This window comes from Neobacillus bataviensis, from assembly GCF_019969725.1.
Window position 1 is genome coordinate 1 of the sequence record NZ_JAHXYW010000002.1, and the last position, 57,671, is coordinate 57,671.

At 40.5% G+C, this 57,671-nt stretch carries 49 protein-coding genes, 12 tRNA genes and 2 rRNA genes (1 of these 63 running past the window's edge); 49 read left to right on the top strand and 14 right to left on the bottom strand.

Annotated elements, in window-relative coordinates; genetic code table 11:
* The 14 genes from LC455_RS04870 to LC455_RS04935 all read left to right on the top strand — a co-directional run.
* Positions 1–117, top strand: a 23S ribosomal RNA gene (locus LC455_RS04870); the annotation flags it as partial.
* A gap of 87 nt (positions 118–204) precedes the next feature.
* Positions 205–321, top strand: a 5S ribosomal RNA gene (gene rrf / locus LC455_RS04875).
* 43 nt (positions 322–364) lie between these two features.
* Positions 365–439, top strand: a tRNA-Glu gene (locus LC455_RS04880).
* A 5-nt stretch (positions 440–444) separates the two neighbouring features.
* Positions 445–520, top strand: a tRNA-Val gene (locus LC455_RS04885).
* A 36-nt stretch (positions 521–556) separates the two neighbouring features.
* A tRNA-Arg gene (locus tag LC455_RS04890) sits at positions 557–633 on the top strand.
* 10 nt (positions 634–643) lie between these two features.
* A tRNA-Pro gene (locus LC455_RS04895) sits at positions 644–720 on the top strand.
* Positions 721–747: 27 nt separating this feature from the next.
* Positions 748–824 (top strand) — tRNA-Met (locus LC455_RS04900).
* Positions 825–835: 11 nt separating this feature from the next.
* Positions 836–928 (top strand) — tRNA-Ser (locus tag LC455_RS04905).
* A 161-nt stretch (positions 929–1,089) separates the two neighbouring features.
* A tRNA-Met gene (locus LC455_RS04910) sits at positions 1,090–1,163 on the top strand.
* Positions 1,164–1,166: 3 nt separating this feature from the next.
* Positions 1,167–1,243, top strand: a tRNA-Asp gene (locus LC455_RS04915).
* Positions 1,244–1,286: 43 nt separating this feature from the next.
* A tRNA-His gene (locus tag LC455_RS04920) sits at positions 1,287–1,362 on the top strand.
* A gap of 15 nt (positions 1,363–1,377) precedes the next feature.
* A tRNA-Gln gene (locus LC455_RS04925) sits at positions 1,378–1,452 on the top strand.
* A gap of 18 nt (positions 1,453–1,470) precedes the next feature.
* A tRNA-Gly gene (locus LC455_RS04930) sits at positions 1,471–1,544 on the top strand.
* 5 nt (positions 1,545–1,549) lie between these two features.
* A tRNA-Ile gene (locus LC455_RS04935) sits at positions 1,550–1,623 on the top strand.
* Between the two features lie 308 nt (positions 1,624–1,931).
* Here LC455_RS04935 and LC455_RS04940 read toward each other — a convergent pair.
* A complete protein-coding gene (locus LC455_RS04940) occupies positions 1,932–2,561 on the bottom strand; it encodes a histidine phosphatase family protein (protein ID WP_223588729.1) in 630 nt (209 codons plus the stop codon).
* Positions 2,562–2,768: 207 nt separating this feature from the next.
* Between LC455_RS04940 and LC455_RS04945 the strand changes: the two genes are divergently transcribed.
* Complete coding sequence (locus LC455_RS04945; protein ID WP_223589811.1) at positions 2,769–3,224, top strand: DinB family protein; 456 nt, start codon at positions 2,769–2,771, stop codon at positions 3,222–3,224.
* A 40-nt stretch (positions 3,225–3,264) separates the two neighbouring features.
* On the opposite strand, the gene LC455_RS04950 is transcribed toward LC455_RS04945, so the two are convergent.
* The 3 genes from LC455_RS04950 to LC455_RS04960 form a co-directional block, all read right to left on the bottom strand.
* The gene (locus LC455_RS04950) at positions 3,265–4,878 is read right to left on the bottom strand and encodes an ATP-binding protein (protein ID WP_223588730.1); all 1,614 of its coding nucleotides are present in this window, start codon (positions 4,876–4,878) and stop codon (positions 3,265–3,267) included.
* Positions 4,879–4,976: 98 nt separating this feature from the next.
* The gene (locus tag LC455_RS04955; protein ID WP_223588732.1) at positions 4,977–5,831 is read right to left on the bottom strand and encodes a hypothetical protein; all 855 of its coding nucleotides are present in this window, start codon (positions 5,829–5,831) and stop codon (positions 4,977–4,979) included.
* Between the two features lie 147 nt (positions 5,832–5,978).
* A complete protein-coding gene (locus tag LC455_RS04960) occupies positions 5,979–6,818 on the bottom strand; it encodes an RMD1 family protein (RefSeq protein WP_223588734.1) in 840 nt (279 codons plus the stop codon).
* A gap of 247 nt (positions 6,819–7,065) precedes the next feature.
* On the opposite strand from LC455_RS04960, the gene LC455_RS04965 reads away from it, so the two are divergent.
* The 7 genes from LC455_RS04965 (at position 7,066) to LC455_RS04995 (ending at position 14,710) form a co-directional block, all read left to right on the top strand.
* Positions 7,066–8,097: a fatty acid desaturase gene (locus tag LC455_RS04965; protein ID WP_223588735.1), complete on the top strand. Its 1,032-nt coding sequence runs from the start codon at positions 7,066–7,068 to the stop codon at positions 8,095–8,097.
* Positions 8,098–8,175: 78 nt separating this feature from the next.
* Positions 8,176–8,712 (top strand): response regulator, encoded by a 537-nt coding sequence (locus tag LC455_RS04970; protein ID WP_223588736.1) that lies wholly within the window; start codon positions 8,176–8,178, stop codon positions 8,710–8,712.
* Between the two features lie 774 nt (positions 8,713–9,486).
* Positions 9,487–10,326 carry an efflux RND transporter periplasmic adaptor subunit gene (locus LC455_RS04975; RefSeq protein ID WP_223588738.1) on the top strand — a complete coding sequence of 280 codons (840 nt, stop codon included), beginning with the start codon at positions 9,487–9,489 and terminating at the stop codon, positions 10,324–10,326.
* Positions 10,327–10,399: 73 nt separating this feature from the next.
* Positions 10,400–11,083 carry a PepSY-associated TM helix domain-containing protein gene (locus LC455_RS04980; RefSeq protein ID WP_223588739.1) on the top strand — a complete coding sequence of 228 codons (684 nt, stop codon included), beginning with the start codon at positions 10,400–10,402 and terminating at the stop codon, positions 11,081–11,083.
* A gap of 151 nt (positions 11,084–11,234) precedes the next feature.
* Positions 11,235–12,983 (top strand): ABC transporter ATP-binding protein, encoded by a 1,749-nt coding sequence (locus LC455_RS04985; protein ID WP_223588741.1) that lies wholly within the window; start codon positions 11,235–11,237, stop codon positions 12,981–12,983.
* Positions 12,984–12,998: 15 nt separating this feature from the next.
* A complete protein-coding gene (locus LC455_RS04990; RefSeq protein WP_223588742.1) occupies positions 12,999–13,673 on the top strand; it encodes a response regulator transcription factor in 675 nt (224 codons plus the stop codon).
* Positions 13,670–14,710, top strand: a complete 1,041-nt coding sequence (locus LC455_RS04995; RefSeq protein ID WP_223588743.1) for a sensor histidine kinase — start codon at positions 13,670–13,672, stop codon at positions 14,708–14,710. Before LC455_RS04990 ends, LC455_RS04995 begins: the two co-directional genes overlap by 4 nt.
* 81 nt (positions 14,711–14,791) lie before the next feature.
* Here the strand turns inward: LC455_RS04995 and LC455_RS05000 are convergent, their stop codons facing one another.
* From LC455_RS05000 to LC455_RS05010, 3 genes are all read right to left on the bottom strand, one after another.
* Positions 14,792–15,874 carry a branched-chain amino acid aminotransferase gene (locus LC455_RS05000; protein WP_223588745.1) on the bottom strand — a complete coding sequence of 361 codons (1,083 nt, stop codon included), beginning with the start codon at positions 15,872–15,874 and terminating at the stop codon, positions 14,792–14,794.
* Positions 15,875–16,398: 524 nt separating this feature from the next.
* Positions 16,399–17,391, bottom strand: coding sequence for a metal-dependent hydrolase (locus LC455_RS05005; RefSeq protein ID WP_223588746.1), 993 nt, complete (start codon positions 17,389–17,391; stop codon positions 16,399–16,401).
* Positions 17,392–17,441: 50 nt separating this feature from the next.
* On the bottom strand, positions 17,442–18,584 hold the full coding sequence (locus LC455_RS05010; protein WP_223589813.1) for a glycosyltransferase family 4 protein: 1,143 nt from the start codon (positions 18,582–18,584) through the stop codon (positions 17,442–17,444).
* Between the two features lie 254 nt (positions 18,585–18,838).
* On the opposite strand from LC455_RS05010, the gene LC455_RS31295 reads away from it, so the two are divergent.
* Genes LC455_RS31295 through LC455_RS05020 form a run of 3 tightly spaced genes read left to right on the top strand, consistent with a single transcriptional unit; the run spans position 18,839 to position 20,807 of the window.
* A complete protein-coding gene (locus LC455_RS31295) occupies positions 18,839–19,324 on the top strand; it encodes an alkaline phosphatase (RefSeq protein ID WP_263297688.1) in 486 nt (161 codons plus the stop codon).
* Positions 19,299–20,141 carry an alkaline phosphatase gene (locus LC455_RS31300; protein ID WP_263297689.1) on the top strand — a complete coding sequence of 281 codons (843 nt, stop codon included), beginning with the start codon at positions 19,299–19,301 and terminating at the stop codon, positions 20,139–20,141. The genes LC455_RS31295 and LC455_RS31300 overlap by 26 nt, the downstream gene beginning before the upstream one ends.
* Before the next feature lie 30 nt (positions 20,142–20,171).
* The gene (locus LC455_RS05020; RefSeq protein ID WP_223588748.1) at positions 20,172–20,807 is read left to right on the top strand and encodes a DapH/DapD/GlmU-related protein; all 636 of its coding nucleotides are present in this window, start codon (positions 20,172–20,174) and stop codon (positions 20,805–20,807) included.
* Positions 20,808–20,988: 181 nt separating this feature from the next.
* Here the strand turns inward: LC455_RS05020 and LC455_RS05025 are convergent, their stop codons facing one another.
* The 7 genes from LC455_RS05025 to LC455_RS05055 form a co-directional block, all read right to left on the bottom strand.
* Complete coding sequence (locus LC455_RS05025) at positions 20,989–22,821, bottom strand: hypothetical protein (RefSeq protein ID WP_223588749.1); 1,833 nt, start codon at positions 22,819–22,821, stop codon at positions 20,989–20,991.
* A gap of 378 nt (positions 22,822–23,199) precedes the next feature.
* Positions 23,200–24,378 carry an acetylornithine transaminase gene (locus LC455_RS05030; protein WP_223588751.1) on the bottom strand — a complete coding sequence of 393 codons (1,179 nt, stop codon included), beginning with the start codon at positions 24,376–24,378 and terminating at the stop codon, positions 23,200–23,202.
* Positions 24,375–25,148, bottom strand: coding sequence for an acetylglutamate kinase (gene argB / locus LC455_RS05035; RefSeq protein ID WP_223588752.1), 774 nt, complete (start codon positions 25,146–25,148; stop codon positions 24,375–24,377). Before argB ends, LC455_RS05030 begins: the two co-directional genes overlap by 4 nt.
* A gap of 17 nt (positions 25,149–25,165) precedes the next feature.
* Entirely contained in the window at positions 25,166–26,395 is a 1,230-nt protein-coding gene (gene argJ, locus LC455_RS05040) for a bifunctional ornithine acetyltransferase/N-acetylglutamate synthase (protein WP_223588753.1), read from the bottom strand.
* A 69-nt stretch (positions 26,396–26,464) separates the two neighbouring features.
* Positions 26,465–27,499, bottom strand: a complete 1,035-nt coding sequence (gene argC / locus LC455_RS05045) for an N-acetyl-gamma-glutamyl-phosphate reductase (protein ID WP_223588755.1) — start codon at positions 27,497–27,499, stop codon at positions 26,465–26,467.
* Positions 27,500–27,524: 25 nt separating this feature from the next.
* Positions 27,525–29,516, bottom strand: a complete 1,992-nt coding sequence (locus LC455_RS05050) for a hypothetical protein (protein WP_223588756.1) — start codon at positions 29,514–29,516, stop codon at positions 27,525–27,527.
* A gap of 16 nt (positions 29,517–29,532) precedes the next feature.
* The gene (locus tag LC455_RS05055; protein WP_223588758.1) at positions 29,533–30,753 is read right to left on the bottom strand and encodes an ATP-grasp domain-containing protein; all 1,221 of its coding nucleotides are present in this window, start codon (positions 30,751–30,753) and stop codon (positions 29,533–29,535) included.
* A gap of 208 nt (positions 30,754–30,961) precedes the next feature.
* Between LC455_RS05055 and LC455_RS05060 the strand changes: the two genes are divergently transcribed.
* The 24 genes from LC455_RS05060 to LC455_RS05175 all read left to right on the top strand — a co-directional run.
* Positions 30,962–31,528: a GNAT family N-acetyltransferase gene (locus tag LC455_RS05060; RefSeq protein WP_223588759.1), complete on the top strand. Its 567-nt coding sequence runs from the start codon at positions 30,962–30,964 to the stop codon at positions 31,526–31,528.
* Between the two features lie 113 nt (positions 31,529–31,641).
* A complete protein-coding gene (locus LC455_RS05065) occupies positions 31,642–32,013 on the top strand; it encodes a hypothetical protein (RefSeq protein WP_223588760.1) in 372 nt (123 codons plus the stop codon).
* Positions 32,014–32,156: 143 nt separating this feature from the next.
* Entirely contained in the window at positions 32,157–33,248 is a 1,092-nt protein-coding gene (locus LC455_RS05070) for an endospore germination permease (RefSeq protein WP_223588761.1), read from the top strand.
* The gene (locus LC455_RS05075) at positions 33,241–34,653 is read left to right on the top strand and encodes a spore germination protein (RefSeq protein ID WP_223588763.1); all 1,413 of its coding nucleotides are present in this window, start codon (positions 33,241–33,243) and stop codon (positions 34,651–34,653) included. Before LC455_RS05070 ends, LC455_RS05075 begins: the two co-directional genes overlap by 8 nt.
* Positions 34,654–35,808, top strand: coding sequence for a Ger(x)C family spore germination protein (locus LC455_RS05080; protein ID WP_223588764.1), 1,155 nt, complete (start codon positions 34,654–34,656; stop codon positions 35,806–35,808).
* Positions 35,809–35,988: 180 nt separating this feature from the next.
* A complete protein-coding gene (locus tag LC455_RS05085) occupies positions 35,989–36,813 on the top strand; it encodes a M55 family metallopeptidase (protein ID WP_223588765.1) in 825 nt (274 codons plus the stop codon).
* Between the two features lie 13 nt (positions 36,814–36,826).
* Positions 36,827–37,759 carry an ABC transporter permease gene (locus LC455_RS05090; RefSeq protein ID WP_223588767.1) on the top strand — a complete coding sequence of 311 codons (933 nt, stop codon included), beginning with the start codon at positions 36,827–36,829 and terminating at the stop codon, positions 37,757–37,759.
* Complete coding sequence (locus LC455_RS05095; protein ID WP_223588768.1) at positions 37,759–38,712, top strand: ABC transporter permease; 954 nt, start codon at positions 37,759–37,761, stop codon at positions 38,710–38,712. Before LC455_RS05090 ends, LC455_RS05095 begins: the two co-directional genes overlap by 1 nt.
* Positions 38,713–38,716: 4 nt before the next feature.
* Positions 38,717–39,715, top strand: a complete 999-nt coding sequence (locus tag LC455_RS05100) for an ABC transporter ATP-binding protein (protein ID WP_223588769.1) — start codon at positions 38,717–38,719, stop codon at positions 39,713–39,715.
* 27 nt (positions 39,716–39,742) lie between these two features.
* Positions 39,743–41,377 carry a peptide ABC transporter substrate-binding protein gene (locus LC455_RS05105; protein ID WP_223588771.1) on the top strand — a complete coding sequence of 545 codons (1,635 nt, stop codon included), beginning with the start codon at positions 39,743–39,745 and terminating at the stop codon, positions 41,375–41,377.
* Between the two features lie 98 nt (positions 41,378–41,475).
* On the top strand, positions 41,476–42,399 hold the full coding sequence (locus tag LC455_RS05110; RefSeq protein WP_223588772.1) for a S66 peptidase family protein: 924 nt from the start codon (positions 41,476–41,478) through the stop codon (positions 42,397–42,399).
* A 14-nt stretch (positions 42,400–42,413) separates the two neighbouring features.
* Positions 42,414–43,514, top strand: coding sequence for a mandelate racemase/muconate lactonizing enzyme family protein (locus LC455_RS05115; RefSeq protein ID WP_223588774.1), 1,101 nt, complete (start codon positions 42,414–42,416; stop codon positions 43,512–43,514).
* On the top strand, positions 43,507–44,421 hold the full coding sequence (locus LC455_RS05120; RefSeq protein ID WP_223588775.1) for a C40 family peptidase: 915 nt from the start codon (positions 43,507–43,509) through the stop codon (positions 44,419–44,421). The genes LC455_RS05115 and LC455_RS05120 overlap by 8 nt, the downstream gene beginning before the upstream one ends.
* A 2-nt stretch (positions 44,422–44,423) precedes the next feature.
* Positions 44,424–45,428, top strand: coding sequence for an oligopeptide/dipeptide ABC transporter ATP-binding protein (locus tag LC455_RS05125; RefSeq protein WP_223588776.1), 1,005 nt, complete (start codon positions 44,424–44,426; stop codon positions 45,426–45,428).
* Positions 45,429–45,431: 3 nt separating this feature from the next.
* Positions 45,432–46,208, top strand: a complete 777-nt coding sequence (locus LC455_RS05130; protein ID WP_223588777.1) for a serine hydrolase — start codon at positions 45,432–45,434, stop codon at positions 46,206–46,208.
* A gap of 165 nt (positions 46,209–46,373) precedes the next feature.
* Positions 46,374–47,660 carry a kynureninase gene (kynU, locus tag LC455_RS05135; RefSeq protein WP_223588779.1) on the top strand — a complete coding sequence of 429 codons (1,287 nt, stop codon included), beginning with the start codon at positions 46,374–46,376 and terminating at the stop codon, positions 47,658–47,660.
* 155 nt (positions 47,661–47,815) lie between these two features.
* On the top strand, positions 47,816–49,117 hold the full coding sequence (locus LC455_RS05140; protein WP_223588780.1) for a Gfo/Idh/MocA family protein: 1,302 nt from the start codon (positions 47,816–47,818) through the stop codon (positions 49,115–49,117).
* A 178-nt stretch (positions 49,118–49,295) separates the two neighbouring features.
* Positions 49,296–50,642, top strand: coding sequence for an ABC transporter substrate-binding protein (locus LC455_RS05145; RefSeq protein ID WP_223588782.1), 1,347 nt, complete (start codon positions 49,296–49,298; stop codon positions 50,640–50,642).
* Between the two features lie 1,166 nt (positions 50,643–51,808).
* Positions 51,809–52,750, top strand: a complete 942-nt coding sequence (locus tag LC455_RS05150; protein ID WP_223588783.1) for a carbohydrate ABC transporter permease — start codon at positions 51,809–51,811, stop codon at positions 52,748–52,750.
* 8 nt (positions 52,751–52,758) lie between these two features.
* Entirely contained in the window at positions 52,759–53,595 is an 837-nt protein-coding gene (locus LC455_RS05155) for a carbohydrate ABC transporter permease (RefSeq protein ID WP_223588785.1), read from the top strand.
* 42 nt (positions 53,596–53,637) lie between these two features.
* Positions 53,638–54,978: an ABC transporter substrate-binding protein gene (locus LC455_RS05160; protein ID WP_223588786.1), complete on the top strand. Its 1,341-nt coding sequence runs from the start codon at positions 53,638–53,640 to the stop codon at positions 54,976–54,978.
* A gap of 96 nt (positions 54,979–55,074) precedes the next feature.
* Complete coding sequence (locus LC455_RS05165; protein WP_440446380.1) at positions 55,075–56,187, top strand: glycoside hydrolase family 88/105 protein; 1,113 nt, start codon at positions 55,075–55,077, stop codon at positions 56,185–56,187.
* An 87-nt stretch (positions 56,188–56,274) separates the two neighbouring features.
* Positions 56,275–57,396 (top strand): type I phosphomannose isomerase catalytic subunit, encoded by a 1,122-nt coding sequence (locus tag LC455_RS05170; protein ID WP_223588788.1) that lies wholly within the window; start codon positions 56,275–56,277, stop codon positions 57,394–57,396.
* Positions 57,397–57,659: 263 nt separating this feature from the next.
* Positions 57,660–57,671 carry the beginning of a sensor histidine kinase gene (locus LC455_RS05175; RefSeq protein WP_223588789.1) on the top strand. 1,791 nt of this gene lie beyond the right edge of the window, so the window shows 12 of its 1,803 coding nt (coding positions 1–12); the start codon lies at positions 57,660–57,662; its stop codon lies off the right edge, out of view.

Sequence of the window (57,671 nt, forward strand, 5' to 3'; positions counted from 1 at the left end):
TTTCCCATAGCGTCAAGCTAGTAAGAACCCTGAAAGATGATCAGGTTGATAGGTCAGAGGTGGAAGCGCGGTGACGTGTGGAGCTGACTGATACTAATCGTTCGAGGACTTAACCAAGTCATATGAACATATGAAGGTGAACTCGTTTTTACAATACTTCTTCTGCATTATCTAGTTTTGAGGGAATGAACCCTTAATAAATAGTCTGGTAATTATGGCGAGAAGGTCACACCCGTTCCCATACCGAACACGGAAGTTAAGCTTCTCAGCGCCGATGGTAGTTGGGGCACGCGCCCCTGTGAGAGTAGGATGTTGCCAGGCTAAGCCCCTGTTGGGGCTATTATTTTGTCTGAATTTCTAAAGTGGCCCCTTGGTCAAGCGGTTAAGACACCGCCCTTTCACGGCGGTAACACGGGTTCGAATCCCGTAGGGGTCACCATTTCTGGAGGATTAGCTCAGCTGGGAGAGCATCTGCCTTACAAGCAGAGGGTCGGCGGTTCGATCCCGTCATCCTCCACCAGAATTTTTTCGAGATTGCGAAAATAGTTTTCATTATGCGCCCGTAGCTCAATTGGATAGAGCGTCTGACTACGGATCAGAAGGTTATGGGTTCGACTCCTTTCGGGCGCGCCATATATTTTTCCGGGAAGTAGCTCAGCTTGGTAGAGCACTTGGTTTGGGACCAAGGGGTCGCAGGTTCGAATCCTGTCTTCCCGACCAGTCGCAGTTTGTAAAATATATATTTTAGGCGGTGTAGCTCAGCTGGCTAGAGCGTACGGTTCATACCCGTAAGGTCGGGGGTTCGATCCCCTCCGCCGCTACCATATTTTTAAACGGAGGAATACCCAAGTCCGGCTGAAGGGATCGGTCTTGAAAACCGACAGGCGGGTTAAACCGCGCGGGGGTTCGAATCCCTCTTCCTCCGCCATAATTATTTTAATATTTTTATCGTCGCGGGGTGGAGCAACGAGCGTTGCTTCTATGAATAAACTGCGAGTTGTATCAATCGAGCTGCTGCTTGAATAAGCTTTCTGAGATTGATACAGTCATGCATCTAAGAGCATGAACAAAAAAATATATTTTTATCGTCGCGGGGTGGAGCAGTCCGGTAGCTCGTCGGGCTCATAACCCGAAGGTCGCAGGTTCAAATCCTGTCCCCGCAATATGGTCCGGTAGTTCAGTTGGTTAGAATGCCTGCCTGTCACGCAGGAGGTCGCGGGTTCGAGTCCCGTCCGGACCGCCATATTTTTTTTCTAGCAGTTCCTGCTATTAATATATAGATTTTGGCGATTGTGGCGAAGTGGTTAACGCATCGGATTGTGGTTCCGACATTCGTGGGTTCGATTCCCATCAGTCGCCCCATTACATTCATAATATTGGGCTATAGCCAAGCGGTAAGGCATCGCACTTTGACTGCGACATGCGTTGGTTCGAATCCAGCTAGCCCAGCCATTCTTTTAATCCATCAATGCGGGTGTAGTTTAGTGGTAAAACCTCAGCCTTCCAAGCTGATGTTGTGAGTTCGATTCTCATCACCCGCTCCAATTAAGGGCCTATAGCTCAGCTGGTTAGAGCGCACGCCTGATAAGCGTGAGGTCGATGGTTCGAGTCCATTTAGGCCCATTATAATTACATAAAATAACCTATTAAGTAAGAGCGATTGCGAATAAAGCAATCGCTCTTTTTGCTTTCCGAAGTTAAAAGCCTGCCCCGTTCGAAAAAACGCTGTGACGGTCGATAAGAACGGTTCATAAAGCCCGTCGACCCAGAAAAAATGCGGTAACGGTCGATAAGAGAGGTTCATAAAGCTCGCTGACCAGAAAAAAATGCGGTGACGGTCGATAAAGAGCGGTTCATAAAGCCCACCGGCCAGGAAAAATTGCACGACAATTGATAAGAGCAAGCTTGTTAAGTCATCCTAGTGGGTATTTTCAAATTGATCCCAGTTCTCTAAAAGACGTGTCCGCAACCCGTTCCACTTGAAATTCCCCGTCCAGGTAGCTGATTACGGATACGCTGCAATTATCATGGTGAAGATATTTTGCGCTTTTGGTTAATTGCATTAAATAATTACCGATGGTTACGCCATGTGAGAATACAAGTATATTTCCGCCTTCACGCTCATGATTTTTAAGAATTTCATCAATCGCTAAACAAGTCCGTGAATAGAGCTGTGAATAGGACTCCCCTTCAGGAGCCGCCAGATTAAAATCAGTAAGACTAAATAAAGTCTCAAGTATATTCCCGTATCGAGCGGTAATTTCGGATCTTAATAAGGATTCAAGGGCACCAAAGTTCATTTCTTTAAGGCGTGCATCAGTCGATAGCGGTATTTTTCGGTCTCTTAATGCATGAGTGGCCGTATCAATCACCCGCTGGCTCTCACTGCAATAGGCTGCCTTGAATTCAATATCCGCTAAACCTTTTCCTACTGCCTGGGCCTGGGCGATTCCTTTTTCAGTAAGCGGGGAATCAGCAAATCCCTGCAATCGCCGTTCCACATTAAATTGCGTTTCTCCATGACGGACAAAATATAAGGTTACTTTTTGGGATTTAGTCACTCAGATCACCTGCTTTTCTGGATATAATAGAATTCTACCACGAAATATGGCAGTGTCAGATACCTTTTGAAGGATATTCCAGTTTTAAACAGAATTATAGTACCTATCTGAAAAATTGAGGTGAAATACGTGAAGGTAGATACAGCAACCTTATATATAATTGACCAAAAAGATGGCTTAGGCCTGGAATTTAGCAAATTAGTTTCGATGATGAATTATACGAGAGAAACAACGATTCAAGCCGTAAAGGATTTAACAATAGAGGAACTGGACTTTCTTTATGATGAAGAGGCTAATTCTATCGGGATGCTGCTGGGACATCTGGCCGCTGTAGAAAAAACTTACCAGATAGTGACCTTTGAAAATCGGGATCTAACCGAGGAGGAGTTTAGCCGCTTACAAGCTGGGCTGGATTTAGGGAGCCTAGGGCAGGAACATTTTAAAGGGAAAACAATCGAAGATTATCTTCAGGAATTGTCCGATGTTAGAAACACAACCATTGAAAAGTTTAAAACACTTCCTGATGAATGGCTATATGAGCAAACTCCTTTTTGGTATGACCGGCCAGCCAACAATTTTTTCAAATGGTTTCATGTGTTCGAGGACGAATTAAGTCACAGAGGCCAAATTCGCATTATCAATAAAATGATCAATAAAAAATAAAAGGGGGCCATCATTGAATAGATGGTCCCCTGAGAAAAATTCAGGCTAATTTATGGATTGGAAGCTCAATAATAAATTCTGTGCCCATCCCGTCACTGCTGGCCTGCATCGTTCCTTTATGGTTTTCCACAATCTTTTGAGACACTGGTAAGCCCAAACCGGTTCCACAATCTTTAGTGGAAAAGAACGGTTCAAAAATATGAGCTAAGATGGAAAGGGGAATTCCTTTCCCGTTATCCCTAAAAATAAATTGGATATGTTCATGAATTACTCTGGTGGAGATTTTTATTTTTAAAGGAGTTTCCCTTTTGGCCTGTACGGAGTTTTGAAATAAATTAATAAAAACCTGCAATAACTCCTCACGATTACATAAGATGGTAAGATTTTTAGCATCAGGAGGAATCTCAATATCCAATCCAACACTGTATAATAACGATTCACTTTTAAGAAATTTCAAAAGGTAATCGATTAGGAAATGTTGAACTTGAATGAGTTCAAACTCTTTAATCGAAGGCTTAGTGATACTCAAGAAATCAGTAATAATTTTATTGGCGCGATCAATTTCAGGGATTAACAAATTAGAAAATAGCTGGGAGGTACTTGCGTCAACTCCTTTTTCAAGAAATTGCAGGTAGCCCCTGACGGTGGTCAGCGGATTCCGAATTTCATGGGCGATACCAGCGGCAATTCGACCAGCAAGTGCTTGCTTTTCAGCTTCTTTCATCTTTTCTTCAAATAAATACCTGTCCGTGATGTCCCGAAATTGACCAAATCCTCCAATTAATCTTTCTTCCTCATAAATTGGCTGCGCGTCAAATAAACAAACGATGTCATCACCATTTTCGTTTGTAAATGTAAGCACTTCGTTTTCATATTTTGCTCCATACTCAATGACCCGTCGAAAATATTCTCCAATCAAAACGGAATCATAGATGCTTTTTCCAATTACCGTACTGCTGCTTTGGTTAAAAATTTTCTGGGCAAAATCATTAAACTCTATTGTAGTTCCTTTTTTATCAGTTACGATGATGCCATTTCTAGTCCTGCTTATCATAATTTGGTTTAAGATATTAAGCTTTCTATTTTGTTTTCTAAGCAGCAATTCTCTTTCGATAGAATCAACTACCTGGGATAACATCGTCAGTAATAAAGGATTTTGAAAAACAATCGGCACCATGATGCTTACACTGCCCAATAAATGATCTTCATCGGTGTAATGAATCGGTGCACCATAACAAGCTATTTCATGTAGAAACTTATGATAATGGTCTTTGCCTATTAAGGAAATAGGGTGCCTTTGTTGTAAGACTAAGCTAATGACATTTGTCCCCGTATCTTCCTGAGTGAAAAGGCATCCTATCTTAATACCAAATTCATCGACAGTAGATTTGATGGTTTCATCGCCAGCCATATGTAACAAGTATCCATTTGAATCAGAAACACTGATTAAAATAGGAGTACCTTTTAATGAATCTAAAAGCTTAGTAGAAAAATAACTTACAACTTCCAAAATCTCACTATAGACTTTCGTTTTTATAAAAAGCTCTTCTTTTGTCAAAAATCTTTGCGGACCTGCTATATCGTTGGGGTCCATTCCGAGTTCTTTACAGAATCTCTTAGATTGAGTTATATAGTACGGTTCTGTTTCGCCCATCTTCTGTCACTCCAAAGTAGTCAAGAATACTATATTCCTAGTTTAAATACTAATCTTATAATGTTCTATAGGTTTTAACAAAAAACTTCCAATAATAATCAATTGGACTCAGGATTCGTATTCAAAGTAAGGTACTTTTTTCCTCTTTGTGGATAGATTCCCTCTGTTCGGAACCAACTCCAAACCAATTCCCCGCGTCTTTTGCCTATCATACCATTCATAATAATACCTGTTTCAATTAATTTGCTTGGCAGCCCTTTTATGTAATAAGTCCGATTTGTATCGAATTCAGTCAAGACAACGGTATCCTCGATTCTGCTGGTCACTTCAAATAGACTATCAAGTTTATCAGAACATTGGTTGAATTTCTGATGCACCTTCTCAATATCTTGATCGCGGTTCCAATCACGATGATGAATTCGAGGGAAGTCGTTTAAAAAGAGGGCATTTAGCAGCCTCTCGCAGATTGTAAGTTCAGAGCTGGCCTCTTGGGCAAACTTTTCGACTACGGAATACCAAGAGGTACCAGTCCGCCGGTCAAGCCACCTGACAAATTTCTTTAATTGGAATAGGAAGGTTTCTGCTTCTTTTTCGTTTGGGGTAATTTTCATGGAATATGGAAAAAAGGTGAAGATCAATTCTTCCCAAAACGCGGATTGACATTGCTGCCATGAGGGCGGGCAGTTATCCTCTAAGCAATTGGCCATAAATTTCGAAATGACACGGAGAAATTCGTTGCGGATTTGGTCGGAGGGTTTTTCACGTTTGTAGGCAATGAAATCCTTTCCGTAATATAGCAGAAGACCTCGGTGCCTCATGTCAAATTCAGAACTTATGGCTAAATTCATTAAAAATTCCTGTCGTTCCTTTGGATTGGCAAATTCATGCGTAAAGGCTGTTACCTGCAGATTATTGCCACTGAAAAAATCTTTGGTTGTGGCGCTTTTTTTCATAAAACCAATCAACCTACTTTCTAAATTTTTTTTAAAAAATATAGCGAGGCTTAGGTGGGGAACTAATGAGGTGACACTCGTATTATATCGTTAATTAGAAATAGTAAGTGTTGCATTACTTGAATTTTTTGTGAATTAAATAAATTTTCATTTTGGAAGCCATCCCGCAATTTCAAATAGGGTAAGGAGAATCTCAATAACAATAAGAATAACGACGATCCATTCAACAAAAAGACCGCGGATGGAATGGGAGATGGTAGAAAAGCCATCCATGATGCTATACAGAATTTCAGTTTTGCTTTTTAAGATTTTATAGCGGTCGTTCAATTCAAAGAAATCACCCATTTTGTCATAAAATTCGCTGGCACTGCTGCTGGACCAGGTAATATCGGGCTTATCAAGAATCATGATATAGGCAAGGGTATTATACTCATGACGGACGATTTTCGCGGTCGTTCTTGCCAGCTCCTTGTTCCCGATTCTCAGCCTGCCTTTTTCCAATCTGTCTATCATCGTCTCAAGCTTATCATGGATTTTTCCGAGTTGTTCTTCTGTTTTCTCGAGTGCCACCGACTTTGCGAGCACAGTGGATATCAATTCTGGGTAAAATTCTTCATACTCAGGTACCACCACATATTCATCGGTTAACTCGATGTTTTCGGTCTCTTGGATATGAAGGCTGTAATCGTCTGTATATCTATCGGCATGTACAATTTCAAAATCTGGCTCGAAGGAATAGATATAGGTAAATAAATCTTTCATCTCACGTACGTCAGTGTGATTAATGAAGACAATGCTGCCAAAAGAAAAAACGAGCACCATTTGCGATTCGTCTACATTTTTTTTAAGAATGGAATTTAAAATTTCGCCTTTTAAGATTAGGGGCTCTTCCCAGGTGAATTTTTTCGGAATGCCGCAATGAATGGCGATTTTGTTCAAATCAATTTCATTCGTGATCGCAAAGGCTTTAAAGGTAATTTCCGTCATTTTTTATCACTCTCTTCATTGAATTGGTCTTATTTCGAGTTTATTCCATTTTATTAAAAACATACTGAGCCATACTTAGTGTTTTTAATCGTTATGATTGCTAAACACAAAATGAAAATTTATCTCCAATTTTTCTACTGAATATGACATTTATCATGTCCTGTACATGACACCTGCTACTAACAAGTCCATTTTCCTTCCGATATACTTTAATATAACGACACATAAAGAAGGGAATTTCAATCCAATGACCTTACAAGACACTAAAAATTTAAAAAAGCAAGTTGCTCCCTTTGAAAAATCAACAACAAGAGAAAGTGTTTGGCAGATTATTAACACGGTCGCACCGTTTATAATCTTATGGTACCTTGCCTACATCAGCCTGTCTGTTTCTTATTGGTTAGCATTAGTACCATGTGTAATAGCAGCAGGATTTTTGACAAGAATTTTCATTATTTTCCATGATTGCACCCATTATTCCTTTTTTAAAAGCCGCCGTGCCAATAGAATATTGGGGACTGCGATGGGGGTATTAACGTTATTCCCGTTTGGTAAATGGGGCCATGAGCATTCCGTTCATCATGCAACAAGCGGTAATTTGGATAAGCGTGGTACAGGTGATATTTGGACCCTTACAGTGGATGAATATTTAGCAGCGCCACTTAAACTTCGTTTAGCCTATCGTTTTTATCGAAATCCTTTTGTCATGTTTGTATTAGGACCGATTTATGTTTTCCTTCTTAAAAATAGGTTTAACCGTAAAGGTGCTAAAAAGAATGAACGCATGAACACCTATTTAACGAATATACTGATTGCAGCTGTAATGGGATTGCTGATCTGGGCAATCGGCTGGCAAGCATTTCTTTTAGTGGAAGGTTCCATTTTCATGATTTCAGGTGCTGCAGGCATTTGGCTGTTCTACGTACAGCATACTTTTGAAGATTCTTATTTTGAAGAAGATAAGGAATGGGAGTATGTAAAAGCGGCTGTGGAAGGAAGTTCATTCTATAAGCTTCCAAAAGTTTTACAATGGCTTACAGGTAATATTGGATTTCACCATGTTCACCATTTAAGCCCAAGAGTGCCAAACTATAAACTGGAAGAGGCGCACAACAACACGCTGCCATTACAAAATGTACCAACGATTTCTCTTGCAACCAGTTTAAAGTCACTCCGATTCCGTTTATGGGATGAGGAAAAAAAGAACTTTGTAAGCTTTAAAGATGTTCGTACAGTAGCGAAAAATAGAATTTCTATTCAAGCTAAACCTGAACTTTAACTACACCATATGGCTGACTCCCCTGCATTTATGGGGAGTTTCTGCTTAATTGCACTGCCCGAATAGGAGAGAACGTAGATGATTCGAATTGTCATTGCCGAGGATCAGGAACTGCTGTTAGGAGCAATAGGTTCCCTGCTGAATATGGAAGATGATATGCAAGTGGTCGGGCAGGCCGGTAATGGAGAAGAGGCCGTTGCTCTTGTGCATCAATTACAGCCGGATGTTTGTATCATGGATATAGAAATGCCTAAAATGAGCGGGCTTGAAGCAGCGGAAGCGGTAAAGTCAGTAGAATGTAAAGTCATCATTTTAACAACCTTTGCAAGGGCTGGCTATTTTGAGCGGGCTTTAAAGGCGGATGTAAAGGGGTACTTATTGAAGGATGGTCCAAGTGAGGAGTTAGCCTGCTCGATTCGCAGCATCATGGCTGGAAATACAATCTACAGCCCGGACCTTATGGACGAAGGTTCCATGGATACGAAACAGGAAAAAGAATTGTTGGAAAAGACCGTTGCCGAACCAATCATAACTAACACGTCCCGAAACAAATTAGGATTGGTCAGAAATTATTTCTCAACCATCTGGGATAAAATGAAGCTGCCAACCGGTTAGCAAAGATAATATGAGCGAACAGTGCCTATCACTGTTCGCTTTTTTTGTTGGACGTGTTAATGGCCATTGTTGACTTTCTAACACTGTTGATTGGAGCGGAAGGCGCGAAGACTCCTCGAAAATGCTATCGAATTTCCTTCGTGCGTGGGCGGATTCGAGATGCAATTCAATGTCCTGAGGGAGTACGAGGCAGGGGAGACCCGACAGGAGCAATAGGAACCCTCCCTAATTACCGTATGACCGAAAACTTCTTCCCCTTGTGCATTAGGAGCCCTTCCTAATTACCGTATAACCGAAAATTTCCTCCCCTTGGGCAATAGGAACCCTCTCTAATTACCGTATGGCCGAAAACTTCTCCGCCTTGGGAATTAGGAGCCCTTCCTAATTACCGTATAACCGAAAATTTCCTCTCCTTGGGCAATAGGAATCCTCCCTAATTACCATATATAGCGCCGAGGAGGCCCCCCGGCACGCCCGCGGAAAGCAAAGCGCCTGGAGTGCAAATCAACACCCAAGTTCAACAGCGCCTTTTTGTTAAGTATAAGTTAAGGTTGGCACACGATAATTGGTCTATCAACAAAAAGCTTCCATGGAGAATGGCCGTAACTCGATCGTGGGTGAAAGGAGCAGGATAAGTGAAAAAGTGGATTTGGATTATAGTAAGTGTTTTGGTAATTGGATTTGTAGGGTACCAGTGGTTTCAATCAAAAATCAAGCAGCAATGAAGTAACAACACAAACAAGAACCGCCGTCGTACAAAAAGGGAAGTTAGAAGTGAAAATCAGCGGCTCAGGTACTGTGGAGCCAGTTACAAGCGAGGATATAAAATCAACAATTGATAATAACGAAATAGAGGAAGTGCTGGTTTCAGCCGGTGAGGAAGTGAAAGAGGGAGATGAACTGATTACCTTTACCGATGACAGTGATCCTATCACGGCACCAGTCGATGGTGTGGTAACAACGGTTTCAGTAGCTTCAGGAGAGCGCGTCTCAAACGGACAGGCAGTGGCGCATTTGACTAACTACAAGGACTTACAAACAGTTGTCCAAGTGGATGAACTGGACATACCGAAGATTAAAAAGGATCAAACAGTAAGCTTATCGGTGAGTGCCTACCCAGATAAAACTTATACAGGGAAAGTGACTGCGGTAGCCGAGGAAGGCACCTCAGCAAACGGGTCATCTACTTTTGATGTAACCATTCATATTGATAAGCCTGACAATCTAAAGGTTGGCATGAGTACGGAAGCAAGCATTCTAACGAATAGCAAAGAAAATGCACTTTATGTACCTGTGGATGCCGTTCATACAAATAATAATGAAAAATATGTCCTTATTGCTTCAGCTGCCACAAACACAGATAGTGCTGCTGGCACGAACGTTCAAAAAGCCGTGAAAACAGGGATTGCTACAGATGAATATGTGGAAATAACCGACGGAGTAAGCGAAGGGGATAATATTCTCTTACCGCAGGTTTCTGCCAGCAGTTCCTCCAATAACCAAGGCGGGATGATGCAAGGTATGGGCGGCATGGGAGGAATGGCCGGAGGAGGAATGCCTCCAAATGGCGGCGGAACGGGTGCACCAAGCGGAACTGGAAAAAGCGGTAATTAATAATGGCACCAATAAATTAATAGCTATGTTAAAAGCCATAGTTGATTTTTAACACTGTTGATTGGAGCGGAAGGTGCGAAGACTCCTGCGGGAGTACGGGGCAGGGAAGACCCCGCAGGCGCCAAAGCGCCGAGGAGGCTTCCCGGCACGCCCGCGGAAAGCGAAGCGCCTGGAGCGCAAATCAACAACCAAGTTTAACAGAGCCAAATTAATTAAACCGAGGAGAATGATGATGAAAAAAACGCGAAAAGCACATTTATGGATTGGGTTAATTTGTTCTATCTTTATTTTCATGGAATCTATTACTGGTTTGTTAATGAATGAGCCGTGGCTTATCGGACAATCACAGACAGAAAGAATGGGGAATTTCCAGCCAGGGCAAATGAACCCAGGCCAATTACCAGGAACAAGCTCAGATTCAAGCCAAGCAGCTGGACAACCACAAGGTCAGACGAACGGACAAAACCAAACCAATAACCAGACTAATACCCAGACCCAAGACCAAACAGGAGCTAACACAAACAGCCAGTTTCCAGGCCAAGGCGGTCCACGTGGAGAAAATTCCCAAGGTTCCTTCATGAGTATTATTAGAGGTCTGCACGAAGGAAGAATTGGAACAACCAATATTAAATGGTTAATCGATCTGACCGCAATTGCTATGATTTTTTTAACCGGCTCAGGAATTTATCTATCGTTAAAAGTACTAGGAGTTAACAAAAAAAGGAAAAATAGAAGAATCGAAAACGAAGTTGCCTAGGTGCCCAGCACCCGTCGCAACAAAAAATATTGAGGCATCTTCTGAAAAAGAAGATGCCTTTACTCATTAAACTGATTCTGCAGGTTCATATTCAATTCATATATGTTTTGTATAATCCTTTATATAAAGAATTGAAAGGATGTAAATATATATGACGATAGGAAAGAAACAAAAGGGATGGCGCCAATTTATTAGCCTGGTGCAGCAAACAAAGCCGCCTAAACTTTTAATTTGCATCGCATTACTATTAAGTGTAAGTACAACTTTGGTGGGGCTGTTGGTTCCGCTTTTTACAAAAAATCTGATTAATGATTTTTCGATTAGTGCATTAAGCACAGGGAGAATCCTACTCCTTGTATGTGCTCTTTCCGTTCAAGCTATTGCGAGTGGAATATCCATTTATCTATTAAGCCATATCGGTCAATCTGTTGTGGCGGGAATTCGAGATCGATTATGGAAGAAGCTCCTTGTCCTGCCAATCCCTTTTTATGATGAACATCAATCAGGAGATACCGTTAGCCGAATGACAAATGATACAGCAGTGGTCAAAGGATTGATAACGGAGCATCTTTCTGGTTTTTTAACCGGCATTATTTCCATCATTGGTTCACTCGTGGTTTTGCTGATTTTGGATTGGAAGATGACATTGTTAATGTTTATAGCGATTCCACTTTCGGCATTGATTTTAGTGGTATTAGGGAAAAAAATGCATCAGGTATCAAAAGGGATGCAGGACGAAACGGCACGATTTACTTCAGTCCTCCAGCAAGTATTATCTGAAATACGTCTCGTCAAAGCATCGAATGCGGAACCTTTAGAGTATAAGAATGGAAAAACGGGAATTACCCAATTGTTTCAATATGGTTTAAAAGAGGCAAAAATTCAAGCGTTAATCACTCCGCTAATTGGCCTTGTGATCATGGTATTACTTGTTCTAATTCTAGGCTATGGGGGAATGAGAGTTTCTTCAGGAGCTTTAACAGCTGGCGACTTAGTCGCATTCATTATGTATCTTTTCCAGATCGTCATGCCAATGGGGCAAATTGCCGGTTTTATTACTCAATTTAATAAATCAACTGGGGCAACTGAACGGATAATCGCCATCATGGATTCGCTTGAGGAGCAGGACCATGCTGATCATCCTGTTCAGAACGTGCATAAAACCATTACAGTCGATCATTTGAATTTTTCTTATAAAAATGGTGAAGAGGTGCTTAAGGATGTAAGTTTTTCCGTCGAAGCAGGAAAGGTGACAGCGATAGTGGGTCCTAGCGGCAGTGGAAAAACAACACTTTTTTCATTGCTGGAGCGTTTTTACCAACCGCAGAGCGGGAACATTCGTCTAGGTGAAGAATCGATTAATGATTTTTCGCTGCAATCCTGGCGGAGTCAAGTTGGCTATGTATCACAGGAAAGTCCTATTATATCGGGCACCATTCGTGATAATATCTGTTACGGCATCGAAAAAACGGTTGAGGAAGCGGACTTGCATCGTGTGGCCAAAATGGCCTATGCGGATCAATTTATTTCCGAGCTCCCGAATGGCTATGATACAGAGGTTGGGGAAAGAGGAATGAAATTATCCGGTGGTCAAAGACAGCGAATTGCGATTGCACGTGCCTTTTTAAGGGATCCCAAAATTTTAATGTTAGACGAAGCAACCTCCAGTCTTGATAGTAAATCGGAATTGGTTGTCCAGCAGGCATTACAAAATTTAATGAAGGGTCGAACCACCCTCATTATTGCGCATCGTTTATCCACTGTGATTGATTCAGACCAAATTATCTTTTTAGAAAAGGGAAAAATGACAGGAAGCGGTACACATGAACATTTATTACAAACTCACTCCCTGTATCGCGAATTTGCAGAGCAGCAATTACGTTTGAAAGAAATTGTTTAAAAGGAATGGGAAGCAATGGCGAAATTATTAATAGTCGATGATGATACCCATATTCGCGAACTCGTCCTCCTTTTTTTAAAAAAGGAGGGGTTCGAGCTTTATGAAGCATCAGATGGATGTAAGGCATTATCGATAATGGAAAAAGTGAAGATGGACCTTGTCATCATCGATATCATGATGCCGAATATGAACGGCTGGGAGCTATGCCGCGAGCTTAGGGAGTTCAGCGATATTCCGATCTTAATGTTAACTGCCAAAGGGGAAACCGCACAAAAAGTTAAGGGATTTGAACTTGGCGCAGACGATTATCTTGTGAAACCTTTTGACCCGATTGAGTTAGTGGCGAGGGTCAAAGCTTTGCTAAAAAGGTATAATATTATTTCTTCCCAAACCATTGAGATTGGGGAATTTAGGTTGAATCGAAAAAGATATGAAATTGCTTTTAAAGAGCAGGCCTATACCATTCCGTTGAAAGAATTCGAGCTATTGTTCAAGTTAGCGGGTTATCCCGGAAAGACTTTTTCTAGAGAAGAACTCATTGAAGACATTTGGGGCTACGATTATGAAGGGGACGATCGCACGGTTGATGTTCATATTAAGAGACTGCGAGAGAGATTTTCAGAGGAAGAGTTCCCCTTCAGGATTAAGACAATACGGGGATTAGGGTATCGACTTGAGGTAAAGCCATGAAGGGTAAAAAGTTTTTTCGCCATGTATTTGGCTTTTTCATGTTTTTAATGATGATTATCATTAGTTTTTCAGCTTCTTACTTTCTTGCAGGCTATCTTTTTCACCTGTTCAGTTTTCATCCATCGAATTATATACAGCATTTAATTACGACCATACTTGGCTTTTTTATTTTTGCTGGAATTGGGATTGGCTTTTCAAAAATCATCCGATCCAAGCAGCGCAATCTTTTTCAAGAAGTCATTGATGCGCTTAGGAGTATTGCTAGGGGTGACTTTAATGTCCAGTTAGAAACGCTGAAAAGAGAAGATCCCTTTACAACTCTCATTGATCATATCAACCATATGGCGAAGCAATTAAAGGAAATGGAAGACATGCGGCAGGAGTTTATTTCAAATGTCTCTCATGAAATTCAATCACCGCTCACATCCATCGGGGGTTTTGCCCGTGCGCTTCAATATAAGGAATTAACCCTTGAGGAACGCAGCCATTACCTCAATGTGATTGAAACAGAGTGCAGAAGATTATCAAAATTGAGCGATAATCTCCTAAAGCTTACTTCACTGGAGTCCCTGCATCATCCATTTGAGCGTAAAACCTATCGGCTTGATCAACAAATAAGAACCATTATCTTGGCCTGTGAACCCAATTGGGTGGAAAAAGAACTAGAAATGGATGTCATGCTTGAAAAGGTCACCATCTTCGCAGATGAGGACTTAATGAGCCAGGTATGGACCAATTTGCTCCACAATAGCATTAAATTCACCCTTCATTCCGGAAAAATTAGTATTCGTCTAAGCCAGATAGATGACAAAGCGGAAATAAAAATATCTGATACGGGGATTGGCATTTCAAAAAATGACCAAGTTCATATATTTGAACGCTTCTATAAAGCTGATAAGGCGAGGGAACGATCAAAAGGCGGCAGTGGATTAGGGCTCTCCATCGTCAAAAAAATCATGGATATGCATAAAGGGACTATTGTTGTTGAAAGTGAAGAGGGCGTTGGAAGCACTTTTACTTTAACCCTTCCGCTATAGTACTAAAAAGATGCCTCATCTCTAGCTGCAATTAATGAACAGCTGGATCAGGCATCTTTTTATTTTTCAAACCGATATTAATCAAACTTCGACAGTGCTGACTTTGACCGTCCAGTGAAATGGATCTTCTTTTTTACCAAGCTGTATTCCGGTAATTTCATCATAGATGTCCTGGGATAACTGGCCGATTTGATAATCATTGATGACGATGGTATGACCATTCCAATTTAATTCGCCTACGGGTGAAATAACTGCTGCCGTTCCTGCACCAAAGACTTCTTCCAATTCACCGCGCTCATGGGCGGCATAAACCTCTTCAATTGAAATTTTCGCTTCACGCATAGGAACCTTCCAATATTTTAAAAGTTGAATAACCGAATCACGAGTTACACCAGGTAAAATGCTTCCATTTAATTTTGGTGTAACAACTTCACCATTAATTTTGAAGAAAATATTCATACTGCCAACTTCTTCAACATATTTATTCTCTTTCGCATCCAGCCAAAGAATTTGGGCAAACCCATTTGCATCGGCCTTTTCCTGTGCTTTCAGGCTGGCGGCATAATTTCCTGCGGTCTTTACATGGCCGACCCCACCTATGACGGCTCGGACGTACTGCTCTTCTACATAGATTTTCACAGGGCTTAATTGGTCGCCATAATAGGCTCCGGACGGCGAGAGAATGACAAGCAATTGATACTGGCGGGCAGGGCGGACGCCGAGATAGGCCTCGGTTGCGATAATAAACGGACGAATGTAAAGTGATTGCCCTTCACCTTCAGGAATCCAATCTTTTTCTGTGAAAATTAATTGTTTAATCGCCTTTAATAGAAAATCTTCATCAATTTGGGGAATGCATAACCGATCACAGGATTCATTCAAACGGCTCATGTTTTTTTCCGGACGGAAGAGCTGGATGGTTCCATCTGCTGTTTTATAAGCCTTCATTCCTTCAAAGATGGCTTGTCCATAGTGAAAAACCATTGCTGCCGGATCAAGTGTTAATGGAGCGTAAGGTATGATTCGCGGATCGTGCCAGCCGAGTTCGGCATGAAAATCCATAACAAACATGTAATCGCTGTAATACTTCCCGAAACCAAGTGATGCGGGATCAGGCTTTACCTTTAATTCTTCTCTTTGAAAAAATGCAATTTCTTGTTTCATGAACACACCTCTTATCCATTCTCTTGTTTACAAATTTTATTATACACCAATGAAATTTAAAGCGTGTCCGTGACACCCTAAAGAAACTTTATTTTCGCAAATTTTGAACAGTTTTTCATCCTCTTTATAATGTTCTCAAGGGGGAAAAGAAAATGAATTTATTTTTCATTATCATCAAAAAAGCTGTCCCAGACAACGTCTCAGGAGCAGCTTTTTAAATACCTAATTTATTAGGTTGGCGCATGGAAATTTACTCATCCTCCTCATAAGCTTCGGTGGTCGTATCCCTGCACTCCCAGCATTCAGCTCGATTCCTCTCCATGATTGACAATTCCATTCCACAAGAAATGCAATATTCCATAACTTATTTGCCCCTTTCCAGTGAAATTGTTTTTTAGCATATGTGATATATATTCAATGAGGTGATATAATATTTCTCCCTAAGCTTGTAAAATAACATTCATCACCATTTAGTAATAATTAAAAATGGACATCTTCAGAATCTAAAGATGTCCATTTCAATTTTACTTTATAGATGAAGAGGAATTCGTTAAGCTTCTTAGCACTTTTTTGTATTGCTTTATCGTGTTTATCTTTCCTATAAAGCTATTCTTAATTTTGAAGTCAGAGGAAATAAAAATGATAGCAAGGTTAGGAAAAAATTTCTTTGTTCGAAAACGGAGATCCTTCCAATAGATTAAATATCCGTTTTTTCTAACAACAACAAATGGATAAGCGAATGTTGTGCCGGAGAGAAAGTCCGAAACAGACTGGTTGTTTGTACTATCTGAAACCAATACTGGAAAATCGATTTTTTTGGAAAGAGTATGTTCAATGGCAAGGTTATTATCTGAATATACACCAAATAAGAAATCCGTATTTGTTTCGATGATAATATTCCATTTAAATGGGGCTAAACAGGGAATTAACTTGATACGGACTGCCCTAATAAAGTGTTCTTGTAAGTGTTTTTTTGCTGCTGCTGTTGAAAAAGCTCTTAGCGCCAGATATAGAAAAATAAATACATATATGATCAAAAAGGTTATTCCTGCTTGATAAATTAAGAGTAAACAAAATCCGAGAAAATGGAGCAATAGAATAGAGGGGTCCATTAAAGGAATCGCATCAAAGGCAATCCATTTTCGGGAAAAAGGCATCAAAACTTGCGTTCCATGCACATTGAATAAATCAAAAAGTACATGTAGAATCACCGCTAAAAATGTCCATAAAAATAAATGGAGAAATCCTGTGCCAGCAAAGAAGGGATATAGCAGGCCTGAAACAATGATGCCCCAAAGAGGAAGCGCAGGAAGTGAATGTGACAGGCCTCTGTGATTTCTGAAATAGCTTCCCTTTCCCTTCAATCGATAAAGAATGTCAAAATCCGGTGCATTGGAACCAATAACAGTACCTAAAACGACTGCCTGTGTTAAGAGATGATTTTCGGCAACTACAGGATCTATTTGAGCCAGAGCCCCAATACCTAAGCCCATCACAATATGAGAAAACGTATCCACTCGATCACTCCTTAAGTTTGTTGATTGTTTACACCTTCTCAAATTCATGTTTAAGCGTATTTTGGTATCTTAGGTTCTTCGACAACGCTCTTATAACGCCAAAGTAATTGAGCAAAAATCTTTTCCCAGCTTTGTGTCAGTGCATAATTTCTGCCCTCTATCCCAAATTGACTTCGCAGATTATCATTTTCTAATAGCTTCAAAATGGCGTTAACAAACTCCGCTTCATTGCCTGTTTCACACAAATAGCCTGTTACCCCTGACTTAATAATATTTTTTACACCACCGGAATTGGCTGTAATAACGGGCGTACCACTTGCCAGTGCTTCAATCACGACATTTCCAAAGGTTTCAGTAGGAGAAGGAAATACAAATACGTCTGATGCTGAGTAGATTTCCGCTAATCGTTCTCCTGTTAAATATCCTGTAAATGTCATGTTAGAAGGTGCATCTTGTTGAAGTTCTTCCCTTAGTGGACCATCTCCGACAACGTACCATTGAATTTGTTCAAGCATCTCTGTTGGCAGAGCTTTAGCAACAGCTAGAAGTGTTTTCACATCCTTTTCTGGTGCTAATCGGCCTACATAGGTAAGAAGGTACTTTTTTGTGATTCCCAATTCCTCTCGAATAGTCTGTTTTTCGTAATAAGGGTGAAAAAGCTGGCAATCGACTCCGCCTGGCCAGATTTCTAAATTTGCAAATCCCTGACGTTTGAGCTGCGTTAACGTTTCACTAGAGGGGACAAATAATTTTTGAAACGGTTTATGGAACCATTTCATGTATTTCCAAACGATTTTTGATAGAAATTGAAGGTCATAGAACTGTAAGTAATAATCAAAGTCGGTGTGATAGGAACCAACGAGCGGTATATTTAATTTTTTTGCAAGATATACACCGCAAAGTCCAATGTTAAAGGGGGTAGCAACATGGATGATATCTGGAGAAAAATTTTCTAATTCAGATTTGGTGCGAAAGAGGTTGGGAAATGCGAGACGGCACTCCGGATATAAGAAAAAAGAGAAGCTTTTAAAGCGGCGAATATGAGCAGAAATATATTCGTTTGAACGAGAATCCGGTGCAAAGACTTTGTAAGGAATGTTTTGCTCATCTAAGTAGTTGGTAAAATGTTTCAGCGTCCGCGCAACCCCATTGATGTCTGGATGGAAGGTATCAGTGAAAATGGCAATTCTCATATCCATACTTCCCCCTTTACTCCAAATGAAAATTTCCCCCTTATTGTATTTGATAAATGTAGTTATTCTTCTTGAGATACTGTTAATTTATTGTAAAGATTTGGTTTATTAGCAAAAACAACTAAAATGTTAAGAATTTTTTGATTTTTTGTAAAAGTATTGTATTACGTATTTGTTTTCCATTTTTCTATGTTATAAAAGGAGTGTCATCCGTAGTAAAGGAAAGTTTAATTCATACATGAAAGGTGTTGTTTATGATGTTAAATTCCACCGCTCAGCAGCATGATTATCGTTTAAATCCATTTAGTCCTTTTGTGAAATATATCGGTACCCAAAAAGTAAAAAATGTAATCTTCCTCATCGGCAAATGGATTGGTTTTTCTTATACCACCGGACTGTGTTATTTTAATCATGATTCTCAACAAGGATTAATGAACCCCACTATATTTGACCAATTCTTTGTTGGCTCTCAATCCACTTACTCATTAGATACTGAAAGTAATATCACGGATTCGGCAGCAGCTGGTACTGCTTTATCGACAGGATATAAAACCTATAATGGAGCTCTCGGTTTAAACATTGATAAACAAACCGTACCAACGATCTTAGAATATGCTAAATTTCGTGGCAAATCTACTGGTCTCGTGGGAACGAGCCAGATTAATCATGCAACATTGGCAGCCTTTGCCTCGCACATCGAATCGAGAGATCAATATGATCAAATTGCCGATGACGGATGAACGAATAGAAGGCAAACAGAAAATCGACGTGATGCTAGGAGGAGGCACTTCTTATTTCAATCGAAAAGACCGAAATTTAATAGAAGAGTTTGTTAGAAATGGTTTTGGTTATGTCACAACTTTACAAGATCTTGTTATGAACAAAAATGAGCAGCTGCTGGGCTTATTCGCTCCTATTGAACTGCCAAAACAGATTGACCGAGGTCTGACTGTCCCATCCCTTGCTCAAATGACAAAAGCCGCCCTTGAACGCTTGAAGCAAAATCCCAATGGTTTCTTTCTTTTAGTAGAAGGAAGTCAAATTGATTGGGCGGGCCATGACAATGATATCGTGGGGGCAATGAGTGAGGTGAAAGACTTTGAGGCGGCTTTTAAAGAGGCGGTTAAGTTTGCCTTAAATCGTGATGATACGATTGTCATTGCGACAGCTGATCACTCAACCGGAGGGATGAGCATTGATGGAAATGAAAATTATAAATGGAATCCAAGTGTCATTAAATCGATTACATCAACACCCTTTGTGATTGCTGCACGATTGCATGAAACAAAAGATGTGGAGACTTTAAAGCACCATATGCACTTTACAATACATGAAGAGGACTTGAAAACCATTCAGACAACGTTGGAATTGGAAGTGGAAGATACAAAGCAGGTACTTATAGACATCATCAATAACTATTCCAGCACGGGCTGGACATCGAAAGGGCATACGGGTGAGGATGTCCCCATTTATGCCTATGGTCTCAATCGACATTTGTTTAGCGGAAGAATGGAAAATAGTGATATTGCAAAGATTCTTTTTCAAATTATTGATTAATAGAAAGCTAATAAGAGGGGACGGATTGAAATGAATTTTATTCACCAGCCTTTTAAGGAGAAGAAAATGTCACCGGAGCCTTCGGTCCACTTAACAAGTCATATCACAAATAGCTATGCGGGAGATTGGACATCCATTGGCCCGAGTAATCTTATCATTGAATCTAAAATAGGTGATTATACCTATACAATGGATGATGTAACCATCAACTACGCGGAAATTGGAAAGTTTTGCTCGATAGCTTCTCGTGTCTGTATCAATCCCGTCCATCATCCAATTGAACGTGTAACCCAGCACCACATGACCTATCGCCGCATTTCTTATGGATTTGCAAAGACAGATGATGAGGAGATTTTTAACCGCCGCCGGTTAGATCGTGTAAAGATCGGTCATGATGTTTGGATTGGTCATGGGGCCATTATCATGAAAGGTGTCAAGGTCGGAACAGGCGCCGTCATTGCTGCAGGAGCAGTGGTTACAAAAGATGTCGAGCCTTATACTATTGTTAGCGGGGTTCCAGCAATACCGATAAAGGAACGATTCTCCAGAGAGATCGCAGATAAATTGCAGCAAATCTCCTGGTGGAATTGGCCGAGGGATATGATGGAAAAACTCTTTTATGATCTGAATGATTTGGAAACTTTTCTTGAGAAATATGGAAAATAAGAGAATTAATATCTGTAAGCATACGGTGTACCCTAGTCGGGTAGACCGTTCTTATCATTTCAGATATATTTTGACTTACAGGGTATTTTCAACACAAAACAGCTTAGAGTCTAAGCGGCACTTCTGAAACAGAAATAGGCATCTTCTCTATCAGAAGATGCTTGATTATTATTAAAATCCATCAATCCTGCTTTGGAAAATGAAAAGCATATAAGCAGTGGAGGAAGTCTTCAAATGGAAGGGACGACTCACCTTCATATTCACCATTACCGGTAACGCTTGTTCTAATGGAGTTTCCCCACACTTGAAGACTGTCATTATTTGGGTTGTAAAAATAAACACGAATACAGCCTTCTGAGTCTGACTCCACTCTTTGAATAAGTATTGCATGGGCTCCAAGCGCTTGACCAGAATGGTTGTAAATAGTTATGCCGGCTGGCTGAGGGAGGCCTTCATTGACGTTTGGATTGTTTGACGGGTGATAGTGTTGGCGGAATTTGGTTTTAAACTCAAGGTCACTGAATGCATCTGAAAACTCTGTCCATATACCTTTTAAATGAAAAGAGGGATTGATCCATTTATGAGGATCACTCTCGCGTCCTTTGGCAGCCTTTAACATTTCAAAATAGATCGAATCAAGATGTGGAATTAAGAGTAACGATATAGTATCAATATTGTCCTGATCACTCAGGTAAATATGCGGGAGTGTATCAGAAGAAATAATTCTTCCCTCAAAATTTATGGTAATTTTTCCGTTTTCCAGAAATTCATTAAACATTGTGAGCAGCATGACAGGCTCTTTTTGTGACCAATAGCTGAGGGCTCTAGTCGATTGACATGTCGGGTTAAACCCTTGGCCAATCCCCAGCGGCTGCCCTAAAATGCTTATCACTTCCGAAACTAGGAGGGAACGAAGTCTATCTATATCTGTTATTTTATGAATGGCTGTAAGCGTGTTTTTAATCTTATCATGAAGAGGCACTTGTAAAAGCCTTTCGATTTCACTGATGAATTCTCTCGTAAATATATCTCTCTGAAGAAGGCGTAATAAACCATAAATGCTTCTTCTTGTTTTGATTGTAATCGCAGAGTGGATGAGAGAAGAAATAATAGGCAGATTTAATCGCAGGTTTTCCTTGGATGTGTCGTCCACACACAGTATACTCTGAAGCAAATCGGTTTTTTCATTATTTATATAGGTTAAAAATAATGAGTGGAACGGGGAAACAAGCCCAGATTGTTTCATGGAAGCCCGCAACTGGCTGGCTTCCCGGATTAGTAATAAATCATTACTGGCTCTCAGTTTATTTTCATAATTTTTAATAGTTGATGCTGCCGCTATATCCGCGGGAGAATATACGGCATTTTCGTAATGTAATAGGCTTGAATCTGCTTGATCAATGGAGCTGGCTAATCTTTTTGCGCTGGCAATCAATTTCAGGATTTTGTTTGTTACAATAGGTCTTTGGACGGCAAGATTATCGATTTCCTGATATAGGCTTTGAAAAACATGCGGCGAAAAACAGTGGTCTGAGATAAATCTTAAAATTTCGGACGCTTGTTTATCCTTGTGAAGCTGCATGACTCGATTTTCTTCGGTCTCCTTCATTAACAGCAGATCCAAGTTTAAAGCCATAACCTTCGTTAAAAATTCAGTTGCTTCATGCGCCGACATTTCTGGATGCACATAATCACCTCTGGCAATGGCGAGAATTCTAAGTTCGCTTAATGCCTCGGCGGCTGAAGCATTCCCACCGGCATGGAGGGTGCCTCTAACAAGAACGGGATTGAGCTTGCGAACATTCTCCCATGGCTTTCCGGCAAACAGCCCAGCTTCATCAAAGAGATGCGCATATTTATACATCTTGGCTATTCCATTCGGTTCAGTGAGAAGGGCAGCAGCTTCACTAAGAACGACTTGCTGAAATAAACTCTTATTTAGGGTAGAAGTTAGCGATAGCTGCTTAAGAGCTTTTTGAAAAGAATTCTCTGAAGTAAACAGAAAAAGTCCCATATGTCCATTTCCTTTCCAGAAAATTTCCTTTACAGTATCGTATTGGCTATATTGAAAGAGATTTAACTTATTGGTTGAAAAAACAAATGCATCGATTATACAAAGAGAGATGGCGTTTCAGCTAAAGTGACCAGGTGAAATGAGGAGAGTTAAATTGCAAGGAGAGATGGTTTGTTTAATATTACGAATATTCCTTAAATTAAAGTTTTTATTAGATTAATTTAACACATAATAATTGATATTTCAAATTTTAAATCTTTTTATTGTTTGACACAGCCCTTAGAAGATGGGCAGGGGGGCGATAAGAAAACCCCCGTGCATTAATGCAAAAAAGGGACCACGAAATGATATTTCGGGTCATATGAATTTTGGGGCTTATTAATATTTTACTAATCTTTCATCTTCATTATGGGTGAATGTTTCTATTTCAAGAATTTCTTTAATTATGTTAACTCCATTTTCCAATTGTGCTTTTGATACAGTCAGCGGTGGTAATAACCGAATGACCTTCTCGCCGGCTGGCAATGCGATAAGCCCTATATTTCGAAGCTTAGTTAATAGCGGCGTTACAGGTAACATGCATTCTATTCCGGCCATCAACCCAAGTCCTCTTATCTCCCTAATCATGCTTAAGTGTTTTAGATTATGGAGCTGCTTAAAGAAAAACTCACTTTTATCAACTACCTCATCTAAAAATTCCTTTTTAAATATAGTTTCCATCGTAGCAATTGCAGCGGCAATTGAGACTGGATTTCCTCCGAAGGTCGAGCCATGGCTTCCTGGACCAAAATATTTCTCTAGTTTTTCTTTCCCAATGACGGCTCCAATCGGAAATCCGCTTCCCAACCCTTTAGCTGATGTGATTAGGTCGGGGTCCAGGTCAAAATGCTGGAAGGCAAATGGTTTCCCTGTCCGGCCAATCCCGGTCTGGATTTCATCAATGATAAAAAGTGCACCGTACTGTTTACAAAGCTCTTGGACAACCAGTAAAAAATCCTTATTCCCCACATAGATGCCGCCTTCACCCTGAATGACCTCAATCATAACTGCGGCAGCATCATTTCCTATTTCTTTTTTTATGGCTTCGATATCATTGTATTGAACATATACAAATGTTTCGAGCATGGGCCCAAACCCGTGCTTTATTTTATCTTGGCCGGTTGCTGACATTGCCGCGAAGGTGCGGCCGTGAAAGGAATTTTTAAAGGTGATGATTTTCGTTTTTCCTGTAGCTTTACGTGCCAGCTTAATCGCTGCTTCGTTGGCTTCGGCTCCGCTATTGGCAAAGAAAACACGATCCAGCCCGGAAGCTTCTGCAAGCATTTTTGCTGCTGTCTCTTGGGTGCTGCTTTGGAATAAATTCGAAACGTGCCAATATTGATTGAGCTGCTTAAGTACGGCATCTTCAACATTTTTTGGGCGGTGTCCAAGATTACAGACCCCAATCCCTGAAGTGAAATCAAGATAAATTTTTCCATTTTTATCTATCATCATACTGCCGCCGGCAATTTCAGGTTCAATCTCCCAGCGTGAATAGGTAGGGAATAAGTGACTCATTTTGTAATCGGCTCCTTTTGAAAAATTCTCGTACCGTGCCACTTGCCATTTTCAAAAAATGCTATTTTTCCTGAAACGATCATGACGCTTTCAACGCCTTTTTCTACAGCATTAAGCGCTGATTGAACTTTCGGAATCATCCCGCCGCTAATTTCACCTTTTTCAATATAGGCATTGACTTCATGTTGGGAAAGGCTGCTGGCGACCGAGCCATCAATGAATACGCCATCCACATTGGTAACAAATAGGCATTGTTCTGCATGCAGGGTCTTTGCCACCTCTGCTGCCGCATAGTCTGCATTAATATTAAGTTTTTGCCCGTCTTTCGTAATGCCGATTGGGGTAACGACTGGAATGTAGTTTCCATTCATGGCAAGATGAAAGATTTGTGTATTCACTTTAATGATTTCACCAACATACCCAAGCTCTTCCATGTTTATATAATCAGCTTGTAAACAATATCCATCGCTTCCATGGATGCCGATTGCATTGAAGTTGTGCTGCTGGAGCATTTCCACCAGCTTTCTGTTCGTATGGCCTATTAGTGCAATTTCAGCAATTTTTAATGTCTGTTGATCCGTTTTACGCAGCCCATTTACAAAGTGCGGTTCTATCTTGAATAATTCGAGCATTTCATTAATATCTGGACCCCCGCCATGAACGAAGACCAGTTTAAACCCGAGATTCTGCAATTCGGAAATACTTGTGAAAAAGGAGGAGCTCAATTCGTCCAAAACACTGCCGCCGCATTTGATAACAATATATCTCATCCCAAATTCACCGATCCTTACGTACGATAACTGGCATTGATTTTGACATAGTCGTAGGAGAGGTCACAGCCCCAGGCTTTGCCGGTTCCTTTCCCCACATGCAGATCAACCAAAATCTTAATAAATGGCTGGTTCAAATAATTTTGCGCTTCATCCTCTGAAAACACACATGGTACACTATTTTCCAGCATCTGGATCGGGCCGATGGCAATATCGACTGTATAAGGGTTAATCGCCGCTTTTGTCTGCCCAATCGCGCCAATGATGCGTCCCCAATTGGCATCTGCTCCAAATATGGCTGTTTTGACTAAATTTGACCCAACAATTTGTTTGGCGACAAATCTTGCTTCCTCAGGATCCCTTGCCCCTAAAACCTCAACTTCCACTAACTTTGTAGCTCCCTCACCATCCGTGGCAATTTGCTTGGCTAAATTTTCACAAGCCTTTGTTAAAAGCTCAACAAATGTTTCCCATTGAGGATGCTTAGGAGTTAACGGATCATTCTCTGCCAGCCCATTCGCCATTACGAGAACCATATCGTTGGTAGAGGTATCTCCGTCCACGGTAATTTGGTTAAATGTATGGTTGGTTACCTGTTTTAAGGCTGCCGATAAATGATCAGGCGAGATAGCGGCATCGGTCGTTAAGAAACCAAGCATGGTGGCCATATTCGGATGAATCATGCCCGAACCTTTGGCCGCTCCGCCAATTGTAATGGTTTTGTCATCAATGGTGCTTGAGTAGCCGCAGCTTTTCCTCACGATATCGGTTGTGAGAATAGCAGTTTGAAAGTCTATTGCATCACTGCTTTCAGTGCCTGGTGATAATAATTGAATGCCGTTTTCGATTTTATCCATATCCAAAAACTGACCAATGACACCTGTCGAGGCAACTGCCACATACGATTCTTTTATGTTGAATTTTTCAGATGTTAATGAGCGCATTTTTAATGCATCCTTGTAACCTCTTACTCCAGTACAAGCATTGGCGCAGGCACTGTTTACGACAACAGCCTGTAAGAGCCCTTCATTCTCAATGCTTTCTCGAGTTACTATTAAAGGAGCTGCTTGGAATTGGTTTGTCGTATATACTGCTGCAGATGAAGCCGGGATTTCACTAATAATGACTCCTAAGTCCTTTTTTGCATAGCGGAGGCCGGCATGGACCCCTGTTGCTGTAAAGCCTTGTGGTGACAATATATTCCCATTCTCAATTTCAACGATATTATTCTGTAACAGTGTTTGCATTCCAAACCCTCCATTTTGTATGAGTTGAAGTTAAAGGTTTATGCTTTTCCATTAAAAATTCCAGGCTCCCTAAGGATACAAGGGAACAAACTCTAATCCCGTTTTTTCATTTAATCCATTCATTAAATTGGCATTTTGAACCGCCTGGCCGGCAGCCCCTTTCATGAGATTATCGATGACAGAAACGATCGTTAATCTTCCAGTCCTCTCGTCAACTTGCAAGCCAATATCACAAAAATTCGATCCTGCTACTTCCTTAACGGATGGGAAATTGCCTTTTGGCCTGATCCTCACAAACGGACTCCATAAATACTGTTCCTTATATAATTCAATGAGTCTATCAGTATGCAAATTTTCTTTAAGCTGGACATAGATTGTAGCCATGATTCCTCTTGTGATCGGCAGCAAATGGGTATTAAAAGTAATAGGTGAAATTCCTGTACTCCATCGGTTCAATTGCTGCTCTATTTCAGGAATATGCTGATGCTCGTTAACCTTATAAATTCGGAAATTTTCATTGATCTCCGAGAATAGCAGGCTTTTAGATACCGATCTTCCAGCTCCGGAAGCTCCGGATTTTGCATCAATGATGATCATATCCGGATCAATCAGTCGCTCTTTTACCACTGGTGCAAGACCCAGTAACGTCGCCGTAGGGTAACAGCCGGGATTAGCGATTAATTCCGCATTGATAATTTTTTCTTTATTCCATTCACTTAACCCATAAACAGCTTTTTCCAATAAACTGCTTTCAACTGGTTCGTGCTTATACCATTTCAGATATTCTTCACCATCGATTAGCCGCAGATCACCAGATAAATCAATCACTTGAACGCCTGTCCTAAAGAAGGCAGGAACAAGCTTACTAGATACTCCTGATGGAGCTGCGATAAAAACGATTTCTGAATGCTTCGCGATTTTTTCCACATCGATATGCTCAAGTGTTTGGTTTGTAATACCGTTTAGGTGTGGAAACTCTTCGAATAATGGAATCTCATTCCTTGTGGTATGAACAGATTGAATAGTAAATACCGGATGATGATGTAATATACGAAAAAGTTCACCGCCGCCATACCCAGTCGTGCCAATGATAGATACTTTCATTACAATCCTCCCAGAGACGATTTAATCATGCCCACTGATAATTTTTGCCCCAGCTTTCTCTTGCCAGTGCTTCCACTTCTTCAACAAGACTGTGTTCAACCATATAGGTGTCACCCTGTTCGAAAGGGTTATAGTGGTAGGCGTACATTCTCGATACAAATTCATGGAACGGAAGGGATGCTTCTCCTTCAAGTTCGCCAAATCCTGAAACACTTGCAATAATGCCCTGCCCCCAATTCTGGCCACTGTCGTTGTTAGGATTGTAAAAATAGATTCGAATATTTCCGTGCGGGTCTTTTTTAATTCTTTGAATCGATACAGCATGTAGGCCGAGCAGTTCCCCATGAACGTTTGTGATGAGAATGCCAACAGGATTCGGATAAATCATCTCATAGCCTTCATTATAATCAGGATGGTGGGTGGCATAGAATAACTTAACAAAAGCAGAGTAGTTTGATACATAGAGTGTCAATTGATCAATCGCATTGATAAAGCCCTTTGGAATCCATGCACCATAGAATTCCGGGTTTACCCACTTATGTCCGTCCTCGCCGCGAAGCAGCGTTTTTTTCATCATTTCGTTATAGATTTTATCCAGGTGTGGTACGAGAACCATAGATATTGGATCCAAATCCTGCCCGATTTCCCCCGCTATCCCTCCAATAAGGAGGCTTGAGTGGATGGTTTCTCCTTCAAATGTCATATCAATATCATTGTCACGGGCTGCCCGAGCAATATATTCCAACAGTTGACCGATTCCATGCTGACTCCAGAGGGAAATGGCTCTAGCTGACTGGCAAGTTGGATTGTTCCCTTGCCCGACACCAAGAGGCTGACCAAGAATACTCATAACTCCAGCAATAAGAAGACCGTTTAGGCTGATTGCGCTTTGTTCATCCTTAAACTTTGTAAGTGCTTCGCGTACGTGTGCATGAATAGGGAGATCAAACAGACGGCGAATGGCAGGAAGTACATGTTCCTGGGTGAGCACCCCTCGGTCTAGCATTCTTGAAAGGCTATATATAGCTTGACGTGTTTCAGGATAAATCGAAATCTGGATGATGTCATGGATCAGTTGTTGATTGGCGTTGAAACTTGCAATCCCTGTTTCTGATAGATCAAGGGCTGCCTGGATTTTATCAGGACTCTTCCGGTTAAGAAACCGAAGAAGAACGGGGTGATAGGGTGATACTAGACCTATTTCTTTCATCGATTTTGCGAAAATATTCACTTCTGACTCCAGCTCAGCTTCATTGGCATTTTCCAGTTTGAGTCTATATTCCCTTTGATCGGCCGCATCCTTACTTAAAGGGGTTGGAGCATTTGCGGCATCTATATATTTTTCAAGTGCTTCTCTCGTTTTTTCATCAATACCGCTTTTAATTAATTGTTTAGAAAGGCTAATCATGCTTAATATGCGACCTGTCATAATAGGACGCTGGACAGACAGGCGTTCTAATTCCTGCACAATTTGATAACCGATTGCTCGAAATGAAAGCTGCTCACCCAAGTATTGAAATAAGACTTGGGCCCGAATCATATGATCTTCTAAAATACGGCCTTCTTCTGTTTCTGGTGTGAACAAAAGGTCAAGATTCAAGGCCATGACTTCATTTAAAAAGGCATTGGTTTCTTCCTTGCTCAGGCCCTCATGGATGTAAGTTCCTTTCGCAATGGCCAGCATTCTCATTTCACTTAACAATTCGATAATGGAATTGACGCCCTGTTTAGACCTCAATGAACCGCCAACGAGTGGAGGCTGCATTTTAGTTGGATCCTCCCATTGACCTCCTAGGAAGACACCAGCCTGATCAAAACGATGAGCATTTTCAAAGAGAATATTCATTCCATCGTAGGAGTAAGAAAGCTCAATCGCTAATTGATAAACCTCTGTTTGATAAAGACTTTTTGCGAATGGTTTAGCCTGCTCAAGTCTTTCTAAAGCTACTTCAAATTTACTTTTCAAAGCTGTTGTGTGTTTCCCCATTCTTTTTCTCTTTGTCGTTAATGTACTCATCCTTTTTATTCGCTCCTTATTGGTAGAAATTATATTTCTCATAATCTTTCAAAAGGGATGTCATTTCATCCGCATTTTCTCCAAAAAAGAAAATGGTTCCATAATGATTCCCAAATCCTACCCGTTCTGCCACTTTGGATGTAACAGGAATGAACATATTATGTTTTACAAAATAAGGATGATTCTTTAGCTTATTAGGTAATTGCAGCTTATCAACGATTTTTACTTTAGGATAGACCATGAGATTGCCAGAGTACCCTTTTGCGGAAACCACTTCCTCAGGGAAAAACGCTTCAATTTCTTCTTCGGTCGTATCTGGGTCACAGCAAAGAACTTGGCCTTGATAAGGGCTGAATCCATAGGCATTTTCAATATGTTCAAAAATATGGCCGCCAGGAATACGGTTCGCTACCTCACCGAAACTCACTATCCCATCTTGAGTGATAAAAAACTCAGGATGGATGATGCCATATTGGATTTCAAAAGCATCCACAAGTTTCTCAATAGTTTCCCTGATTTGCGGCCTCCATTTTTCAAGTGAAGGAGAAGCAGGGACGAAGTTAGAGTGGCCTAACTTTACATATTCAGTAATGTTTAGGAACCTGATTTTTCCATTATGGATAAACGCCTCACATGAGAATTCCTGACCTTCCAGGTGGCTTTCCATTAGTAACGGGAATTCTGAGTCGTCAATTTGGTCAATCTCTTCCTGTTTTCGAATCATGTAATGTCCGACTGTGCCTGCCTTATCAAATGGTTTAACGTGAATAGGGGCATAGTCTTCCTCATCTATAATACAAAGCGCATCATTGATTCTTTTTAAAAAATAATAGATTTCTTCCTTGTTGGTTGCTTCTTCGAAGACTCCAACACGAATTCCTGCTAGTTGTGCTTTACGCTTCATCAAGCCTTTGTCACGGAGAAGCAGAGATTTATGGAAAATGCGCGGGTTATTCCATAGCCTCGCATTCATGGCACCAGCCCACTCGACGGTCTCTTCGTAGATTGGGACAGCCACTTTTGTATTAAGATCCTTTAATTTTTCAAAGAGTTCATCCGACCGCTCCTCTAATTGGCGGAATACCCATGGGATAAACTGGATGCCATGGTTGTCAGCAAAACTTTGAAATTCAGGTGGACCAACAACCACAAATGGTCGATTCATTTTGTCAATTGCTTCAATTGCTTGCAGGCTCCAGCCCAGTAATGCCGTTACTTTACCCTTATTCTGTTTCATCTGAATTAACTCTCCCTATTATTGAAATATGTAAAAGATCCTAACAGCCCCATTTTAGCAAAATATAATATTGTGATTTTTGTATTTACAAAAACAAAATAAATATTCAAAAAAATCTTAATAATAGATTTACATTGATTAACTAAAATGGGAGAGACATTAGAAATGATGTTTTCAAAATAAAATATTCGGGCAAAGGGGTATTAGGATGAGCAACTGGTATACTAGATTGACTGATTATTTTCCAGAAAAAGAAATGAAATCTAAAAAGCATTTTGAAATCCTTTTGCAAGAAAAACAGGGAATCTACCAAGTAGAGGAAAGCCAGGACCATGTATTAGTTTACTTTGAAAAGGCTGATTATATCTTCATAGATTATATACTAGTGGCTCGAAACACCAGGGGAACTGGGAGAGGAAGTGTGATCCTTGACCAATTGAAACGAAAAGGAAAAGCGATTATCCTGGAGGTTGAACCAGTTACTCTTATAGATCCCGACTCGGAAAAACGAATAAGATTTTATGAAAAGAATGATTTCTTGAAGATGGAATCGATTAGTTATGAAAGAATCCATATGGTCACGAATGAGTTGAATAAGATGGACATTTTTTGTTGGTCGCCAGTACATAGAACGGAACAATGGGTGTATGACCAAATGAGAGAAATTTATACGGAGGTCCATGCTTTTAAAGCCAGGGAAGTGTATGGGCGTCATCCCCAGTCTGATTCTGAGGTCCTTTGGCTGAGAGAATTAACGAAAGTTATGATTGGTTAAAATCGAATACTATACTTATTTGAATTTGATAAGTGCTTTAAAATGAGAATAATTGAAACTAAAATCGAGCTTGTTCGTATAAATAGTATTAAGTTTTTAAGGAGAGTTGAATATTGTTTCTAGCAGAACTACATCAGGAGGAAAAAGAGGCTTTTCTTGAACTGGCCCACCTGATTGCCACAATCGATGGAAATGTATCTATTTATGAATTTTCTATTCTTAACAAATACAAAAGCGAAACGGGACTTGAAGATTATCAACTAAAGGGCCTCGCAATGGAGGATATTCTCAAGAAATTCAAAACGGAACGCGCACGAAATATCGTGTTAGCGGAGCTCTTTAAACTAATCTATTCAGATGGAGTGTTTCAAAACGAAGAAAGCGAAACCGTCAACTTAATTAAGGCGCATTTCGGCTTTAATTCCAGTGAATTTGGAAGTTTCAAGGATTGGGTTGGAAAAATTAAGGAATTATCAAATTCATAGTAGAGCCTTTTAAAATATAACCTTTGTTTATGCCTTTAATAGGGCGGAACAAAGGTTTTTTTGCGTGCTCCTGGGGAATGTTAATGAACACGAATAGTTTACACAAGCAATAAGAATAATATGGAAAAAAAGGAAATGAAAAAATGCAGAATAAGCTAAGATTTATTTCCATTGTGTATGTCATATTACTATCTGTAGGCCTTTTTGCACATGTTGAAATTATTCCGTTCCTATTGAATACAGCAAAAAGAGATTCTTGGGTAAGCATTCTATTAACGTTTATCATTCTGCCTTTATGGATTTATCTCCTATACAAGATAGTCTCCATTTTAAACAAACGGTCAATCATCCATCTCTTAAAAGATAGTGGGAGTGTATTCAGTTATTACATTCTGCTTTTTCCAATCGCTTTATATATGCTAATCGATGCTTTTGTTACGGCGAAAGAAATTATCTACTGGTCACAATTAAGCTATATGCAAGGGTTCAACAGTTTCACTTTGGGGTTAGTACTTCTTATTTTCTGTTTGATTTGCACCGAATCTGGATTGTTTTCCATTGGACTATTAAGCAGTATTCTTTGTCCGAGCGTTCTTTTTTTAGGCTTTTTTATTTCATTTGCGAATATGAAGAAAAAAAATTATGAACTGCTATTCCCATTGTTTACTGATGGATTTTTGCCCGTCACAAAGGGTCTCCTGTATACGTCCTTACCCATTTTAGAGTTATTTATCATTTTTTTCTTAACTCCTGTTTTACAAAAAGCGGTTACAAGAAAACACCTATTCATAGTTGGGATGATCATTATTGGTTTAATGCTGGGACCTACCATTGGGTCAATTGTTGAGTTTGGCCCGGCAACGGCTGCTAAATATCGATACCCGGCTTATGAACAGTGGCGCATAATTTCCATTGGGAGATATTTTTCCCACACCGATTTTTTTGCGATTTTTCAATGGCTCTCAGGAGGAGTTGTAAGAATTAGTCTATTTCTCTTCATCTCTAGCCGAATTCTTACAAAAGGAATAGAGAATGTAAAAGTGGTAAGAATTATTTACTCCATCGTTTTTATCGCTTGCATTTACCCATTTGACCAGAGCCCTTTTGCGACCATGGTCTATGGATATTTCCGGCCTATATCTTTCTTTTTGTTAATCATACAAATTTCAATCATAACAATCTATATTGTGAAGAATAAACAGAAATGGCTAGAGGCGGGGTTAAATCATGAATGAACATTTATTTTCTATTGAAAATCTCCAAAAGCTATTTAATTATTCATCTGATATTGAAATTAAAGCAGATCAAAATGCTCCCAATCCGGTCATCTTTGTTTATTGCATACCTTTAACAGATGCAAGTCTGGTTCAATCTGTCCTTTTGCCTTCCAGTGAACATTCCAACTCCATTTATCAATCTCTCCAGATGGAGATTCTGGAAAGAGAGGAAACTACTTCTGAAAAAATCGAGGAGGCCATTTTCTCGGGGAAACTAATGGTTATTCCTTCAGGAGAAAAGGTTTATTTTTATAATATTAGTAAATTTCCCACCAGACAGCCGGATGAATCTGTTGCCGAAGTTTCGATTCGTGGGCCGAAGGATGGTTTCGTTGAGGATATTACAACCAATCTTGGTTTAATTCGAAAAAGGCTGCGGACGTCCTCTTTGGTCATTGAAGATTACACGATCGGCAAAAGAACCAATACAAGGGTTTCACTTCTTTATATTAAAGATATTATTAACGAAAAGATATTGAGTGATATCAAAGGCCGGCTTGCTGCCTTAGACGTCGATATAGTAACAAGCACATCGATGTTGATGGAATATTTGATGGAAAATAAATTTACTCTTATTCCAACGATAGACTACTCAGGCAGGGCTGATTACGTCGCGGAATCCATCAATCAAGGGAGGTTCGCCATTGTTGTGGATGGAGCCCCAACTGTATTGATTGCACCTGCGGATCTTTCCTTCCTATTTAAGACACCTGAAGACGATAACACCAGTTTTTATTTTGCCTCATTGGAACGGATGTTGCGCATTATAGGTCTTTTTACGACAACTTTTCTGCCAGGGTTTTATACGGCGTTGATTACACATAATGTTGGGCAATTACCACTTCCGCTTATTGCCACCATCACGAATTCCAGATTAGGCCTGCCGTTTTCACCACTTATTGAAGTCCTGCTCATGCTTGTCATGTTTGAGTTATTTAAAGAAGGCGGAGCCCGCCTGCCGAAGGGAATTGGACAAACCGTTGCCGTTCTTGGCGGATTGATTATTGGTGATGCGGCTATTCGCGGGGGGATTACTTCTCCTACAATGCTCGTTGTCATCGGAGTAACAGCTATTTCCAGCTTTACACTCGTTAATCAGTCTTTATCAGGAAATATCTTTTTCATTAGAATATTTGTTTTGATCTTTAGCTACAGTATGGGGATTTATGGGTTTTTTATAAGTTTTATGTTCGTTTTGCTCTTTTTAACAAGGTTGAAGTCTTTTGGGGTTCCAGTATTAGCAGAAATCTCTTCGTCAGAAGGAAAAGATATCTTGTTCGCTTTTTTCAGAATCCCATTTTCCTTTATGAAAAAACGAAATGCCTCTTTACATATTAAAGATGGTACAAGAACAGGTGAATAGATGAAGAAATTTTTATACATTACATACGCCCTATTGCTTCTCACTGGTTGTTCCAAGATCAATGAGATCCAATTCCAAGCCTATGCAGTGGGGATAGGAATTGATTATAAAGCTGATGAATACCACGTGGTTATGCAGTTTTTAGACTTTTCGAACGTAGCTAAAACCGAGCAAGGCAAGAGTGATAAACCTAGCCCAATCTGGTTAGGAGTTGGAAAAGGTAAGACGGTTGAAGAAGCGATTGTTAAGATTTATCATGGTATACAAATTCCTGTAAATTATGACCAGATAAGTTTATTCGTTTTTGGAAAGTCATTATTGGAACATAGGTTAGGACATACCATCAAGGCATTGGATACCAATTTCAATATTCGTCTAACGGGAAAGGTCTACGGTACGGAGAAACCAATTGAAGAAATTTTTACTTCGCAGGTACCTTTTAATTATGCTTTCTCTAATTCCCGGATTAATCAGCCCGAATACATGCAGCAGCAAGAATCGACTATTCCGACTATTTCCCTGCAAGAATTGATTTATCAATTTGATGAAAAAACAAAAACTATATTGCTGCCATGCATCTCTGTTAATAAAGAGAATATAAAGCAGAACTTGGAGAAATTTCCTGTGACTACTTTTAATGGGGCATATGTCATGAAAGATGAAAAAATGAAGGGTTTTTTAACAAGCAAGGAACTTGAAGGTTTTATCCGCGTGAACAATAAGGCGATACGATCGCCTGTAATCATTACTGAAAGGAAAAATAGGGAAGAGGATCATGTTCAAATAGAATTATTAAATCCGAAGGTCAAAAGAATCATGAATAAAGACAAAAATGAGGTTCAGGTTGGATTGGATATAAAGATTTCAGCTATAGTCAGAGAATCCGACCATACCATTCTTGCTCCAAGAATTAAAAGGAAGATTAAAGAGAAAATTAGAGACCATGTATATGAAGCCTATGTAAATAGCGATAAAATCGGGGGAGATATATATCAATTCGAAGACTATATGTATCGATTTATGCACGATGACTGGATGAGGTATCAAAAAAGCGGGAAATTTCCAATCTTAAATAAAAACGACATTCATGTAAAAGTAAAGCCGCTAAAAAGCATAAATAAAATAAATGCCGGGATCCATCTTCCCTTAAAATAGGGAGATTGATGCCATTAATAAATAAGAAAAATTATTAACTTAAAGACGTCAAACTTGATAGACGTCTTTTTTTACGAAAAAATGGTACTTTAATATCATATTTTTAATATGTTTGTAATATTTAGTAAATTAAGATTATAATAGTATTAAAATAATATTTTAATAGAAAGGGGTATTTGAGTGAAATTATATGTTTCCGTGGATATGGAAGGAATCACTGGCATGGTTGACCATACTCAAGTTGATTCTGGCAAGCATAACTATGAGCGCAGCCGGATTATTATGACGGATGAAGCAAACCATGTCATTACAGCTGCTTTTGATTCAGGATGTGATGAAGTAGTCGTAAATGACAGCCATTCAAAAATGAATAATCTTTTAATTGAGAGGCTCCACCCTGAGACACAACTGATAACTGGTGATGTGAAACCATTTTCAATGGTCCAAGGGTTAGATAAAACCTTTACGGGGGCGGCCTTTGTTGGCTACCATGCCCGTGCCGCCTTAAAAGGCGTCATGTCCCATTCCATGATCTTTGGGGTCCGCAATATGTACATCAATAATGTAGCAGTAGGCGAATTAGGATTCAATGCCTATGTCGCAGGATATTACGATGTTCCTCTTCTAATGGTAGCGGGTGATGACCGTGCCGCCTTTGAGGCAGAGCAACTGATTCCGGGTGTGACAACCGCAGTTGTAAAGGAATCTATTTCAAGGTCTGCAGTCAAATCGTTAACACCGGCAAAAGCAGGACAGCTGCTTCGTGAAAAAACGGCCATCGCACTTAACAATAGAGGTAAAGTGAAACCGCTTACACCGCCAGATAGGCCGCTTCTAGCGATTGAATTTACCAATTATGGGGAGGCGGAATGGGCAAATTTAATGCCAGGCACAGAAATCGTCCCAGAAACGACAATTGTTCGTTTCCAAGCGAAAGACATATTAGAAGCATACCAAGCAATGCTAGTAATGACGGAATTGGCGATGAGAACAACATTCTGTTAGGAAGTGGACGAGCATGAATACATATTTCATTAAACGAATTGCCGCGATGATTATCACGTTATGGCTTATCATTACAGCAACCTTTTTCTTAATGCATTCAGTACCAGGATCACCATTTAATGAGGAAAGAACAACCAATGAAGCCGTACAAAAGAACCTCGAAGCCTATTACCATCTAGATCAGCCTCTCTTAGTCCAATATGGGAATTACCTATCAGCACTTGTCAAATTAGACCTCGGACCTTCGATAAAAAAATCATCTCAGACTGTAAACGACATGCTGGGGAGAGGATTTCCGGTATCATTTGAGCTTGGATTTTACACACTTTTAGTCGCAATTTTTTCAGGCATATTACTTGGTGTATTAGCTGCCCTTCGCCATAACGGCATCATCGACTATGTGGCGATGAGCATTGCGGTACTGGGAATTTCGATTCCGAACTTTGTCATGGCTACATTTTTGATTGAGGAGCTGGCTGTAAGATTTCCGATATTCCCAGTCGCTACATGGACTAGCCCGAAACATATGGTATTGCCGATTTTAGCGCTGGCAACAGGACCAATGGCGATTATCGCCCGCTTAACGCGCACAAGTATGCTCGAAGTATTAACCCAGGATTACATTAAAACGGCGAAAGCAAAAGGCCTATCCCCAGTGAAAATTGTTTTTAAACATGCCTTAAGAAATGCTCTTTTGCCAGTTGTGACGGTTTTAGGTTCATTAGCTGCCAGTATCTTAACCGGTACGTTTGTGATTGAAAAAATATTCGCGATTCCCGGGATGGGGAAATACTTTGTTGACAGTATCAATACACGTGATTATCCAGTCATTATGGGAACAACCGTCTTTTATAGTGCCATTTTGATTCTTATGCTGTTAATCGTCGATCTCGCCTATGGGGTTTTAGATCCACGAATTAAACTCCATAAAAAGGAGGCGAAATAATGGAGCTGCGGAAACAGGAAAACAGAAATATTTCGGCAGATGTTCCTGATGAATGGTTTGTACCGAAAGCACGAAATCAAACAGAAGCAGAAGCTGTCATAAGACCGAGCTTGTCGTACTGGAAGGATTCCTGGCTCAGACTGGTAAAAAATAAGCTGGCGATGGCAGGTTTGGTATTCTTGGCCTTTCTAACCTTATTGGCTATTTTCGGACCAATCATTTCACCCCATTCGGTGGAAAAGCAATCGTTAACACTGCAGAATTTGCCTCCATCTAGTAAGTATTGGTTTGGTACCGATGATTTAGGCCGCGATGTCTTTACCAGAACCTGTTATGGTGCGCGAATCTCATTATTTGTTGGGTTAATGGCGGCCCTGATTGACTTTGTTATTGGGGTTGTTTATGGCGGTTTTTCCGGGTATAAAGGCGGCAGAATCGATAACTTAATGATGCGATTTGTGGAGATTCTCTATGGCCTTCCTTACTTACTCGTTGTTATTTTAGTCATGGTCGTAATTGGACCGGGATTGACAACTATTATTCTTGCATTATCGATAACGGGCTGGGTTGGGATGGCGAGAATTGTCCGAGGGCAAGTCTTACAAATTAAAAACTATGAATTCGTCCTGGCATCAAAAACGTTCGGTACGAAAACTGCGCGGATTATTAGAAAAAATCTGCTGCCGAATACGATGGGGCCGATCATTGTTCAAATGACACTAACAATTCCGTCTGCTATTTTTGCAGAAGCATTTTTAAGCTTCATCGGCCTCGGCATCCAAGCACCGCATGCAAGCTGGGGAGTAATGGCGAATGATGGTTTATCTACTATTCTCTCAGGCTACTGGTGGCGTTTGTTCTTTCCAACCTTGTTCATTTCATTAACCATGTTTGCGTTTAATGTTTTAGGTGATGGATTACAGGATGCCCTTGATCCAAAGTTGAGGAGGTAACATCATGGAGAAAATTCTTCAGGTTAAGGATTTACAAGTATCCTTTTCAACCTATGGCGGCGAAGTAAATGCTGTCCGAGGTGTCAGTTTTGACCTGCATAAAGGTGAAACATTAGCCATTGTTGGTGAATCAGGCTGTGGGAAAAGCGTCACTTCTCAAAGCATCATGAGGCTCATTCCTAGTCCTCCCGGCAGAATAACGGGTGGAGAAGTTCTTTTCAAAGGTATGGATTTAATTAAGTTAAAAGAACCGGAATTGCGGAAGCTTCGCGGTTCCAATATTTCGATGATTTTCCAAGATCCGATGACGGCTTTAAATCCAACGCTTACGATTGGTGAGCAAATCATGGAAGGAATTATCCAACATGAAAAGATATCACGGGACGAGGCAAAGAAAGCAGCCATCGAGATGCTTACTCTTGTGGGAATTCCTAGTCCGGAGCAGCGGTTAAAACAATATCCCCATCAGTTTAGCGGCGGTATGCGGCAGCGAATCGTCATTGCCATGGCACTTGTGTGCAAGCCGGATGTATTAATTGCCGATGAACCTACAACCGCACTTGATGTTACCATTCAAGCACAAATTCTGGAGTTATTTAGAGATATCCAAAAGAAAACAGGGGTATCGATTATCTTGATTACTCACGACTTGGGTGTAGTAGCACAGGTTGCTGACCGCGTTGCCGTCATGTACGCGGGGAAAATTGTTGAAGTAGGGACAAGGCGGGAAATCTTTTACCGATCACAGCATCCATATACAGTGGGATTACTTCAATCTGTACCACGGCTTGACATGGAAAAAGGAGAACTCGTTCCCATACCAGGAACACCGCCTGACTTATTTTCCCCTCCTGTGGGATGTGCCTTTTCGGCACGCTGTCCCTATGCGATGGAAGTCTGTGATAAAGCCTACCCGTTTAAAATCCAGCTGAGCAGCCATCATCAAGTAGATTGCTGGCTCCAGGACGAACGGGCTAAAAAATTGGTTTCAACATTTGTTTAACTATAAAAAATACTGAGGGGGAAAGTCATGAAAAAGTTTTTGACAATGTTGGTAACTTGTTTACTTGTATTTGCTTTAGCAGCTTGTACAGCAAATAAGGATGCCGGAAGTGAGCCGAAAAAGGATGATGGAAAAGGAAAGTCAAAGGAAAAGGTAGAAAAAGTTCTTAACCTAAATAACAGTCAAGAGCCAACATCTTGGGATCCTGCCATTGGATTCGATGCTGTTTCTTGGAATTCATTAAACAACATTATGGAGGGTCTGACTCGTTTGGACCAAACCCATGAACCAAAAGCTGCAACCGCTAAAAGCTGGGATGTTTCAGAGGACGGAAAAACCTATACCTTCCATATTCGAGACAATGCGAAATGGTCAAATGGTGACGACGTTACTGCTGGTGACTTTGTATTTGCTTGGAAACGCCTTTTAGATCCAAAAACAGGATCCTCTGCTGCCTTTTTAGGATATTTCATCGAAGGCGGCGAAGCATTTAACACTGGAAAAGGAACAGCTGATGATGTAAAAGTAAAAGCGGTTGATAATAAGACGTTTGAAGTAACCTTAACAAGCCCGCAGGCTTATTTCTTAAGTGTTATTGCTAATCCTGCGTTCTTCCCAATCAATGAAAAAGTAGCAACAGCTAATCCAAATTGGTTTGCTGAAGCAAGTTCATTCGTGGGTAATGGTCCTTTCAAACTAACGGAATGGAACCATGATAGTGATTTCACTTTTACAAAGAATGAAAAATATTGGGATGCTAAAAATGTTAAATTAGATAAAGTTCATTGGGCAATGGTTGATGACCCGAATACAGAATATCAAATGTTCAAGACAGGGGAGTTAGATACATCTGATGTCCCTGCAGAACTTGCTGACCAGTTGTTTAAAGAAGGCGATGTGAAGGTAGAAGACCAAGCTGGTGAATATTTCTACCGATTTAATCTTACAAAAGAGCCTTTCCAAAACGAGAATATTCGTAAGGCATTCGCGCTAGCGGTTAACCAGGAGCAAATGGTTGACCTTGTAACAAAAAATAAGGAAAAGCCGGCTTACGGTTTTGTGTCCTACGGATTTAAGGATGCAGCAGGTAATGACTTCCGAAAAACAAACGGAGACCTACTTAAAACGGATGTTGCAAAAGCAAAAGAATTGTTGAAAAAGGGTATGGAAGAGGAAAATTACACGAAACTTCCTGAAGTAACGCTTACTTATAGCACAAGTGATGCACACAAAAAGATCGCTGAAGCCCTGCAGCAAATGTTTAAGGAAAATTTAGGTGTTGACGTAAAGCTTGCCAATATGGAAAGCAGTGTGTTTGCAACTGATCAAAAGGCATTAAAGTTCCAGTTATCACGGAGCTCATTCCTAGCTGACTATGCAGATCCAATCAACTTCTTAGAAAACTTTATTACTGGATCTCCAATGAACCGCACAGGCTGGAGCAACAAAGAATTTGACCAATTAATAAAAGATGCAAAGAATGAAAAAGATGAAAAGAAACGTTTTGAGATGATGTATAAGGCTGAAAAGGTATTATTTGATGCCGCTCCAATTATTCCTATTCACTTCTATAACCAAGTATATTTACAAAATAAGGATGTAACAGGCATCGTTCGTCATCCAGTTGGATATTTAGAATTAAAATGGGCAGATAAGAAATAAGCGATAGTCTTAATTTTAAATAAAAGGGATGTTCAGCCGGACATCCCTTTTACCCTAGAAACATAGATTTATAGATGGTGTCGAAAAGGGGTTTTCTAATGAATGCAGTCAAGCCAAATCGTCTTAAAGTAGGAGATACTGTTGGAGTTATTGCTCCAGCTAGCCCGCCGAATCAAGAAAATCTAGTACGTGGAATCACTTTTTTGAAGGATTTAGGATTAAAAGTCAAGGGTGGAAAACATGTATCCCGTATTAATGGTTATTTAGCCGGCTCCGATCAAGAAAGATTAGAAGATTTCCATGAAATGTTCGCTGACCCAGATGTTAAAGCTATTATTTGCGCCTGCGGCGGTTTTGGAACAGGAAGAATTGCCGAACAAATTGACTATGAATTAGTTAAAAGGAATCCAAAAATTTTTTGGGGTTATAGCGATATTACTTTTTTACATACGGCCATTCGGCAACAAGCGGAGCAGGTGACCTTTCATGGGCCGATGCTTGCTTCGGATATAGGGAAAGAGGACACACACCAAATGTCTAAAAAAGGTTTTATGCAATTATTTGAGCCTTCCTCTTTCGTCTATACGGAACAGATTTCTCCATTAGACGTTTTAGTTGATGGTGAGGCAAGTGGAGAAATCGTTGGTGGGAATTTGTCGCTTCTAGTCAGCACTCTTGCAACAGAATACGAAATTGAGACGAAGGGTAAGCTGCTGCTTATTGAGGATGTGAATGAAGAACCCCGGTCCGTGGACCGAATGCTTAATCAGCTTTATATGGCTGGCAAACTTAAGGATGCTAGCGGCATACTTGTAGGAGATTTTTGTGATTGTACACCACAAAGGAATCTTACCTTATCGTTAGAAGAAGTCATTGCCCATTATGTTCAGCTCGCAGACAGGCCGGCGATGAAGGGATTCATGATGGGGCATTGCAACCCAAATATCGCTATTCCCTTAGGTGTACAGGCATCCATGAATACGTATGAAAAAAAACTAATTGTCGATAGCGGCATCTTGTAAAGGATGGATAACCCATGATTATTGAGCAAATTGAAACATTCCGAGTTGCTGTTCCGCTCATAAAACCGTTTAAAACGGCCCTTCGAACAGTGACGACGGCTGAATCCATTTTTGTGAAAATAAACTGTGATAATGGGATCGTTGGCTGGGGTGAGGCGCCGCCTACCATTGTTATTACGGGTGATAGCCTCTCGAGTATTGAATCGGCAATCCATCATGTGATTAAGCCATTTTTACAGAAGAAAAGCTTGCTTCAGTATGAGGTGATTTTTCAGGGACTTAAGACGCTTTTGGTTGGAAATCCGAGTCCGAAGGCAGCTGTAGATATGGCAATTTATGATTGTCTATCTCAATATTGCAAACTGCCGCTCTATCAATTCCTCGGCGGCCATAAAAAGGAAATGGAAACAGATTTCACCGTTAGCGTGAACGGACCAGAGGAAATGGGCGAGGATGCGGTTTCCTATATTCAAAAAGGCTTCAATGTCCTGAAGGTAAAGGTGGGGAAGGACGATATCGCTGCCGATATAGAACGGATCCTGGAGATAAGAAGACGGGTAGGAAAAGATATTAAGATACGTTTGGATGCGAATCAGGGATGGTCAGCGAAGGATGCCATCCGGGCTATTCGTAAAATGGAAGACAATGATTTGCGGATTGAGCTTGTAGAACAGCCGGTTAAAGCAGAAGATATTGAAGGTTTGAAGCAAGTAACGGATGCAGTCGACACACTCATTATGGCCGATGAAAGTGTGTTTACCCCGAAGCAGGCCTTCCAAGTATTAAAAACAAGAAGTGCTGACTTAATAAATATTAAACTGATGAAGGCTGGTGGAATCTATCAAGCCCAAATCATCAACCAACTGGCTGAAACATGCGGTGTCGAGTGTATGGTCGGCAGTATGATTGAAACTCGTCTTGGAATCACGGCTGCAGCTCACTTTGCTGCAAGCAAGCAAAATATTAACCGTTTTGATTTTGATGCACCGTTAATGCTAGCAAAGGATCTCGTGGAAGGCGGAATCCAATATAATAATAGATTAATAACAATGCCGGAGTCTCCAGGACTTGGAATTAAGTGCATTGACATTGAGGGAGGGGTCTTAATTGGCTAAATGGATTGTAAATGTTCCGGTCGCAACCGTATGGACGTCCTTTGATTCACCACGGAAAATCGATAACGATGCTGTATCTAACCCTGGAAGGATTAAATCGTGGTTAGAGGGATTGACATATGAAACCAGGCTTGAATTATGTAACGCAAACCTTGTTCAAACTCAAGTTTTATATGGTGAAGAAGTTGTAGTTGTAGAGGAAAATGGTGATTGGGCACATGTGATTATTCCTAGCCAATCCACTAGAAAGGAAGACCGCGGCTATCCAGGATGGGTTCCAAAAGCCCAATTAGTGAAGGCTGTTGATGGCTGGAATTTAACAGATGGCCCGGTCGCTGTTGTGACCAGCCAAGAGGCAAAGTTGTATAAAGAGAATGATTCTTTTAGTATAGAACTCTCCTATCTAACCACACTGCCTTTCATAAATGAACAGTATGGCAAGGTGTACGTCAAAACCCCAGATGGGACTGCTGTGCTAGATACAGAGAATGTCGTTGTCTCCGATTCACCTGCAAGGGGAAATGGACAGGGGATTGTATCAGCAGGCGAGCAGTTTCTTGGCCTGCCTTACTTGTGGGGGGGGATGAGCAGTTTTGGCTATGATTGCTCAGGATTCAGTTACTCGATGTGCAAGGCAAATGGGTATGTGATCCCCCGCGATGCCAGTGACCAGGCAGCAGCAGGAGAAAAAGTTGAATTAACAGATATCGAACCAGGTGATTTATTATTTTTTGCCTATGAAGAAGGAAAGGGAAGAATCCACCATGTAGGCATTTATTATGGAGAAGGAAAATTGCTTCATTCTCCAAAGACAGGAAAAACGGTGGAAATTATACCATTAGAAGGAACGATATACGAGCGGGAATTATGTGCCGCAAGACGCTACTGGGGTAAGACGGAGGCATAACTATGGAAAAGTTATTACAAGTAAACAATTTAAAAAAACATTTTCACTTAGGAAAAGATCAAGTTTTAAAAGCCGTTGATGGGGTAACCTTTCATATTAACAAAGGGGAGACATTCGGAATTGTTGGTGAATCCGGATGCGGGAAGTCTACAGCCGGTAGAACGATTATCGGGCTTTATGATGTAACAGAGGGTGAGGTTGTTTTTAAAGGGAAAAATATCCACAAGTTCACATCAAAAGAACGATTTGGTTTCCATAGGCAAATGCAAATGATTTTCCAAGACCCATATGCTTCGTTAAATCCAAGGTCAACCGTGAGTGAAATCATATCTGAGCCGATGGAAGTCCATGGCCTGTATCCCAATAAACAAGAACGGTTAAATCGTGTCTATCAATTATTAGAAGATGTCGGTTTAAATCGAGAACATGCCAATCGGTATCCGCATGAATTTAGCGGCGGTCAGCGCCAACGGATTGGAATCGCCAGGGCCTTATCCCTTGACCCTGATTTTATCATCGCTGATGAGCCGATTTCTGCTTTGGATGTATCCGTTCAGGCACAGGTTGTTAATTTGCTGACCAAACTGCAAAAGGAGAAGGGATTAACCTATCTATTTATTGCCCATGATCTCTCAATGGTAAAGCAAATCAGTGACCGTATCGGTGTCATGTACTTAGGGCAATTAGTGGAGTTAACGACAAGCAGTGAGCTATATAAGAAGCCGCTGCATCCTTATACACAGGCATTGCTCTCGGCCATCCCGATTCCTGACCCGGATATTGAGGACAAACGTGAACGAATCATTTTAAAAGGGGAACTGCCAAGCCCGATTAATCCTCCAAGCGGATGTGTATTTAGAACCCGCTGTCCACTGGCCATGGATGTTTGTGCCAAGGAGAAACCAGTGTGGCAGGAAGTTGAGGATAGCCATTATATTGCCTGTCATCTATATGATAAAAACAAAGCCGGTGACCATGATTATTCTCAGGTTGCTGTCACGAGGTAACTAATGGAACAATTAAAGGCAAAAATCGAAGAAGAACTCCGCAGCTCGAGCGGCAGAATCGGTTTGGCTATCGAAATTGAGGGCGAGAGTATTTATGTAAATAGTGAAGAAGTATTCCAATCCGCAAGTTTGATTAAGTTACCAATTTTAATAGAGGCATTCCGGCAGATTGAGATAGGAAAACTAAATGAGAATGAATTGGTTTCCATTACAAATCCTGCAGGTGGGTCAGGCGTATTACAGGCCTTTTCCCGGGATGCGCTCTTGACAATTAAAGATTTCATGACGTTAATGATTACGGTCTCGGATAATACAGCCACCAACTTGCTAATTGATAAATTGGGAATGGCAAACATTTATCGATCCTTTGAAAAAATGGGGCTGCAGCATACCGCCCTTAATAGGAAAATGATGGATTTTGAGGCGATTGAACAAGGATTTGATAACTACACAAGCCCTTTGGATATGATGACATGTTTGAAGCTAGTCAAAGAAGGCGCCTTTTTAGCAAAGCAAAGCCGTGAGGCAGCATTAAAAATACTAAGTTATCAGCAATTTCAAGATAGACTTCCAGGCATGATGGAACTCGATAAGGTTAAAGTGGCAAATAAAACAGGCAGTCTTCCTCACATTGAACATGATTGTGCGGTGATAACGAATAATGGGAAAACAGCCTATGCAGTGGTGCTAATGGATCAGCTGGATGATGTATTTGCAGGAAAGCAGAAAATCAGTAGAATTGGTAAGCATATATTTGATTATATATTGGAAAAATCATAGAAGAAAAGGTGTTTTTTATTAAATGAATTGGCAGGGAATCCTTGAAGGATTCTCTTTTTTTACGTTAAAGCAACGGTGGGGAAGACCACCTTTAAAAATATTGACACGATGTCATATTCTTTGGTATGATTTTGTAAACGATTTCAATCGAGGGAAGGGTGGCTTATGATGACGTCGAATTTTTTACCAACTTTGGAGTTTGCTAAACAATTAGATAAAGAGGATACACTTGCACGATTTCGAGAGGAGTTTTATTTAAAGCCTGATTCCATTTATATGGATGGAAATTCTTTAGGTCTTCTTTCAAAACGAGCAGAAAAGGCTCTCTTAGATTCGTTAAACGATTGGAAACAGTATGGAATCGATGGCTGGACACAGGGGAATCATCCATGGTTCTTTATGGCGGAGGAGTTGGGCAAGAAGCTTGCGCCGTTAGTAGGAGGTTCTGCTGAGGAAGTGATTGTAACGGGTTCCACAACCGTCAATCTGCATCAACTTGTGTCAACTTTTTATCAGCCGGACGGAAACCGGACGAAAATATTGGCAGATGAACTAACTTTCCCATCGGACATTTATGCGCTTCAAAGCCAGCTGCGTACCCGTGGATATGATCCCGATACACATCTCATCCGTGTAAAAAGCCGCGACGGCCGCTTTTTAGAAGAGGATGATATTATCGAAGCGATGACGGATGACGTGGCTTTAATTGTCCTGCCAACCGTTCTTTACCGCAGCGGTCAGATATTGGACATCAAACGATTAACGGAAGAAGCTCATAAGAAGGGTATTTTAATCGGGTTTGATGCCTGCCACTCGGCTGGGGCTATTCCCCATTCTTTTAGTGAATGGGATGTGGACTTCGCCTTTTGGTGCAACTATAAACATTTAAACGGCGGGCCTGGCAGTGTTGGCGGTTTATTTGTCAATCGCAAGCATTTTGGAAAGATGCCTGGCCTTGCTGGCTGGTTTAGTTCGAATAAAGAGAAACAATTCGACATGGAACATACCTTAACACCTGCCCATTCAGCAGGAGCCTTCCAAATTGGAACGCCTCATGTCCTAAGCATCGCTCCCTTGATCGGTTCTCTAGAAATTTTTACAGAAGCCGGTATTGAAAATATTCGTGAAAAGTCTCTTAAAATTAATCAATATTTAGTAGATTTAATTGATACTGAGCTGGCTGAAATGGGATTTTTCGTTGGATCGCCAAGAGAAGATGCGCGCCGGGGCGGACATGTAAGCCTAGAGCATAATGAAGCAGCAAGAATTTGTAAGTCCTTAAAGGAAAATGGCATCATCCCTGATTTCCGGGCGCCAAACATCATCCGCCTTGCACCTGTTTCACTATATACTTCCTATGAGGAAGTTTGGAAAGTCGTTCAAATTCTAAAAAAAATCATGACTGAAAAGCAATATGAAAAATTCAAAAATGAACGGGAAGTAGTTGCTTAAATACACATGAGAACAAAAATAGTGTGGAAAAAGCCCCAAAAAATATCTTAAAAATTTACACAAAAGTCTAAAGATCTTCTATTATGGCGGAAACCGTTTTCATATAAAATGGGGACTAGAAAATAGGCCTTTTATAAAAAATGGAGGACACCGTCATGAAAAAGTATGTGATCTGCGGCGTTAGTAATCGGGCTTTAGAAATGTATATGAAACCACTCCTAAATGAGTTCTCAGCAGAAAATCGGATTGTTGGATTATTAGATTCTGATCCTTTAAGATTTACCATTGCGAATGAAAAATACCCGCAATTACAGTCGATTCCCACCTTCAATCCAGAACAATTTGAAAGCATGATTGAAGAAACGAAACCGGATTATGTCATTGTGACTGGAAGAGACGATACACATCTAGACTATATTTTAAGAGCGTTGCAGAAACAGGTAAACGTGATAACAGAAAAACCGATGGTGACAACCGCAGAAGATGCCTATAAGGTGATGCAGGCGGAAGCTAAGAGCAAAGGGAAAGTATTAGTCACGTTTAATTATCGGTACAGCGCGTTCCATCGGAAAATTAAGGAAATGATTCTCGAAGGGAAAGTTGGCAGAATTACTTCGATTGATCTAAATTGGTATATTGATACCTATCATGGTTCAAGCTATTTTAAACGCTGGAATCGGAATCGCGACATTTCCGGAGGCTTATCGATTCATAAATCCACCCACCACTTTGACCTGATTAATTGGTGGCTGGATCAAAAGCCGGAGGAAGTGTTTGCATACGGTGCTTTAAATTACTATGGTCAAGACGGAGAAATGAATCCGAAGAAAGAATCGGGCCGTTATTGCGGGACTTGTGATGTTCGCAATAACTGTGCTTATTTTAGGCGTTGGAACCCACGAATAGGCTCGACTACGGTAAAAGATGACCATCTATTAGCGGGTGTTTATGAAAAGGACGTACCTTATACGAATTATCGTCCCGATGCCTGTATTTTTGATGAGGAAATTTCGATAGAGGATACGTATGTTGCAGCTGTTAAGTATGATGGGGGCAGCTTGCTCAGTTATTCAATCAACTTCTCAGCTCCTTATGAAGGATACCGTCTAGCGATTAACGGAACAAAGGGAAGAATCGAAACGACTGAATACCATGAACCATCGAGGATACAGTTTGAATATCGTGATCAAACAATAGATTATTATCCTCTTTTTGGCGCAAAAGAGACGATAGAACTTGTCCAAAACTCTGGAGGGCATGGCGGCGGAGATCCGCTGTTATTAGAGGACCTTTTCCTTGGTCCAGACCCTGCCCGCGGCTATGAAATTTTAGCAGGAGCGGAGGCCGGTGCCTATTCCATTGCAGTCGGCGAAGGGGTATGGCGCTCTGTTGCCGAGAAGAAACCAATTAGCATCAAGGAAATCCTTTACCATTCCAATCACCAATTGACCAAGTAATAAAAAGCGGTTGACAACAAAGGGGATTACTTAGAGAAAACATACTAATTGTCAATCTTGATACAATTAGTATGTTTTTTTCTATTCTCCGATGAAATTAGCTTTGCACCTCCGTTTCAAAATGAGTAGAATAATTTTATACTTTTAAGGAAGTTGTTCGACACGAGGAGATAAAAGCATGTTAATAAAAAAATTAACAACTTCTTGGCTTGCGCTGACCCTAGTTATTGGCTTGGGGCTTACAGGTTGCAATGGTGAAGGATTTTCATCACAAGAATCAGGTCAAAAAGCTACTGGAAAAGTGAAAATCACTTTCTGGGATGATAATACAGGACCGCAGCGGACCCCCATTTGGGGAAAAATAATCGACCAGTTCGAGAAAGAAAATCCAACCATCGATGTGGAATATGTCGGATTGCCTAAAGACTCCGCTAAAGCAATGTTTGATTCCGCTATTGCGGCTGGAGAAATGCCTGATGTGGCTAGTGTGTATTCGAGCTGGCTGCCGGAATTTTCTTTTCGGGATGCACTATTGCCGCTAGATTCGTATTTTTCAGTATGGAGTCAAAAGGACAAAATCAACAAAGATGCCATTGAATTTAATAAGCGTATTGTCAGCGACCACAAACTATATGGGATTCCGTATACACAAAACCTTGACGTCCTGTGGGTCCGCTCTGATTGGTTTAAGGCAGTAGGGGTGAAGACGCCTGAGACATGGGACGAGTTCTTTCAAGATGTTAAAACGTTAACAGATAAATCGAAGGGACGATATGGATATACCATCCGTGGAGGGGCGGGCGGCTCTTTCCAATTACAACGGATGATGTATGCCTATTCAGGCATAAATACCTACTTTAAGAATGGGAAAAGCACCATTAACGATCCAAAGCATGCCGAATTCTTAAAAAAATACTTTGCCCTATATCAAAATTATACGCCTATGAGCGATATTACCAATGACTATAAAGCAATGATTACAGGATTCGATACGGGTTCGGTTGCAATGGTCCAGCATAATATCGGCTCCTATGCCGAGCATAGCGCAGCATTAAAAACTGACCAATTTCAGGCTATTCCTTTGCCAAAATCGATAGAAGGTCATTATGTCGCGGAAGACGGCAATACCATTGGAATAAGTATTTTTAAGGGAACCAATCATCCAAAAGAGTCATGGAAATTTGTCCGTTTCATTAATTCTAAGGAGGCGCAGAGCTATTGGAATCAAAGTGTCGGTCAAATTCCAACCAATTCAGATGCACTGAGTGAAGACTGGATAAAGACTTCCCCGCATATTCAGACAGCCCAGAAGGTCTATAATGATCCGGAAACGATTCTATTTGAACCGCCATTTTATCTGCCAGAATACCGGACAATCCTTAATACCATTGTCGACACAGGGACACAAGCGGTGTTAAGCGGGGAAATGACGGTAGAAGAGTTCTTGGAAAAATGGGCAGAGGCCATGGAAGCAGCCCAACAACAATATGAAGAACAAAATAATAAATATATCAGAGTAAAATAATTTTCAAAGCATTCGATGCAATTTGCAATCGGATGCTTTTTTTTAGTTTCGGCTGAATTAAAGAACATTGCTGGATTTGAACCGAGGCTCATGGGTTTTATGAACCAATCATAACGACCGCCGCCGTGCTTTTTTCAAGCTCACGGTCTTTAAGAACCAATCATAACGAACGCCGCCGTGCTTTTTTCAAGTCCACGGGCTTTATGAATCCTTCATAACGACCGTCACCCTGCTTTTTTCAAGTCCACGGGCTTTATGAACCAAACATAACGACCGTCACCGTACATTTTTCAAGCTCACGGGCTTTATAAACCAATCATAACGACCGCCGCCGTGCTTTTTTCAAGCTCACGGGCTTTATGAATCCTTCATAACGACCGCCGCGTCCTATTTTTCTGATCCACGGTCTTTATGAATCCTTCATAACGACCGCCGCGTCCTATTTTTCTGATCCACGGTCTTTATGAACCAAACATAACGACCGCCGCCGTGCTTTTTTCAAGCTCACGGTCTTTAAGAACCAATCATAACGACCGCCGCCGTGCTTTTTTCAAGCTCACGGTCTTTAAGAACCAATCATAACGACCGCCGCCGTGCTTTTTTCAAGCTCAAGGGCTTTATAAACCAATCATAACGACCGCCGCCGTGCTTTTTTCAAGCTCACGGGCTTTATATACCAATCATAACGACCGTCGCCGTGCTTTTTTCAAGCTCACGGGCTTTATAAACCAATCATAACGACCGTCGCCGTGCTTTTTTCAAGCTCACGGTCTTTAAGAACCAATCATAACAACCGCCGCCGTGCTTTTTTCAAGCTCACGGTCTTTAAGAACCAATCATAACGAACGCCGCCGTGCTTTTTTCAAGCTCACGGTCTTTAAGAACCAATCATAACGACCGTCGACGTACTTTTTTCAAGCTGACGGTCTTTAAGAACCAATCATAACGACCGTCACCCTCCTTTTTCCAGCCTTACGGGCCTTATGAACTTATCATATCGACTGTCACCCTGCAGTTTCCGTGTTGATTGGAGCGCAAATCAACAACTAAGTTTAACAGAACCTAGTTTTTTAAAATATCTTAAAATTTTAACCATTCATCTTAAAATCTTTAATTATGAAAGAAACCGTTTTCATTTAATATGGAAGCAGAGAGGAGGAAACTAGATGAGTTATTTACAAGGTGTTACTGAAACGGTCATTGAGAGTCAAAAGGCGGTAAATAAAAAGAAAGCTAAAAAGGAAAAATGGGTTCCCTATCTGTTCATTCTCCCTTCTTTCCTAATTGTCTTAGGTTTTCTTTTTTATCCTATAGGAACAGTTTTTTATTACAGTCTTCAGAATTATGATGTGTCAGCGCCATACTACAATGGCTTTGCTGGCCTTGAAAACTTTATCAACATCTTTACAAAAGACAAGATGTTCATCCCTAGTTTACTAAATAGCTTGAAATGGGTTGTATCAGAGGTTGGTCTTCAATTAATTTTTGGGATGATTTTGGCCTTATTATTGAACCAAACTTTTAAGTTTAGAGGCGTCGTGCGTGCGGTTGCCTTTATCCCTTGGGCAATTTCAGGAGTGCTTGCATCCACGATGTGGTCACTAATCTTTAACGAACATATGGGTGTACTCAATGACTTGCTAATGAAATTGGGAATGATTGATGAACCACAGGCATTCTTGGCTGGTACGTCAACTGCGTTTACCTCCGTGATCCTCGCAGAGCTTTGGAGAGGGATCCCATTCTTTGCCATCACCCTGCTAGCTTCCTTACAAAGTATTCCTGCTGAATTATATGAAGCAGCAAAGGTAGATGGTGCGAGCAGATGGAAGTCATTTATCTTTGTTACTCTGCCGCAATTGAAAAATACGATTGTTTTAACAACCTTACTGCGTGTTGTCTGGGAATTTAATAACGTGGATCTGTTGTTTAACTTAACGGGCGGTGGACCTGCACATTCCACAACAACACTAACCATGTACATTGCTGATTTAGCCGTTCATGGAAGTAATTTTGGATATGGTTCGGCATTAACAGTCGTTTCATTTGGTATCTTACTCATTTTCGCCATCCTATATCTGAAACTATCCCGTTATGAAAAGGAGTGATTTCTTAGATGTTTACAGCAAATAAAAAAGCAGACAAACTCTTAACTCTGTATCTTCCTTTGACGATGATGTTATGTTTTACCATCTTCCCAATTTACTGGACACTTAATACAGCTTTTAAACCTGAAGGGGATATCGTAAAACGTCCGTTGCAGTATATGCCGATTACGCCAACAGTTGATAACTTTGTCAATGCCTGGAACAATGTCGGTTTTGCTACCTTCTTTAAAAATAGTTTAATCGTGGGTGTATTTACGGTAATTGTAGTTCTCATTTGTTCTACTCTATCTGGATATGCCTTAAGCAGATACCAATTCAAGGGCAAGCGCGCCTTCATGCTCATGCTGTTATGTACTCAGTTCATCCCAAGAGCCATGATGATCATTCCTTTGTTCATCATCTTCAAAAATCTCGGGCTGATCAGTAACCCGCTTTCACTTATTATTACGTATACGGCTGTAGAGATTCCATTTACCACAATCTTGATGAGCGGATTTATCTCCAATGTTCCTAAGGAATTAGAGGAGGCAGCGATGATGGATGGCTGTACGAAATTACAATCATTGCGCCATGTAGTCTTTCCTTTATTGATGCCTGGTATAGTGGCAACGGGAGTCTTTACCTTCATTTATACCTGGAATGAATTTTTAATTGCATTGATGCTGACGAATAAACAAGCCAAATTCACTCTCCCTGTTGGTTTAAGTTCAATGATGGGAGAATTTAGTATCAACTATGGAGCTTTGGCAGCTGGAAGTGTAATCGCTTTAATCCCGGCAGTTATCCTATTTGCCTATGCACAGAAACACCTAGTAAACGGTATGGGTGGAGCAGTGAAAGGCTAATTAAAAATAATATTTACTAAAAAAATTTAAGGGGGCAATACCATGTTAAAGAAAAAAGTTACTACTTCCGTTCTTGCACTAACAATGGCAACCGGAATGCTGCTTACTGGCTGCGGCGGCGGAGAAAAAGCTTCTTCTACAACCAAAAAAGCGGCAACTAAAACAGATGAACCTGTTACCCTCCAATTTTGGGATGAAAACGCTGGTCCAGCTCGTACCCCTGTATGGGAAGAAGTTATTAAGCGATTTGAAGCCAAGTACCCGGACATTGATATTGAGTATGTTGGTATTCCAAATGCTTCCGCAAAATCAAAATATGATGCAGCGATTGCAGCGGAAGATACGCCGGATATTGGTTCTATGCAAACAACTTGGCTTCCGGAATTCTCAATTCGTAAAGCATTGCTTCCACTAGATTCTTATTTTAATAAATCAGAAATCAGCAAGAAAATTAACAAAGGCGCAACAGACGTAAATAAGAAAATCACTCAAGATGGCAAGCTTTATGGTATTCCTTATGCGCAAAACTTGGATTCATTATGGATTCGTACCGACTGGTTTGAAAAAGCTGGCGTCCAAGAGCCAAAAACATGGGACGAATTCTTTAATGTAGTTGAAAAAATGACGGATAAAGCAAATAACCGTTATGGCTTTACGATCCGCGGCGGAGCCGGTGCATCTTTCACGATTCAAAGAGCGATGTTTGCGTACAGTGGTTTAGACTTTTTTGATAAAAAAGGTAAAACCAACATAAATGATCCTAAACATGTGGAATTTGTTGAAAAGTATTTCTCTAACTATAACAAATTTACGCCTAAGAGTGACATTACCAATGGATATAAAGAAATGATTGCCGGCTTTGATACCGGAGTTGTAGCAATGGTACACCACAACCCAGGTTCTTTCGGTGAACATAGCAAAGCATTGCCAGCAGGTTCATTTAAATTGATTCCACTTCCACAAACAGATGATGGCAAATATGTTGCTGAGGGTGGAAATGCCGTTAACCTTGGTATTTTCAAATCTACAAAGCATGCTAAAGAAGCTTGGAAATTTGTAGAGTTTGTTAACTCTGCTGAAGCACAAAGCTACTGGAATGAACAAACAGGTCAAATCCCTACTAATAAAGTTGTATTAGATGATGAATGGGTACAGAAAGCGCAGCACATTAAGGTTGCATTTGATGTATACAACGATCCTAAAACAAAGATTTATATGCCTCCATTCTATTTACCAGATTACCGCTCCATTCTTGACGGTGTCGTAGATCCTGGTGTTCAGGCAGTCATGAGTGGAAAAATGACAGCAAAAGAATTCCTAGACCAATGGGCAAAAGCAATCGAAGACTCTAAAAAGAAATACGATGAAACATTTAAAAAGTAATTAAAGCTTCTTTTACTGGGTGTTGATTTTATTAACACCCAGTTGTCCTATATGAGAAATAAAAATTAAGACATGTTTTAAAAAGGAGAATAAAGAATGGGAATAACAACTGAACCAATCAAAACAGAAACAACGTTATTGATGGCAGAAAAAGCATGCCAAGCGTTAATGAATACATTCCGTGCTGAAGAATTACCTCCAGTAAATTGGTTTCATTATCACCAAGGCGTATTTTTATATGGAATGTACCGAGTTTGGGAAGCAACAGGCAAAGAAGAGTACTTAAATTACATTCAGGCCTATTACGACCATCTAATCGATGAAGAAGGAAACGTTGTTTTCGAGAGAGATCAGCTCGACTCGACAATGGCAGGGATTCTGTTGTTTCCTTTATATGAAAAGACAAAGAATCCAAAATATATGATTGCCGCAAAGAAATTAAGAAGTGCATTAGATACCATCAACAGAACATCTGAAAACGGCTTCTGGCACAAGGAAAAATACCCTTATCAAATGTGGCTGGATGGCTTATTTATGGGCGGACCATTCATGCTGCTGTACAGCAAGCATTTCCAGGAAGAAGAATTAGTACAGCACGTGTTGCTTCAAGAAAAGCTTATGCGCAAGCATATGACAGATCCTAAAACAGGCCTGCTTTTCCACGCGTGGGATGAGAAAAGAGTGCAGCCGTGGGCAGAGTCAGAAACAGGCTGTTCACCGGACTTCTGGGGACGTTCCGTTGGCTGGTACGGTGCGGCACTCATTGATATGTTAGAAATTTTGGGCGAAAAGAACCGTGGTCAAGAGGCATGGATTCAATCCCTACAAAGCTTCATTCCTGCTATCGTAAATTTCCAGGATGAAAAAACTGGGCTTTGGTATAACGTTGTCGATAAAGGAGATCGTCCAGACAACTGGCTGGAATCATCATGTTCGGCACTATTCTTATATTTTATTGCCAAAGCCATTAAGCATGGGATTGTGGATGAGTCTTATCGTGAGGTTTGTCAGAAAGCCTATGCAGGATTATTAAAGCATATGGTGGAAACGGACGACAATTCCTTTACATTAAAAGGAATTGTGATCGGTACCTCTGCAGGCACATACGATTACTACGTATCTCGTCCGACGTCTGAAAATGACTTGCATGGCATGGGGGCATTTATCTTAGCAAGTATGGCTCTCTATGAACTGAATAACGAAAAATAATATTATCTTAGAATAATATGATGAATAGGAGAGCTTCCATGGATATGGGAGCTTTCTATTCTATCTATTGGACAGGGGGTTCTTATTTTGACGGTAATTACAATAAAAATTGATGGCTCACAGCCCCTCAAGCTTTCACCAACTAGGGCTTGGCGCACCTATTTAGGAGGAAAACTCATCGATGAGCTACATGGAATCGAGCAGCCACAGGATAGTCATTTTCCTGAAGAATGGATGATGTCGATCATTTCAACGACTAGAAATGCCGACCGTGAACATATTCAAGAAGAAGGATTAAGCAATCTGGACCTGGCTGATAGAGATATTTCATTGAAAGAACTGGTCGAGAAAAATCCGGTTGAATTTCTAGGGAAACATCATGTAGCGCAATTCGGTAAGCAAACAGGAGTATTAGTGAAGTTAATCGATTCAGCTGAGCGGTTGATTATTCAGACCCACCCAGACAGGGAGAAGGCTCAGAAATTATTTAATTCCTTGTATGGAAAAACAGAATGCTGGCACTTTGTCGGCGGCAGAGAAATAGATGGTGTACCACCGCATGTGTATATTGGCTTTAAACCGGGTGTAACAAGAGAACAATGGAAGGCTTTGTTTGATGAACAAGATGTCCAAGGTATGCTTGATTGTTTACACAAATATGAAGTGAAAGCTGGTGATACTTTCTTAATAGAAGCAGGTGTCCCGCATGCGATTGGATCAGGCTGCTTATTGGTGGAGATTCAGGAGCCTTCAGATTATACCATCCGGATGGAGAAGAAATCACCTTCAGGCTTACCCATTGATGATTTCTTAATCCATCAAGGCTTAGGCTTTGAGAAAATGTTTGATATTTTTAAGTACGACACGTATACACGGGAAGAAACGCTTGAAAAGTGGCAGGTAGCTCCAGAAATATTAAGCGAGTCTGAGGGCAGTAAAGAAATCGAACTGATTGGCTATAAACGAACACCTTATTTTAGGATGACCCAGGTGGAAGTCCAGGATCAGCTGGAAGTTCAAGGGGACGGTGTTTTTTCCGGATTGTATATTCTTTCTGGTGATGCCGTCCTTATAACAGGCGAGGAACGTCTGCCTGTAAAAAAAGGGGCCCAGCTATTTATTCCAGCGCAAGTATCCAGTTTTATGATTAAAAACAATGGTAATGAAGCGGTGCAAGCCCTAAGGTTATTTGGGCCGCAGGGAATATAAGAGTCAAACAGCAGCTAGATCATCATCTGGCTGCTGTTCGTATTTTTTATGAATGGTTTACCCCATTATCCCTTTTAGCTTAATTCAGTAAATTTCCATATCGTAGAATAACAACTGCCTGCTAGATTTCTCGAAGAAATCTCGGAATTGCGTGAAAAGTCTAATTGACCATTAATTTTATAATATGATAAAATGCGGGAAAACGGTTTCAAAAGGTTTAATGAATATTTATTAATTTTATAACTACTAGGGGTCCTTCTATAATGGATGCAAAG

Excerpts from the sequence above, each read along its gene's own strand:
- LC455_RS05155 (WP_223588785.1), top strand. The coding sequence starts at position 52,759 with ATGTTTACAGCAAATAAAAAAGCAGACAAACTCTTAACTCTGTATCTT.
- LC455_RS04950 (WP_223588730.1), bottom strand. The coding sequence starts at position 4,878 with ATGGGCGAAACAGAACCGTACTATATAACTCAATCTAAGAGATTCTGT.
- LC455_RS05115 (WP_223588774.1), top strand. The coding sequence starts at position 42,414 with ATGATTATTGAGCAAATTGAAACATTCCGAGTTGCTGTTCCGCTCATA.
- LC455_RS04965 (WP_223588735.1), top strand. The coding sequence starts at position 7,066 with ATGACCTTACAAGACACTAAAAATTTAAAAAAGCAAGTTGCTCCCTTT.
- LC455_RS04985 (WP_223588741.1), top strand. The coding sequence starts at position 11,235 with ATGACGATAGGAAAGAAACAAAAGGGATGGCGCCAATTTATTAGCCTG.
- kynU (WP_223588779.1), top strand. The coding sequence starts at position 46,374 with ATGATGACGTCGAATTTTTTACCAACTTTGGAGTTTGCTAAACAATTA.
- LC455_RS05090 (WP_223588767.1), top strand. The coding sequence starts at position 36,827 with ATGAATACATATTTCATTAAACGAATTGCCGCGATGATTATCACGTTA.
- LC455_RS05020 (WP_223588748.1), top strand. The coding sequence starts at position 20,172 with ATGAATTTTATTCACCAGCCTTTTAAGGAGAAGAAAATGTCACCGGAG.
- LC455_RS05145 (WP_223588782.1), top strand. The coding sequence starts at position 49,296 with ATGTTAATAAAAAAATTAACAACTTCTTGGCTTGCGCTGACCCTAGTT.
- LC455_RS05160 (WP_223588786.1), top strand. The coding sequence starts at position 53,638 with ATGTTAAAGAAAAAAGTTACTACTTCCGTTCTTGCACTAACAATGGCA.
- LC455_RS05025 (WP_223588749.1), bottom strand. The coding sequence starts at position 22,821 with ATGGGACTTTTTCTGTTTACTTCAGAGAATTCTTTTCAAAAAGCTCTT.
- LC455_RS05030 (WP_223588751.1), bottom strand. The coding sequence starts at position 24,378 with ATGAGTCACTTATTCCCTACCTATTCACGCTGGGAGATTGAACCTGAA.
- LC455_RS05100 (WP_223588769.1), top strand. The coding sequence starts at position 38,717 with ATGGAGAAAATTCTTCAGGTTAAGGATTTACAAGTATCCTTTTCAACC.
- argJ (WP_223588753.1), bottom strand. The coding sequence starts at position 26,395 with ATGCAAACACTGTTACAGAATAATATCGTTGAAATTGAGAATGGGAAT.
- LC455_RS05110 (WP_223588772.1), top strand. The coding sequence starts at position 41,476 with ATGAATGCAGTCAAGCCAAATCGTCTTAAAGTAGGAGATACTGTTGGA.
- LC455_RS05075 (WP_223588763.1), top strand. The coding sequence starts at position 33,241 with ATGAATGAACATTTATTTTCTATTGAAAATCTCCAAAAGCTATTTAAT.
- LC455_RS05080 (WP_223588764.1), top strand. The coding sequence starts at position 34,654 with ATGAAGAAATTTTTATACATTACATACGCCCTATTGCTTCTCACTGGT.
- LC455_RS05130 (WP_223588777.1), top strand. The coding sequence starts at position 45,432 with ATGGAACAATTAAAGGCAAAAATCGAAGAAGAACTCCGCAGCTCGAGC.
- LC455_RS05010 (WP_223589813.1), bottom strand. The coding sequence starts at position 18,584 with ATGAGAATTGCCATTTTCACTGATACCTTCCATCCAGACATCAATGGG.
- LC455_RS05050 (WP_223588756.1), bottom strand. The coding sequence starts at position 29,516 with ATGAGTACATTAACGACAAAGAGAAAAAGAATGGGGAAACACACAACA.
- LC455_RS04960 (WP_223588734.1), bottom strand. The coding sequence starts at position 6,818 with ATGACGGAAATTACCTTTAAAGCCTTTGCGATCACGAATGAAATTGAT.
- LC455_RS05000 (WP_223588745.1), bottom strand. The coding sequence starts at position 15,874 with ATGAAACAAGAAATTGCATTTTTTCAAAGAGAAGAATTAAAGGTAAAG.
- LC455_RS04955 (WP_223588732.1), bottom strand. The coding sequence starts at position 5,831 with ATGAAAAAAAGCGCCACAACCAAAGATTTTTTCAGTGGCAATAATCTG.
- LC455_RS05125 (WP_223588776.1), top strand. The coding sequence starts at position 44,424 with ATGGAAAAGTTATTACAAGTAAACAATTTAAAAAAACATTTTCACTTA.
- LC455_RS05165 (WP_440446380.1), top strand. The coding sequence starts at position 55,075 with ATGGGAATAACAACTGAACCAATCAAAACAGAAACAACGTTATTGATG.
- LC455_RS04970 (WP_223588736.1), top strand. The coding sequence starts at position 8,176 with ATGATTCGAATTGTCATTGCCGAGGATCAGGAACTGCTGTTAGGAGCA.
- LC455_RS04990 (WP_223588742.1), top strand. The coding sequence starts at position 12,999 with ATGGCGAAATTATTAATAGTCGATGATGATACCCATATTCGCGAACTC.
- argC (WP_223588755.1), bottom strand. The coding sequence starts at position 27,499 with ATGAAAGTATCTATCATTGGCACGACTGGGTATGGCGGCGGTGAACTT.
- LC455_RS05095 (WP_223588768.1), top strand. The coding sequence starts at position 37,759 with ATGGAGCTGCGGAAACAGGAAAACAGAAATATTTCGGCAGATGTTCCT.
- LC455_RS31300 (WP_263297689.1), top strand. The coding sequence starts at position 19,299 with ATGATCAAATTGCCGATGACGGATGAACGAATAGAAGGCAAACAGAAA.
- LC455_RS05150 (WP_223588783.1), top strand. The coding sequence starts at position 51,809 with ATGAGTTATTTACAAGGTGTTACTGAAACGGTCATTGAGAGTCAAAAG.
- LC455_RS04945 (WP_223589811.1), top strand. The coding sequence starts at position 2,769 with ATGATGAATTATACGAGAGAAACAACGATTCAAGCCGTAAAGGATTTA.
- LC455_RS05105 (WP_223588771.1), top strand. The coding sequence starts at position 39,743 with ATGAAAAAGTTTTTGACAATGTTGGTAACTTGTTTACTTGTATTTGCT.
- LC455_RS05060 (WP_223588759.1), top strand. The coding sequence starts at position 30,962 with ATGAGCAACTGGTATACTAGATTGACTGATTATTTTCCAGAAAAAGAA.
- LC455_RS31295 (WP_263297688.1), top strand. The coding sequence starts at position 18,839 with ATGATGTTAAATTCCACCGCTCAGCAGCATGATTATCGTTTAAATCCA.
- LC455_RS05055 (WP_223588758.1), bottom strand. The coding sequence starts at position 30,753 with ATGAAACAGAATAAGGGTAAAGTAACGGCATTACTGGGCTGGAGCCTG.
- LC455_RS05140 (WP_223588780.1), top strand. The coding sequence starts at position 47,816 with ATGAAAAAGTATGTGATCTGCGGCGTTAGTAATCGGGCTTTAGAAATG.
- argB (WP_223588752.1), bottom strand. The coding sequence starts at position 25,148 with ATGAGATATATTGTTATCAAATGCGGCGGCAGTGTTTTGGACGAATTG.
- LC455_RS05070 (WP_223588761.1), top strand. The coding sequence starts at position 32,157 with ATGCAGAATAAGCTAAGATTTATTTCCATTGTGTATGTCATATTACTA.
- LC455_RS04995 (WP_223588743.1), top strand. The coding sequence starts at position 13,670 with ATGAAGGGTAAAAAGTTTTTTCGCCATGTATTTGGCTTTTTCATGTTT.